Annotated in this window: 56 protein-coding genes (1 of these 56 only partly in view); 31 read left to right on the top strand and 25 right to left on the bottom strand. The window is 52.9% G+C overall.

The genetic code is table 11. The annotated features are described in order from the left end of the window. Together AC07RN_RS14710 and tolC are read right to left on the bottom strand one after the other, a co-directional pair. Positions 1–43, bottom strand: partial view of a DUF1190 family protein gene (locus AC07RN_RS14710; RefSeq protein ID WP_235134078.1) — the start only. It extends 623 nt beyond the left edge of the window; 43 of the gene's 666 nt are visible here — the first part of the coding sequence; it begins with the start codon at positions 41–43; its stop codon lies beyond the left edge, outside the window. Between the two features lie 176 nt (positions 44–219). Continuing rightward, positions 220–1,704, bottom strand: a complete 1,485-nt coding sequence (gene tolC / locus AC07RN_RS14705) for an outer membrane channel protein TolC (RefSeq protein WP_449554000.1) — start codon at positions 1,702–1,704, stop codon at positions 220–222. A 202-nt stretch (positions 1,705–1,906) separates the two neighbouring features. Between tolC and nudF the strand changes: the two genes are divergently transcribed. The 5 genes from nudF to parE are packed head-to-tail and all read left to right on the top strand — an operon-like array spanning position 1,907 to position 6,314. After that, the gene (nudF, locus tag AC07RN_RS14700; RefSeq protein ID WP_478336698.1) at positions 1,907–2,539 is read left to right on the top strand and encodes an ADP-ribose diphosphatase; all 633 of its coding nucleotides are present in this window, start codon (positions 1,907–1,909) and stop codon (positions 2,537–2,539) included. Then, a complete protein-coding gene (locus AC07RN_RS14695; protein WP_015960433.1) occupies positions 2,536–2,958 on the top strand; it encodes a DUF1249 family protein in 423 nt (140 codons plus the stop codon). The genes nudF and AC07RN_RS14695 overlap by 4 nt, the downstream gene beginning before the upstream one ends. A 27-nt stretch (positions 2,959–2,985) precedes the next feature. Beyond that, positions 2,986–3,813 (top strand): 3',5'-cyclic-AMP phosphodiesterase, encoded by an 828-nt coding sequence (gene cpdA / locus AC07RN_RS14690; protein ID WP_015960432.1) that lies wholly within the window; start codon positions 2,986–2,988, stop codon positions 3,811–3,813. Next, entirely contained in the window at positions 3,813–4,394 is a 582-nt protein-coding gene (yqiA, locus tag AC07RN_RS14685; protein WP_015960431.1) for an esterase YqiA, read from the top strand. The genes cpdA and yqiA overlap by 1 nt, the downstream gene beginning before the upstream one ends. A 27-nt stretch (positions 4,395–4,421) precedes the next feature. Beyond that, entirely contained in the window at positions 4,422–6,314 is a 1,893-nt protein-coding gene (parE, locus tag AC07RN_RS14680; RefSeq protein WP_015960430.1) for a DNA topoisomerase IV subunit B, read from the top strand. A gap of 37 nt (positions 6,315–6,351) precedes the next feature. Here the strand turns inward: parE and AC07RN_RS14675 are convergent, their stop codons facing one another. After that, complete coding sequence (locus AC07RN_RS14675; protein ID WP_478336697.1) at positions 6,352–8,493, bottom strand: TonB-dependent siderophore receptor; 2,142 nt, start codon at positions 8,491–8,493, stop codon at positions 6,352–6,354. 377 nt (positions 8,494–8,870) lie between these two features. Here AC07RN_RS14675 and AC07RN_RS14670 point away from each other — a divergent pair, with 377 nt between their 5' ends. The 5 genes from AC07RN_RS14670 to AC07RN_RS14650 are packed head-to-tail and all read left to right on the top strand — an operon-like array spanning position 8,871 to position 13,552. Then, the gene (locus AC07RN_RS14670; protein WP_478336696.1) at positions 8,871–9,680 is read left to right on the top strand and encodes an ABC transporter ATP-binding protein; all 810 of its coding nucleotides are present in this window, start codon (positions 8,871–8,873) and stop codon (positions 9,678–9,680) included. After that, the gene (locus AC07RN_RS14665) at positions 9,677–10,660 is read left to right on the top strand and encodes a FecCD family ABC transporter permease (RefSeq protein WP_478336728.1); all 984 of its coding nucleotides are present in this window, start codon (positions 9,677–9,679) and stop codon (positions 10,658–10,660) included. The genes AC07RN_RS14670 and AC07RN_RS14665 overlap by 4 nt, the downstream gene beginning before the upstream one ends. After that, on the top strand, positions 10,657–11,709 hold the full coding sequence (locus tag AC07RN_RS14660; protein WP_478336695.1) for a FecCD family ABC transporter permease: 1,053 nt from the start codon (positions 10,657–10,659) through the stop codon (positions 11,707–11,709). The genes AC07RN_RS14665 and AC07RN_RS14660 overlap by 4 nt, the downstream gene beginning before the upstream one ends. 11 nt (positions 11,710–11,720) lie before the next feature. Then, on the top strand, positions 11,721–12,668 hold the full coding sequence (locus AC07RN_RS14655; protein WP_015960425.1) for an iron-siderophore ABC transporter substrate-binding protein: 948 nt from the start codon (positions 11,721–11,723) through the stop codon (positions 12,666–12,668). Next, positions 12,665–13,552, top strand: coding sequence for a MurR/RpiR family transcriptional regulator (locus AC07RN_RS14650; protein WP_478336694.1), 888 nt, complete (start codon positions 12,665–12,667; stop codon positions 13,550–13,552). Before AC07RN_RS14655 ends, AC07RN_RS14650 begins: the two co-directional genes overlap by 4 nt. On the opposite strand, the gene AC07RN_RS14645 is transcribed toward AC07RN_RS14650, so the two are convergent. After that, complete coding sequence (locus AC07RN_RS14645; protein ID WP_015960423.1) at positions 13,553–14,392, bottom strand: helix-turn-helix transcriptional regulator; 840 nt, start codon at positions 14,390–14,392, stop codon at positions 13,553–13,555. A 166-nt stretch (positions 14,393–14,558) separates the two neighbouring features. Between AC07RN_RS14645 and AC07RN_RS14640 the strand changes: the two genes are divergently transcribed. The 3 genes from AC07RN_RS14640 to AC07RN_RS14630 are packed head-to-tail and all read left to right on the top strand — an operon-like array spanning position 14,559 to position 18,893. After that, a complete protein-coding gene (locus AC07RN_RS14640) occupies positions 14,559–16,376 on the top strand; it encodes a DUF2264 domain-containing protein (protein ID WP_478336727.1) in 1,818 nt (605 codons plus the stop codon). A gap of 33 nt (positions 16,377–16,409) precedes the next feature. Next, positions 16,410–17,678, top strand: coding sequence for an oligosaccharide MFS transporter (locus AC07RN_RS14635; RefSeq protein WP_478336693.1), 1,269 nt, complete (start codon positions 16,410–16,412; stop codon positions 17,676–17,678). Positions 17,679–17,705: 27 nt separating this feature from the next. After that, a complete protein-coding gene (locus AC07RN_RS14630; protein WP_478336692.1) occupies positions 17,706–18,893 on the top strand; it encodes a glycoside hydrolase family 88 protein in 1,188 nt (395 codons plus the stop codon). Positions 18,894–18,976: 83 nt separating this feature from the next. Here AC07RN_RS14630 and AC07RN_RS14625 read toward each other — a convergent pair whose 3' ends face one another. The 4 genes from AC07RN_RS14625 to qseB form a co-directional block, all read right to left on the bottom strand. Continuing rightward, on the bottom strand, positions 18,977–19,291 hold the full coding sequence (locus AC07RN_RS14625) for a putative quinol monooxygenase (protein ID WP_478336691.1): 315 nt from the start codon (positions 19,289–19,291) through the stop codon (positions 18,977–18,979). 29 nt (positions 19,292–19,320) lie between these two features. After that, positions 19,321–19,902 carry an NAD(P)H-dependent oxidoreductase gene (locus tag AC07RN_RS14620; protein WP_059177500.1) on the bottom strand — a complete coding sequence of 194 codons (582 nt, stop codon included), beginning with the start codon at positions 19,900–19,902 and terminating at the stop codon, positions 19,321–19,323. 105 nt (positions 19,903–20,007) lie between these two features. Next, positions 20,008–21,354 (bottom strand): quorum sensing histidine kinase QseC, encoded by a 1,347-nt coding sequence (qseC, locus tag AC07RN_RS14615; protein ID WP_478336690.1) that lies wholly within the window; start codon positions 21,352–21,354, stop codon positions 20,008–20,010. Then, positions 21,351–22,010, bottom strand: coding sequence for a quorum sensing response regulator transcription factor QseB (qseB, locus tag AC07RN_RS14610; RefSeq protein WP_015960416.1), 660 nt, complete (start codon positions 22,008–22,010; stop codon positions 21,351–21,353). Before qseB ends, qseC begins: the two co-directional genes overlap by 4 nt. A gap of 149 nt (positions 22,011–22,159) precedes the next feature. Between qseB and AC07RN_RS14605 the strand changes: the two genes are divergently transcribed. The 5 genes from AC07RN_RS14605 (at position 22,160) to AC07RN_RS14585 (ending at position 29,576) form a co-directional block, all read left to right on the top strand. Continuing rightward, positions 22,160–22,567 carry a YgiW/YdeI family stress tolerance OB fold protein gene (locus AC07RN_RS14605; protein ID WP_059177503.1) on the top strand — a complete coding sequence of 136 codons (408 nt, stop codon included), beginning with the start codon at positions 22,160–22,162 and terminating at the stop codon, positions 22,565–22,567. A 119-nt stretch (positions 22,568–22,686) separates the two neighbouring features. After that, positions 22,687–24,945: a DNA topoisomerase IV subunit A gene (parC, locus tag AC07RN_RS14600; protein WP_015960414.1), complete on the top strand. Its 2,259-nt coding sequence runs from the start codon at positions 22,687–22,689 to the stop codon at positions 24,943–24,945. Positions 24,946–25,069: 124 nt separating this feature from the next. Next, positions 25,070–25,807: a 1-acylglycerol-3-phosphate O-acyltransferase gene (locus AC07RN_RS14595; RefSeq protein ID WP_015960413.1), complete on the top strand. Its 738-nt coding sequence runs from the start codon at positions 25,070–25,072 to the stop codon at positions 25,805–25,807. Positions 25,808–25,864: 57 nt separating this feature from the next. Continuing rightward, a complete protein-coding gene (ftsP, locus tag AC07RN_RS14590) occupies positions 25,865–27,277 on the top strand; it encodes a cell division protein FtsP (protein ID WP_015960412.1) in 1,413 nt (470 codons plus the stop codon). A gap of 124 nt (positions 27,278–27,401) precedes the next feature. Beyond that, positions 27,402–29,576 (top strand): YgiQ family radical SAM protein, encoded by a 2,175-nt coding sequence (locus AC07RN_RS14585; protein WP_015960411.1) that lies wholly within the window; start codon positions 27,402–27,404, stop codon positions 29,574–29,576. Positions 29,577–29,843: 267 nt separating this feature from the next. Here AC07RN_RS14585 and dkgA read toward each other — a convergent pair whose 3' ends face one another. Together dkgA and yqhD are read right to left on the bottom strand one after the other, a co-directional pair. Then, complete coding sequence (gene dkgA / locus AC07RN_RS14580; RefSeq protein WP_015960410.1) at positions 29,844–30,671, bottom strand: 2,5-didehydrogluconate reductase DkgA; 828 nt, start codon at positions 30,669–30,671, stop codon at positions 29,844–29,846. 103 nt (positions 30,672–30,774) lie between these two features. After that, a complete protein-coding gene (gene yqhD, locus AC07RN_RS14575; protein WP_015960409.1) occupies positions 30,775–31,938 on the bottom strand; it encodes an alcohol dehydrogenase in 1,164 nt (387 codons plus the stop codon). A gap of 195 nt (positions 31,939–32,133) precedes the next feature. Here yqhD and AC07RN_RS14570 point away from each other — a divergent pair, with 195 nt between their 5' ends. After that, positions 32,134–33,033, top strand: a complete 900-nt coding sequence (locus AC07RN_RS14570; protein WP_478336689.1) for an AraC family transcriptional regulator — start codon at positions 32,134–32,136, stop codon at positions 33,031–33,033. 31 nt (positions 33,034–33,064) lie between these two features. On the opposite strand, the gene yghB is transcribed toward AC07RN_RS14570, so the two are convergent. Next, positions 33,065–33,724, bottom strand: coding sequence for a DedA family general envelope maintenance protein YghB (yghB, locus tag AC07RN_RS14565; protein WP_015960407.1), 660 nt, complete (start codon positions 33,722–33,724; stop codon positions 33,065–33,067). A 142-nt stretch (positions 33,725–33,866) separates the two neighbouring features. Continuing rightward, positions 33,867–35,054 (bottom strand): cystathionine beta-lyase, encoded by a 1,188-nt coding sequence (gene metC / locus AC07RN_RS14560; RefSeq protein WP_015960406.1) that lies wholly within the window; start codon positions 35,052–35,054, stop codon positions 33,867–33,869. 250 nt (positions 35,055–35,304) lie between these two features. Here metC and exbB point away from each other — a divergent pair, with 250 nt between their 5' ends. Further along, on the top strand, positions 35,305–36,036 hold the full coding sequence (exbB, locus tag AC07RN_RS14555; RefSeq protein WP_449553988.1) for a tol-pal system-associated acyl-CoA thioesterase: 732 nt from the start codon (positions 35,305–35,307) through the stop codon (positions 36,034–36,036). 6 nt (positions 36,037–36,042) lie between these two features. After that, positions 36,043–36,468 carry a TonB system transport protein ExbD gene (exbD, locus tag AC07RN_RS14550; RefSeq protein WP_015960404.1) on the top strand — a complete coding sequence of 142 codons (426 nt, stop codon included), beginning with the start codon at positions 36,043–36,045 and terminating at the stop codon, positions 36,466–36,468. Between the two features lie 84 nt (positions 36,469–36,552). Here exbD and AC07RN_RS14545 read toward each other — a convergent pair whose 3' ends face one another. The 3 genes from AC07RN_RS14545 to AC07RN_RS14535 all read right to left on the bottom strand — a co-directional run bounded on the left by AC07RN_RS14545 (position 36,553) and on the right by AC07RN_RS14535 (position 38,442). Further along, the gene (locus AC07RN_RS14545; protein ID WP_235134062.1) at positions 36,553–37,449 is read right to left on the bottom strand and encodes an SDR family oxidoreductase; all 897 of its coding nucleotides are present in this window, start codon (positions 37,447–37,449) and stop codon (positions 36,553–36,555) included. Between the two features lie 143 nt (positions 37,450–37,592). Next, positions 37,593–38,045, bottom strand: a complete 453-nt coding sequence (locus tag AC07RN_RS14540) for a hypothetical protein (RefSeq protein WP_015960402.1) — start codon at positions 38,043–38,045, stop codon at positions 37,593–37,595. Further along, positions 38,038–38,442 carry a hypothetical protein gene (locus AC07RN_RS14535; RefSeq protein WP_015960401.1) on the bottom strand — a complete coding sequence of 135 codons (405 nt, stop codon included), beginning with the start codon at positions 38,440–38,442 and terminating at the stop codon, positions 38,038–38,040. The genes AC07RN_RS14540 and AC07RN_RS14535 overlap by 8 nt, the downstream gene beginning before the upstream one ends. Positions 38,443–38,543: 101 nt before the next feature. Between AC07RN_RS14535 and AC07RN_RS14530 the strand changes: the two genes are divergently transcribed. Both AC07RN_RS14530 and AC07RN_RS14525 read left to right on the top strand, forming a co-directional pair. Next, on the top strand, positions 38,544–39,047 hold the full coding sequence (locus tag AC07RN_RS14530; protein ID WP_015960400.1) for an ESA_00282 family adhesion-associated protein: 504 nt from the start codon (positions 38,544–38,546) through the stop codon (positions 39,045–39,047). 81 nt (positions 39,048–39,128) lie between these two features. Further along, on the top strand, positions 39,129–39,626 hold the full coding sequence (locus AC07RN_RS14525; protein ID WP_015960399.1) for a TIGR00645 family protein: 498 nt from the start codon (positions 39,129–39,131) through the stop codon (positions 39,624–39,626). 48 nt (positions 39,627–39,674) lie between these two features. On the opposite strand, the gene AC07RN_RS14520 is transcribed toward AC07RN_RS14525, so the two are convergent. Then, positions 39,675–40,715 (bottom strand): aldo/keto reductase, encoded by a 1,041-nt coding sequence (locus AC07RN_RS14520; protein WP_478336688.1) that lies wholly within the window; start codon positions 40,713–40,715, stop codon positions 39,675–39,677. 82 nt (positions 40,716–40,797) lie between these two features. On the opposite strand from AC07RN_RS14520, the gene yghX reads away from it, so the two are divergent. Then, positions 40,798–41,685: a YghX family hydrolase gene (yghX, locus tag AC07RN_RS14515; protein WP_449553985.1), complete on the top strand. Its 888-nt coding sequence runs from the start codon at positions 40,798–40,800 to the stop codon at positions 41,683–41,685. A gap of 44 nt (positions 41,686–41,729) precedes the next feature. Here yghX and AC07RN_RS14510 read toward each other — a convergent pair whose 3' ends face one another. Continuing rightward, positions 41,730–43,376, bottom strand: a complete 1,647-nt coding sequence (locus AC07RN_RS14510; protein WP_478336687.1) for an autotransporter domain-containing protein — start codon at positions 43,374–43,376, stop codon at positions 41,730–41,732. A gap of 26 nt (positions 43,377–43,402) precedes the next feature. Further along, positions 43,403–44,308, bottom strand: a complete 906-nt coding sequence (locus AC07RN_RS14505; RefSeq protein WP_478336686.1) for a hypothetical protein — start codon at positions 44,306–44,308, stop codon at positions 43,403–43,405. A 503-nt stretch (positions 44,309–44,811) separates the two neighbouring features. On the opposite strand from AC07RN_RS14505, the gene AC07RN_RS14500 reads away from it, so the two are divergent. Then, positions 44,812–46,449: a methyl-accepting chemotaxis protein gene (locus AC07RN_RS14500; protein ID WP_449553983.1), complete on the top strand. Its 1,638-nt coding sequence runs from the start codon at positions 44,812–44,814 to the stop codon at positions 46,447–46,449. Positions 46,450–46,551: 102 nt separating this feature from the next. Next, positions 46,552–46,839: a DUF2623 family protein gene (locus tag AC07RN_RS14495; RefSeq protein WP_478336685.1), complete on the top strand. Its 288-nt coding sequence runs from the start codon at positions 46,552–46,554 to the stop codon at positions 46,837–46,839. On the opposite strand, the gene fucR is transcribed toward AC07RN_RS14495, so the two are convergent. From fucR to AC07RN_RS14480, 3 genes are all read right to left on the bottom strand, one after another. Then, complete coding sequence (gene fucR / locus AC07RN_RS14490; protein WP_478336684.1) at positions 46,821–47,537, bottom strand: L-fucose operon activator; 717 nt, start codon at positions 47,535–47,537, stop codon at positions 46,821–46,823. The two genes, AC07RN_RS14495 and fucR, sit on opposite strands and share 19 nt — an antisense overlap. Continuing rightward, positions 47,534–48,517, bottom strand: a complete 984-nt coding sequence (locus AC07RN_RS14485) for a diguanylate cyclase domain-containing protein (RefSeq protein WP_478336683.1) — start codon at positions 48,515–48,517, stop codon at positions 47,534–47,536. Before AC07RN_RS14485 ends, fucR begins: the two co-directional genes overlap by 4 nt. A 315-nt stretch (positions 48,518–48,832) precedes the next feature. Further along, entirely contained in the window at positions 48,833–49,441 is a 609-nt protein-coding gene (locus AC07RN_RS14480) for a helix-turn-helix domain-containing protein (protein WP_478336682.1), read from the bottom strand. 587 nt (positions 49,442–50,028) lie between these two features. Between AC07RN_RS14480 and AC07RN_RS14475 the strand changes: the two genes are divergently transcribed. From AC07RN_RS14475 to AC07RN_RS14465, 3 genes are all read left to right on the top strand, one after another. Next, on the top strand, positions 50,029–50,289 hold the full coding sequence (locus AC07RN_RS14475) for a hypothetical protein (protein ID WP_478336681.1): 261 nt from the start codon (positions 50,029–50,031) through the stop codon (positions 50,287–50,289). Positions 50,290–50,569: 280 nt separating this feature from the next. Further along, positions 50,570–51,163 (top strand): helix-turn-helix transcriptional regulator, encoded by a 594-nt coding sequence (locus AC07RN_RS14470; protein WP_478336680.1) that lies wholly within the window; start codon positions 50,570–50,572, stop codon positions 51,161–51,163. A gap of 8 nt (positions 51,164–51,171) precedes the next feature. Beyond that, a complete protein-coding gene (locus AC07RN_RS14465; protein WP_478336679.1) occupies positions 51,172–51,786 on the top strand; it encodes a helix-turn-helix domain-containing protein in 615 nt (204 codons plus the stop codon). Between the two features lie 51 nt (positions 51,787–51,837). On the opposite strand, the gene AC07RN_RS14460 is transcribed toward AC07RN_RS14465, so the two are convergent. The 3 genes from AC07RN_RS14460 to mscS are packed head-to-tail and all read right to left on the bottom strand — an operon-like array spanning position 51,838 to position 54,121. Further along, entirely contained in the window at positions 51,838–52,170 is a 333-nt protein-coding gene (locus AC07RN_RS14460; protein WP_015960387.1) for a hypothetical protein, read from the bottom strand. After that, on the bottom strand, positions 52,167–53,249 hold the full coding sequence (gene ydiK / locus AC07RN_RS14455) for an AI-2E family transporter YdiK (RefSeq protein WP_478336678.1): 1,083 nt from the start codon (positions 53,247–53,249) through the stop codon (positions 52,167–52,169). Before ydiK ends, AC07RN_RS14460 begins: the two co-directional genes overlap by 4 nt. Further along, entirely contained in the window at positions 53,246–54,121 is an 876-nt protein-coding gene (gene mscS / locus AC07RN_RS14450) for a small-conductance mechanosensitive channel MscS (protein ID WP_478336677.1), read from the bottom strand. Before mscS ends, ydiK begins: the two co-directional genes overlap by 4 nt. A gap of 167 nt (positions 54,122–54,288) precedes the next feature. Here mscS and AC07RN_RS14445 point away from each other — a divergent pair, with 167 nt between their 5' ends. Beyond that, entirely contained in the window at positions 54,289–55,341 is a 1,053-nt protein-coding gene (locus tag AC07RN_RS14445; RefSeq protein ID WP_478336726.1) for an ABC transporter substrate-binding protein, read from the top strand. Then, positions 55,341–56,024, top strand: coding sequence for a molybdate ABC transporter substrate-binding protein (locus AC07RN_RS14440; protein ID WP_478336676.1), 684 nt, complete (start codon positions 55,341–55,343; stop codon positions 56,022–56,024). Before AC07RN_RS14445 ends, AC07RN_RS14440 begins: the two co-directional genes overlap by 1 nt. Positions 56,025–56,051: 27 nt before the next feature. On the opposite strand, the gene yghU is transcribed toward AC07RN_RS14440, so the two are convergent. Then, positions 56,052–56,921 carry a glutathione-dependent disulfide-bond oxidoreductase gene (yghU, locus tag AC07RN_RS14435; protein ID WP_478336675.1) on the bottom strand — a complete coding sequence of 290 codons (870 nt, stop codon included), beginning with the start codon at positions 56,919–56,921 and terminating at the stop codon, positions 56,052–56,054. Positions 56,922–57,175: the final 254 nt, after the last annotated feature.

Raw genomic sequence — 57,175 nt, 5'->3', positions numbered from 1 at the left:
TTTTGCGGAACGAGGCGTGATTGATCGTTTTTGTCCGTTTCATTTTTGTCTTCCAGGACCCAGTGGTATTACAAAGGAAATAAGGCTTAGGATAGAGGATGAGTGGTTGAAAATGAAGCGCAGAGGGAGCGTCAGGGGGATCTTTACGTTGGCTTACGTTTATATGTCGACTGGAGCAGAGCTAACCCGGCCTATGGAGCCATAGACCGGGCTTTAACATCAGTTACGGAATGGGTTACCGGCTGCGTTATTGGTTGTCGTGCGAGCCGCTGCGGGCTGCGCAGCAGGGGCTGAACCGTTGGCGTTATAGCCATCAGCGCTGGCGTCCTGCTGTGGGTTTTCCGGCGCCACATTTTCAGGCGTTGTTGAAACAGGTTTACCCAGTGTGCTGTTCAGCATCTGCAGATCCTGCTCATTCAGCGTACCCAGAGCTGATTTAATATTCAGCTGGTTAATCAGGTAGTTGTAGCGCGCGCTGGAGAGCTGTTGTTTTGCGTTAAACAGCGTGGTGGTCGCATCCAGCACGTCAACGATGGTACGCGTACCGACCGAATAACCGGCTTCCATCGCGTCCAATGAACTCTGCGCCGACACAACGGCCTGTTTGTAGGCGTTGATGCTGCTGATAGAGGCATTCACGTTGTTGAATGACGAACGCACGGTCTGCACTACGTTGCGGTGCGCGCTTTCAAGCTGTTCGCTTGCGCCAACAAAGTTGTACTGAGCTTGTTTAACCTGAGAGTTAACCATACCGCCTTGATACAACGGCATGGAGAAGCTCAGGCCGACTTTGTTCTGACCCACATTGCTGTCGTCAAACTGCGAAGCATTCGCGCCGCCGGTTTTAGAACCGCTATAAGAGGTGTCCGTTACGGCACTGGATGCAGTGAGGCTCAGGGTTGGCAGATGCCCATCCTGCGCCTGACGGATTTGCTCGCGAGCCAGATCCTGGCTCAGACGTGCCTGTAACAGCGCCAGGTTGCGGTTTTCTGCTTCTTTCAGCAGCGCATTCACGGCTTGCGGTTTATCCGTTTTGAAGTTGTCGACGTTCAACGAAGCCAGTTCAGGATAGTAATTACCAGTGACCTGACGCAGAGATTCCAGCGCGTTATCAAGGTTGTTACGCGCGGTCACTTCGTTCGCCAGCACGGTATCGTATTGGGAACGGGCGTTCTGCACGTCGGTGATCGCCACCAGGCCTACGTTAAAACGTTGCGTGGTTTGATCCAACTGACGATAAATCGCTTGTTTTTGCGCTTCGGTGTAGGAGAGCGAATCGATCGCGCTCAACACGTTGAAGTAGGCCGTCGCGGTATTCAGGATCAGCGTTTGCTGATCGGTCTGATAGGTGACGTCCTGAATGCCCGCGCTTTTCTCTTGAAGACTCAGCGAACGCCACTTGGACATATCAAACAAGGTTTGCGTTAATTGCAGAGATGCGCCGGTGGTATTGGAGTTAACACCGTTGCTATCACGGAAGCCATTGCCGTAGGTATAATCGGCACCTAAGCCCAACTGCGGCAGCAACGGGCTGCGTGCTTCGTTAATTTTTTCGAACGCAGCATCACGATCGGCAGCCGACTTACGCAGCTCAGGGTTGCCCAGACGTGCTTGCTGATAAACCTGTAACAGGTTTTCTGCCTGGCTCATCGCGCTGAAGCCCGTCAGGCTCAGGCCGATAAGGATGGGGAGCAATTTCTTCATTTGCATTCCTTGTTGTGAAGCAGTATTAGCGCTGATCTTGTTAAATATATTTGCCGATTCTAACAGAATCATCCACACCAAAAGGTTGGCGTTACGTGCCATCCGGCTGTAATTTGCATCAATCTATCATATAGCCTTTGAAACGGCAGCCAAACAGCCTTGAAATTCATAATTTCATCATGATTGTGACCAGGAAACCGCCATGCAAAAACCAGATGAATTGCCAGTAACTTTCACCAAAAACGATGTAGAAATTATTGCACGGGAAACGTTATATAGCGGATTTTTTTCACTGGAACTTTACCGTTTTAGGCATCGCCTGTTTAACGGGGAAATGAGCGGGGAAGTAAGACGTGAAATTTTTGAGCGCGGGCATGCCGCAGTCTTGCTACCCTTTGACCCAGTGCGCGATGAAGTGGTATTGATTGAACAGATACGGATTGCGGCGCTGGATACCAGCGAAACCCCGTGGCTGCTGGAAATGGTCGCAGGCATGATCGAAGACGGCGAAACGCCGGAAGATGTCGCCCGACGTGAGGCAGAGGAAGAAGCCGGGCTGAAAGTGGGCCGGACGAAACCCGTGCTGAGCTATCTGGCCAGCCCTGGCGGAACTACCGAGCGCTCTTCTATTCTGGTGGGGGAAGTGGACGCCACGATCGCGGAAGGTATTCACGGTCTGGCAGATGAAAACGAAGATATTCGTGTTCATGTGGTGAGTCGGGAACAGGCTTACCAGTGGGTAAAAGAGGGGAGAATCGACAACGCGGCGTCTGTCATCGCTTTGCAATGGCTCCAGCTGCATTATCAAGACTTACGAAACGAGTGGAAAAAATGAAGCGTTATACACCTGACTTCCCAGAAATGATGCGTTTGTGCGAAACCAATTTCGCGCAGTTACGCCGCCTGCTGCCGCGTGATGACGCGCCCGGCGAGATGGTAAGCTATCAGGTGAGCAACGCGCAGTATCGATTAACGATTGTTGAATCGACTCGTTACACGACCCTGGTAGAAATCAAACAAACGGCGCCGACGATCAGCTACTGGAGCCTGCCGTCGATGACGGTCCGGCTTTATCATGATGCGATGGTGGCCGAAGTGTGTTCAAGTCAGCAGATCTTCCGCTTTAAAGCGCGGTATGATTATCCTAATAAAAAGTTGCATCAACGCGACGAAAAGCATCAAATTAACCAGTTTTTAGCCGACTGGCTAAGATATTGTTTAGCACATGGAGCAATGGCGATTCCGGTTTGTTAGCGTCATAAACCTACCTAAGGACACCATTTGGAAAGCCTGTTAAACCTGACTGTTGCTGGTGGGGCGCCAGTCAGGATATTACAAATCACTGATACCCACCTGTTTGCCGAAAAGCATGAAACGCTGTTAGGTGTAAACACCTGGGAGAGTTATCAGGCGGTACTGGATGCCATTCACGCCGAGAATCGCCACTGCGATTTGATAGCGGCAACGGGCGATTTGGCACAAGATCAAAGCGCTGCGGCCTATCAGCATTTTGCGACAGGGATCGCGAGCTTTAGCGTGCCCTGCGTCTGGTTACCCGGCAATCATGATTTTCAGCCAGCGATGTACAGCACGCTGCACGATGCGGGCATTTCTCCCGCCAAGCGCGTGTTTGTCGGTGAGCACTGGCAAATTTTACTGTTGGATACGCAGGTGTTCGGTGTACCGCACGGTGAGTTGAGTGATTTTCAGCTGGAGTGGCTGGAGAAAAAACTGGCTGCCGATCCTGAGCGTCATACCTTGCTGTTATTGCATCATCATCCTTTGCCTGCGGGATGCAGCTGGCTCGATCAACACAGCCTGCGCAATTCAGCGGCGCTGGACCGCGTGTTGTCCAAATATCCACACGTCAACAATCTGTTGTGTGGTCATATTCATCAGGAACAGGATCTCGACTGGAATGGTCGCCGTTTACTGGCGACGCCGTCGACGTGCGTCCAGTTCAAACCACACTGCGCCAACTTTACGTTAGACACGATTGCGCCTGGCTGGCGCTGGCTGGAACTGCATGCCGATGGCTCGCTGACGACGGAAGTCTGCCGTCTGCAGAGTGCAACGTTCCGCCCGGATACCGCCTCTGAAGGATACTGATGTCTACGCTCCTTTATTTACACGGGTTCAATAGCTCTCCGCGTTCCGCGAAGGCCACGCAATTTAGTCAGTGGCTCAAAGCGCATCATCCGCACATCGACATTATCGTGCCTCAGCTTCCGCCGTATCCGGCTGATGCGGCAGAAATGCTGGAGTCAGTCGTGATGGAACATGGCGGTGAATCGTTCGGCGTCGTGGGCTCCTCGCTGGGCGGTTATTACGCTACCTGGCTCTCGCAATGCTTTATGCTTCCTGCGGTAGTGGTTAACCCGGCAGTACGGCCCTTTGAGCTGCTGAGGGACTTTCTCGGGCAAAACGAGAACCCCTACACCGGACAACAATATGTGCTAGAGTCACGCCATATTTACGACCTCAAAGTTATGCAGATAGACCCGCTGGACGCGCCCGATCTTATCTGGCTGCTGCAACAGACGGGTGATGAAGTGCTGGATTACCGCCAGGCGGTGGCGTATTACGCCTCTTGCCGCCAGACTGTAGAGGAGGGCGGAAACCATGCTTTCACGGGCTTTGAGAATCATTTCACCCAGATTGTCGATTTTCTTGGACTGCACAGCCACTGACAATCACTGCGAATTGCTAGTTAAATCATGACGCAAACCTATAACGCTGATGCCATTGAGGTACTCACCGGGCTTGAGCCGGTTCGCCGCCGCCCGGGGATGTATACCGATACGACGCGCCCAAACCACCTGGGCCAGGAAGTGATTGATAACAGTGTGGACGAAGCGCTGGCGGGTCATGCCAAACGCATCGACGTCATTCTGCACGCCGATCAGTCGCTCGAAGTGATTGACGACGGACGCGGCATGCCGGTCGACATCCACCCGGAAGAAGGGGTTCCAGCCGTTGAGCTGATCCTCTGCCGTCTGCATGCGGGCGGTAAATTCTCCAATAAAAACTACCAGTTCTCCGGCGGCCTTCACGGCGTGGGGATCTCCGTGGTTAACGCCTTGTCTAAGCGCGTGGAAGTCACCGTCCGCCGTGACGGCCAGGTGCATAACATTGCGTTCGAAAACGGCGATAAAGTGCAGGAATTACAGGTCATCGGGACGTGCGGTAAACGCAATACCGGTACCAGCGTGCATTTCTGGCCGGACGAAAGCTTCTTCGACAGCCCGCGTTTTTCTGTCACGCGCATGACGCACATCCTGAAAGCGAAAGCGGTACTGTGCCCCGGCGTTGAAATCACCTTTAAAGATGAAGTCAACAACAGCGAGCAGCGCTGGTGCTATCAGGATGGTCTGAATGACTATCTGGGCGAGGCGGTCAATGGGTTGCCAACGCTGCCGGAAAAACCCTTCCTCGGTAATTTCTCGGGTGACACCGAAGCGGTCGACTGGGCGCTGCTGTGGCTGCCAGAAGGCGGCGAACTGCTGACCGAAAGCTACGTTAACCTCATCCCCACGATGCAGGGCGGGACGCACGTCAACGGCCTGCGTCAGGGCCTGCTGGATGCGATGCGCGAATTCTGCGAATACCGCAATATTCTGCCGCGCGGCGTGAAGCTGTCAGCGGAAGATATCTGGGATCGCTGCGCGTACGTACTGTCTGTGAAAATGCAGGATCCGCAGTTTGCCGGGCAGACCAAAGAGCGCTTGTCATCGCGTCAGTGCGCCGCGTTTGTTTCCGGTGTGGTGAAAGATGCATTCAGCCTGTGGCTGAATCAGAACATACAGACAGCTGAAATGCTGGCTGAAATGGCCATCTCCAGTGCGCAACGCCGTATGCGCGCTGCGAAAAAAGTGGTGCGTAAAAAGCTCACCAGTGGGCCGGCGCTGCCGGGTAAACTGGCGGATTGCACCGCGCAGGATCTGAATCGCACCGAGCTTTTCCTCGTCGAAGGGGACTCGGCAGGCGGTTCCGCCAAGCAGGCGCGCGATCGTGAATTCCAGGCGATCATGCCCCTGAAAGGTAAGATCCTGAATACCTGGGAAGTTTCTTCCGATGAGGTGCTCGCCTCTCAGGAAGTACACGATATTTCGGTGGCGATCGGTATCGATCCAGACAGTGACGATCTGAGCCAGCTGCGGTATGGCAAGATCTGTATTCTCGCGGATGCGGACTCCGACGGTCTGCATATCGCCACGCTGCTGTGCGCGCTGTTCGTGAAACACTTCCGCACGCTGGTAAAAAACGGCCACGTTCACGTTGCGCTGCCGCCGCTCTACCGTATCGATCTCGGCAAAGAGGTTTATTACGCGCTGACGGAAGAAGAAAAAGCGGGCGTGCTGGAGCAGCTTAAGCGCAAGAAGGGCAAACCAAACGTCCAGCGCTTTAAAGGGCTGGGTGAGATGAACCCCTTGCAACTGCGCGAAACCACGCTCGACCCCAATACCCGTCGTCTGGTTCAGCTGATTATCAGCGATGAAGACGAGCAGCAAACCAATGCCATGATGGATATGCTGTTGGCCAAGAAGCGTTCGGAAGACCGACGCAACTGGCTACAGGAAAAAGGCGATATGGCCGACATCGAAGCCTGATGTAAAAAAGCCCTGCGATGCAGGGCTTTTTTTATCCTTAGAAATCCATCTTCACCGTAAACTGCACTTCGCGTGGATCGCCAATCTGGTTACCCAGATTATTGGTGCCAATCGACGACGTGTAGTAGGTCTTATCGAACAGATTCTTCACGTTCACCTGCAGCGTCACCGGATACTGCAACTTCATTTTATACGCGGCGAACGCATCTGCGACGACGTAACCCGGCAGGTAATAATCCGCGCCATTGGTGGCGGAGCGACGGCTCACGCCATGCCCGCCGCCGCCCAGCGTCAGCGTATTTCCGCCGATCACATTCTGAATGTCGTACGTCAGGAACAGGGAGCCCGTATGTCGCGGCACGTTTGGCAGCGGTTTACCTGAATAATCAGGATCTTCCAGCACTTTCGCATCCGTATAACCGTAGCTGGCGATAATATTGGTGTTCTCGGTCAGCGACCCCGCCACGTCGACTTCTACGCCCTGCGAGCGCACGCGGCCTGCGGTTTTGGCGACCGTTTCATCCCCCACGCTTTCGGTATACAGCACGTTGCGTTTATGGATATCAAACAGCGCAATATTGGCAGTAATGCCATCGAAAAGGTCAAACTTGGCACCCACTTCGTAGGCATTAGACGTTTCAGGCGGCAGGTTACCAATATAGCTGGCGATGGATGACTGCGGCATAAACGTCTGGGAATAGTTTGCGAACAACGACACCGATGGCGTCAGCTTGTAAACCAGGCCTGCTTTCGGCGTCCACTGGTCGTCACGGCTGTCGGTATTGACGTTAAACGGACGGCCTTTACCGGCATATTGCGTATAGGACTGATAGCGCAGCCCGGTCACCGCGATCCATTTATCCGTCAGATAAAGCGCATCCTGCACATAAGCGGAATAGCTCTCCTGCTTAATGGTCTGGTCGCTGTCGGACGCGGAAACGGACGTGCATTTGCTGAGATCGCCATACGTTGGGTTGTAGATATTAAAGCCCTTAACGTTCTTGCAGCGGATCATGTCCGTGCGCAGCAGATCGTAATTTTCGTACGATACGCCGGTCAGGATCTCGTTATAAAACCCTGCAATGTCGACGTTGCCCTGCAGATCCGCGCGAGTGCTATGCATGCGCTGGGTCGAGCCTTGTGTCGCATCGACGCGTCGGGTCAGATTTCCGGTGGACGCATCATAGGCCATCACGCGAGCCTGGTTATCCGTGTATTTATCCTGGCTAAAGCTGTAATCAAATTTCGCCGTCCACTCGCTGTTAAGGCGATATTCGGCGTTCAACTGCGCCAGATCGGACTCACCATCGGTAATGTTAAACGGTTCGTCGAAACGTGTTTTGCGATCGACATTAACGGGCTGCTTGGTATTGAGATCGAAAATAGTCCCGCGATCGAATGGCGTTTTATAGTCGCGATGGGAGTAAAGCACCGAGACCGTCGCGTCATCACCAAACCAGGTCAGCGACGGCGCAATATAGGTGCTGCGCTCTTTGCCAAAATTACGCCAGTAATCTTCATTCTGGTATTCACCCGTCAGGCGATACGCCAGACGCGTTCCGTCAATCGGGCCCGTCACATCAAACTGCCCGGTGCCACCGCCAAAGCTGGTGGACGTCGCGGAGATCGATCCGCCAAACGTTTTTTCTGGGCGTTTGGTGACGACATTGATCAACCCGCCTGGATCCAGAATGCCGTACAGCGTCGATGCCGGGCCTTTCAGCACTTCGACTCGCTCGGTCGAGGCGTTAAAACTGCGGGGAAGCACGGTGCGCAAACCGTTGGTCATCACCGAACCGTCACGGTTAGCGCCAAAGCCGCGACGAACAAACGCATCCTGCGTGCCGCCAAGCGTGTTGGTTTGCACCACGTTGCTAACGTTGTACAGCGCTTCGTCGAGCGTGGTGGCGTGCTGATCTTGCAGCACCTTATCGCTCACGGTATTCACCACCTGCGGGATATCCAGCATCGGCATGGTAGTGAGCGTGGCGGTGGAGGTGTTCAGCGGTTGATAACCGTTGGTCGCTTCCGTTTTAGCGTTGGGATCGGCAATGACGGTTAACGTCTCGCCATCTTTCGTTGTTTTATTTTCTGCCGCCTGCGCCAGAGGCACAATAAATAGCAGTGAAAAGAGCGCGCGCCCTTTTACCCCAGAGAAGGAAGGTGTGAACTTAACCATTTAATTTTTATCCCGAAATACCCTGCGAATGCTCGCGGGTGAAGCTGTGTTTCATTGCCCGTAAAGCGCTACCCGTTTGCCTGAGTGGTATCGGGTATGTAATTGAGAATCATTCAATCATGGCGAGATGTAGTAGTAAATGGAAAAAAGCGAAAAACGGCTACAGGAAAGTTATACCGGATATTTATCGCAGTGAATGAGATTAAGTGACTGTAAATTAATTATTTAATTCATATTGTATTGAACGGTTAATCGCGTATTACCCCTGGTTTTTTTAAGGTGTTTATCCTCTTGACTACTACATGGCGCAACGGCAAACTCACAAAAGAGAATGAGTTTTATTTTTATTTGTCTGTTATTTGATTAAGTTGGCACACGTGGCTCAAAACGCGACAGAGCAGGGATTGGTTCTCGATAATCTCTCTGCTGGTTATCAGAAAAAAATCATCGTTGATGACATTTCCCTCACCATTCCCCCTGAAAAAATGACCGTTCTGGTTGGGGCAAACGGATGCGGTAAATCGACCCTGCTCAGCACCATTGCGCGTTTGCTGCAACCCATGGGCGGCACGGTATTGCTCGAGGGAAAGCGCATCCATGAACAACCCACTAAAAGCGTCTCGCGCAGGCTGGGCATTTTGCCGCAGTCACCGCTCTTGCCCGAAGGGTTAACGGTATTTGAGATGGTATCGCGCGGGCGTTTTCCATGGCAAAACTTTATGCGCCAGTGGACCGACGCCGACGAGCAGGCAGTCGAAGAGGCGCTGCGTTTAACCGGCACTCAGGAATATGCGCATTTGCCTGTCGAAAGCCTCTCTGGCGGCCAGCGGCAGCGCTGCTGGATTGCCATGGCGCTGGCGCAACAAACGCCGTACATCCTTCTCGATGAGCCAACCACGTATCTCGATTTACGCTATCAGGTCGAGATTCTGGAACTGCTTTACGATTTAACTCGCCATCACGGGCGCACCGTCGTTGTGGTATTGCACGACCTCAACTTTGCGGTGAACTACGGCGATACACTGGTCTTTTTACGCGAAGGGAAAGTGAAAAGCGTGCTGAATGAAGACGATGTGTGTACGCCGGAGCTGATCAAAGCGGTATTCGATGTCGACGTGCAAATGTCGATCAATCCCGTGACGGGCAAACCGTTCTTTATGCCGTTTCGTCGCGCAGGAAAAGCCTGATGCGCACTAGCCTGGCATCTGTTGTTTTCATCGCGTTGCTGCTGGCGGGAGCCATTTTGCATCTTGGGATTGGCGCGCGGTTTATCCCTGCGCAGATCGTAGCGCAGGCGTTTCTCGCGTTCGATCCGCGCAACTTCGATCACAACGTGATTATCAATCTGCGCCTGTTGCGCCTGCTCGCGGCTCTGATGACCGGTGCGGCGCTGGGCGTGGCGGGCGTACTGCTGCAAGCGGTGATCCGCAATCCTCTTGGCGAGCCGCATATTTTGGGGCTGAACGCGGGGGCGGCGCTGGCAGTGGTGCTGACCAGCGCGCTTGGGCTGACGTTCCCCGTTGGACGTCCGCTGATTGCGGCGGCGGGGGCGGCGGCATTATTTCTGCTGGTCTTGACCCTTTCTTCAGCCGGGCGAAGCGGGCTAACGCCCATGAAAGTGACGCTATGCGGCGTCGCGATTTCGGCGTTTGCATCATCCATTACCGCGGCGGTCTTAATTTTGGATGAGCAAACGTTGCTTTCGATGCGCACCTGGCTTGCGGGTGATGTGGCGGGCGTGAGCTGGGCGACAATCCAGACTGCCGCCTGGGTCGCAGCGTCTGGATTGACGCTGGCGATTGCGCTTTCTCCTTCAGTGAACATGCTCGCGCTCGGCGATCGCATGGCGCAGGGCCTGGGCGTCTCGCTGCTGCGCACGCGTCTCCTCTGCCTGCTGGCGATTGCGTTGCTCTGCGGTGCGGCGGTGTCGATTGCCGGGCCGATAGGGTTTATTGGCCTGGTTGTCCCTCAAATTATCCGCCGTCTGGTGTCGACTGATTTGCGCGTCATGGTGCCCCTGTCCGCTTGCTGCGGCGCGCTGGTGGTATTGCTGGTGGATATCGCCGCCCGTGCGCTGTTTGCGCCCCACGAGCTGGCGACTGGCGTAGTCACAGCCCTGGTCGGCGCGCCGGTGTTTATCCTCATGGCGACGAGAATGTTCAAATGAAACCAGCGGTTCTTCGCGCAGGCCTCAGGCCTCTACGTCTGGGCGGATTTTCTAACGTCGTTCGTCCTAAAGCGCTCCTTTTGCTGGGGGCGCTAGTCCTGCTTTGTCTGGGGATGACGCTGTTTGGCCTCACTCACGGCTCGCTGCCTATTCCCGCGTCGGCGATAGGACGTGCGCTGTTTTACCCCGATGCACTCAGTGCTGATGCGCGTTATATCGTCCAGGATATTCGTCTGCCGCGCCTGCTGATGGCGCTACTGTGTGGAGCTATGCTGGGTGTCGCGGGGGCGGCGATGCAGTCGGTAACCCGTAACGGCCTCGCCGATCCCGGGCTGATTGGCGTGAAAGAGGGTTGTAGCGTCGCGGTTTTACTGCTGATTTTCCAGTTCCCGGCGCTCGGCGTTATCTGGCGACCAGCGATAGGCATGGCAGGCGGGCTGCTGACAGCGCTTTTGGTCGTGCTGCTCGCCCGCGATATCTCTCGCCCGCGCTTTATTTTGATCGGCATTGGCGTGTCGTGGGCATTTGCCGCCGGAATGGGTGTTTTCATGACCACCGCCGACGTACGCGACGTGCAGACCGCGCTGCTGTGGCTGGCCGGAAGCCTGCATGCGGCCAACTGGACGCTGGTCAGCGTTGCCGCAGGTTGGGCACTTCCGGCGTTTGCGCTCCTGCTATTCACGGCGCGCGCGACCGACGTTTCGCTTCTGGGTCATCAGGTCGCCACCGGGCTTGGCGTGCGCCCCGCCAGACTGGCATTACTGCAGGTGATTGCACCGGTGTTATTGACGGCCGCCTGCGTCTCTTGCGTGGGAAGTATTGGCTTTGTGGGGTTAATCGCCCCGCACATGACACGATTTTTACTGCGCGGCGGCCAGACGTCGCTGCTTGCGGGCAGTGCGGTGTCAGGCGCGCTGCTGGTTTTGCTGGCGGATAACCTTGGGCGGCTGGCTTTTCTGCCGCTGCAATTGCCCGCCGGTATCATTGTCTCGCTGATTGGCGGGCCGTTTTTCCTGGTGCTGCTCTGGCAGCGTCGGGACAGGTTTTAACCGGGGGCGTTATGCGTTTATTCTTTTCCCTGCTGCTACTGGCGGGGTTTTCCGTCAGCGCAGCTGAAAATGTGCAGACATTTACGGATGATTTGGGTCGTGCGGTGCAGGTACCCGTCCACCCGAAACGGATCGTGTCGTTACACGATCTCGACATCACGATCCCGCTGATCGAACTCGGTGTTCCGCCCATCGCCAGCCACGGACGCACGCGCCCTGACGGCAGCCATTTTCTTCGCTCCAGCGGCATGTTAACGGGCGTCGATTTTGATAATTCCGACATCAAATTTATCGGCACGGCGGATATCGACATAGAAGCTATTGCTGCCGCAAAACCGGATCTGATTATCACCGAGCCCACGCGCAACACACCGATTGAGCAACTGGCGCGGATCGCCCCCACGGTGAGCATCGATCATCTCGACGGTGGCGCACCGGAAATCTACCGCAAGCTGGCGCAACTGACCGGCACGCAGGCGCGGCTGAGCATTCTGGAGCGTCGCTATCAGGAACAACTCAACGCGCTGAAAGCGACGATAGGCACCCAGAAGATCTCCGTTTCGGTCATTCAGGCCAACCAGGGCAAAATCACCGCTATGCACAGCTATCACTCGCTGGGCCGCGTGCTGCGTGATGCCGGATTCAGCTTTCCGCCGCTTATCGACAGCATTCCGGACGGTGGCCGTATTGACGTGAGCGCCGAGCGTTTGCCGGAGCTGGACGCCGATTTTGTCTTTGCGACGTGGCGCGGCGACACCGGTGGCAAACCGCAGGACGAACTGGCGGCCATGGAAACCGTGATGCCTGGCTGGTGTCAGTTCCTCACTGCCTGTCGTACCGGGCATTACGTCCTGATTTCCCGTGAAGAGGCGATCTCTAACTCCTTCGCTTCGCTGGGTCTAATGGCGGCGCAAGTGCAATCGCAAATCGCGGGCCGCCCGCTCCCGGAGGCGAAGTGATCCGCAAAGATAAATCGCGTGTCGATCTCTATGGCGATCGCTTTCGCGCCCGCGCACACCAGCTGACGCCTCGCCTGCATCAGGTCGCCACGTACATCAATGAGAACCGTGAAGCGGTGATGGAACAAACGGCGATGGAGATTGCGGCGGTTCTAAAAACCTCCGATGCCACCGTGGTGCGGGCGATTCAGGCGCTCGGTTTTGCCGGACTGCGGGATCTGAAAAGTACGCTTGAGCACTGGTTTGGACCGGCGATCAGCGCCAGTGAAAAGATCTCGACCACGGTCAATATCCTGACCAGCGACGTCAATTCCAGCATCGATTTTGTGCTGGAGGGCCATCAACATACCTGCGAGGTGTTATCAGAGCCAAACAATCGCTTCGCCATGGCGCAAGCGGTGGCGCTGCTGAGTGAGGCACGCCAGGTGGCCATTTTTGGCATTGGCGCATCGGGTGTTCTGGCGGAATACTCCGCGCGCATGTTTAGTCGAATGGGGCTGCCGGCTACGGCGCTCAATCGCACGGGAATTGGGCTGGCTGAACAGCTTATTGAGCTACAGCGCGGCGACGTACTGGTGATGATGGCGCAGAAATCCGCGCACCGGGAAGGGCAAACCACGCTGCGCGAGGCGAAACGGCTGGGCATTCCCGCGATCCTGCTCACGAACGCTCTGGATTCGCGCTTCAGCAAAGAGGCAAACGTCGTGATTCACGTCCCACGCGGCGGCGAGAAAGGTAAAATTCCTCTGCACGGCACGGTGCTGCTGTGTCTGGAGATGATCATCCTGTCGGTCGCCTCGACCACGCCGCAGCGCAGCATTAAATCGATAAAGCGCATCAATGAATTACACCGCGGATTGAAGCCGGGTAAAAAGAGCAACTGATCATGCGCCAGGATGATTCTTCCGGTACTGCAAGGGCGTCTCACCGATGCCCTTTTTGAAGGCGCTAATAAAATACGTCACGTCCGAAAATCCCACCCGCGTGGCGATATCCCGCACGCTCTCATTGCTGTGAAGCAGGCATTCGCAGGCTTTTCGCAGCCGCAGCGTATTCAGGTAATCATGGATTTTCTCGCCCGTTTCAGCATGAAATTTTCGTGAGACGTAGCTGCGGGACTTTCCCAACTCGCCAGCCAGCGCATCGAGGCTGAATTTTTGCTGGTAGTGTTCATCAAGCCAGAACATGACCTGACTGGCAATGCCGTGGCTGCTGCCGGGCGCGCCGTCCTTATCATCCGGCAGCATTGCAAACAGACTGATGATCAGGCTGGCGACACTTTCGCTGGTTAACGGTGGATGGTAGCCGCTAAACAGATGATGAATATGGGGATGACAATCTGCCATATCCGCCACCCACGCTTCACCGCCGCGTCGGGACAGTTTTTGCAGCCGCTGCTGCGTCTGCGGAAAATCGCGCAGCACTTTCAGAACCGCATGGTGATCGAGATGAATAATCGTGCGGCGATAAATCGCTTCGGCCTGCTCATCGACCATGACTTTGTGCAGGGTAAACGGCGGGAAGAAAAACAGCCGTCCAGGGCGCATAGTGTAATGACGATTATCGACAATCGCCACGCCAAACCCTTCTTCCACATAGAGAATTTCCAGGCATTGGTGCCAGTGGTGATACCGCACCGTATTGGCAAATAGCCGACTGAACGACACGATGGTGTCGTTTAAGGTAATCAGCTCCAGATGGTCGGATTTTGGCATCTCACGCATAGTGCAATAAAACTCAACTTTTGCCCTTCTGTTCGTCTTTATAAACCACCTTTTTAAATTTTCTCAACTGTGGGTTTATTGATCTCTCGCCGCTGTGACGTGGCTAACATTTCTACGGTGTATGGATTCACTATTCTTTGCCGCAGATGATGACGAGGGAAAGCGTATGTGGGCGGCAAACAAAGAAACATCAAATCCGTTGTCTTCCCGTCAGGACGTGGTGGCGGAATTCAATACGATGCTGGGTGCAGTGGATAAGCAATTTCCGGCGGGGAGTTCGCGGTTTTCGCTGGGCGATACCTGCGCACACTACGCCACCGACGTGGCGCATATGGAGGGGCTGTCGCGCGTACTATGGGGGCTGTTTCCGCTGATGGCGGCGGGCGATACTACACCGTTTAGCGACAAATACATCGCGGCCATCAAACAGGGGACCGATCCGCAAAGCGCAGGCTATTGGGGCGAAACAGAACCTTACGATCAGCGTCTGGTCGAGATGGCATCGTACGGCCTTGGGTTGTCGCTGTTGCAGGAAAAACTCACCGACCTGTTCACCGAGCGCGAGGTGATGAACCTGCACGCGTGGCTCAATCAGATAACCGACGCGCAAATGCCGGACAGTAACTGGAACTATTTTGCCATTATGGTTCAGCTGGGGTTTAAACGCGCCGGGTTGCCGTTTGATCAGGTGGCGATCGACCGCCGCTTCGCCATGATGGACGCTTATTACCTCGGCAATGGTTGGTATTCCGATGGTCCGGGGCGACCAAAAGACTACTACATCTCGATGGCGTTTCACTTTTATGGCCTGATCTACGCCACCTTGAGCGGCGACGAGGAGAGGGCAACGGTGCTGCGTGAGCGTTCGCGTCAGTTCGCCGAAGATTTCATTTACATGTCTGCCGCCGACGGCGCGTCGGTGCCGTTTGGCCGCAGCCTGACCTATCGCTTTGCGATGGTAGCGTTCTGGAGCGCCGTCGCTTTTTCCGGCCTAAATGTGTTCACGCCGGGCATCGTGAAAGGCATTATCCTGCGCCATCTTCGCTGGTGGCAGCAGCAGCCGATCCTCGATCGCGACGGCATTTTGACGCTCGGCTTTGCCTATCCCAATCTGGCGATGTGCGAAGATTACAACTCGCCAGGCTCTCCGTATTGGGCGCTGAAAACGTATCTGATTCTGGCGTTGCCGGAGGAGCATCCGTTCTGGCAAGCGCAAGAACAACCGCTGCCAGCGCTGGCCGAGAAACGCGTTATTTCACACGCGCAGCAAATCCTGATGCACGCCGATGATTCGCAGCACGTCACGATGCTCACCGCCGGGCAGCTTGAGCTAAACAACTATGTGAATACCGACGCGAAATACACCAAATTCGCCTACTCCAGCCGCTTCGGCTTCACGATTGAGCGCGGGCGTTACGGCCTTAAACACGCGGCCTGCGACTCTATGCTGCTGTTATCCGATGGCGACAATTACTACCGCGGGCGTCGGGAATGCGCGGAAGTACGCGTCGACGAAAATGGGATTTTCTCGCGTTGGTCGCCATGGCAAGACGTTCATATCGACACTTGGCTGGTGCCGTTTGGCGCGTGGCATATCCGTCTGCATCGGGTGAATAGCGGCAGGACTTTACAGGCAGTAGAAGGGGGCTTTGCGGTGATGAAGACGCAGCCGCAGCTGACCGCGCGCGGATGTTTTCTCTCGGCGGATAACGGCAGCAGCGTGATTGCCGATCTGTCGCCTGCCATCACGCGTCAACCTGACACCGTTATCACGCCGCCAAACAGCAGCATTATGTTTGCTGAATGCGCCGCGATTCCGGTACTCAGCACAACCCTCCCGCAAGGGGAAAGCTGGCTGTGCTGCGCGGTTATGGCGTGCAGCGATTCGCACAAAATAGCGGAGATCCCGCAGCTTCAAATTAATACCGATCAGGTCGTTATTCGTGACCCTGATAATAAACGTCAGCTCTCTTTCTTTTTATAACACTCTGGCACCCTATATTTCGGCGAGGATAGTATGGAAAATACATCAACGAATAACAGAACCGAATATTACAAAATCAGTACCTTTATCTTTCTCTATTTCTTTACGTGGTCGGCAAGTATTGGTTTGCTGGCGATCTGGCTCGGACAAAAGGCCAATCTCAGCGGATCGGTTATCGGGACGGTATTTGCGGTTAACGGTATTTTCTCCGTTATTTTAAAACCGATCTACGGCTATATTCTCGATAAGATCGGGATGAGCAAATACCTGCTCTATTTTGTGGTGGCGATGTCGGCCCTCATGGCACCGTTCTTTATTTATGTCTATCAGCCGCTGTTAATGTCCAACACGATGCTGGGTATTATTATCGGCGCGCTCTATTTAAGCTTTGCCTGGTATGCGGGCGTGGCGGCGTGTGAATCCTATTCCGATCGCTTCAGTCGTCTGAACGGCATGGAGTTTGGTCAGATTCGCATGTGGGGTTCCCTTGGCTGGGCGGTGGCGTCGTCGTTCTCAGGCCTGCTGTTTAACCTCTCGCCTGCGTATAATTTTATTCTGGGTAGCGTGGCGTCAGTCATCATGCTCATTGTTCTGCTGAACCTGAAAGTGAACACTAACTCCGTTCATGCCGCTGACGTACTGACCAAAGAGAAAATCGCCCCTTCGGATGTTTACGCGCTGCTGCGCAGTCGCAAGTTTTGGGCCTTCTGCCTGTATGTCGCCGGCGTGGCGTGGATGATGTTTATCGCCGAGCAGCAGTTCTCGCGCTACTTCGTCACCTTCTTTGACGATATACATCAGGGCAACGCGGTATTCGGCTACCTCGGCACGGTTCAATCGGGTATGGAATTTGTCATGTATATGGTGATTCCGCTGTTCGTGAACTTTATCGGTGCCAAGCGCGGATTACTGATCGTCGGGTTGATCGTCGGGGCGCGTCTGATTATTTCCGGCCTGTGCGATTCCCACTTATTAATTTCCATTCTCAAGCCTTTATACGGTCTGGAAATCTGTTTGCTGCTGGTGTCGGTATTTAAATATATCGCCGAGCATTTCGATAAACGTGTAAACGCCACCATGTACTTATTGGGCTATCAGGCGATGCTGTATGTCGGAAATGTGGTTATCTCGTCACCGGCGGGATATATGTATGACCGCATCGGATTTGAACAGACCTATATCATTATGGGCGCAACGGCGCTGACCTTTACGCTGATCTCTGCCTTTACGTTATCCGCCTGCCAAAGCAAATGGCGTGGCACATCTGCAATCTCTGTAGCAGAACAGAATCCATCTCGATAATTTTGCCGTCAAAGAAGGAACCGAAATATGTTAAGTCATATCGTAGAGGAACGTCTGGCCGATATTCCCGCCCCCGTTAATGCCCATGCATTCAGGGATGAATTAAGCACGGCACGCCAGCATGTCCTCGAACTGATTAGCCGTCATTTAACGGAGTTCGGTGAACAATTCCCGGCAGAGACCTGCAAAGACGGATTTTATCCGCTGACCGACAACGTCGAATGGACAACCAGCTTCTGGACCGGGCAGCTGTGGCTGGCATGGGAGATGAGCGGTGACGAAAAATTCCGTGCGATGGCCGAGAAGCACACCCGCTCTTTTGGTCTGCGCATCGCCGGTCGTCACGATACGAATACCCACGATCTGGGCTTCCTTTATACGCTCTCGTGCGTGGCGGACTGGCGTCTGACCGGCAACCGCGAGGCGCGTGGCTTTTCGCTGCTGGCGGCAGAAGCGCTGCTTGAGCGTTTCCACGATAAAGCCAGGATCATCCAGGCGTGGGGCGATCTGTCCGATCCCGAGCAGGCCGGGCGGATGATCATCGACTGCAACATGAATCTGCCCCTGTTGTACTGGGCGACCGAGCAGACGGGCGATCCGCGCTTTGCCGATGCCGCCAAAGCTCATGTTATGCAGGCAGCGATGTATCTGATTCGTGAAGATGCCTCTACGTTCCATACCTATTATATGGATGTCAAAACCGGTGCACCGCGTTACGGCAATACGCAGCAGGGCTACGCCGACGACTCCTGCTGGTCGCGCGGCCAGGCGTGGGGGATTTACGGTTTTCTGCTGAGCTACATTTATACCGGCGACGACACGATGATTGCCCTGTCGAAACGGCTGGCGAACTATTTCCTCAATCGACTTCCGCAAGACGGTGTTTGCCACTGGGATTTGGCGCTGGTCGGCACCGATGCGCTGCGTGATTCGTCTTCGGCGGCGATTGCGGTATGCGGCCTGCTGGAACTGGTCAAACACCTGCCTGCGACCGATCCGGATCGTGAACGGTATCTGGAATGGGCGAAGGGCATTATGTCCTCGCTGACAAAACACTATCTGATGGGAAAAGACGAGAAGGGCAACGGTCTACTTAAGCACTCGGTTTACCATCTGGCGAGCGATAAAGGCGTGGATGAGTGCGCAAGCTGGGGGGATTATTTCTACGTCGAGGCGCTGGTGCGGTTTACACAAAGCTGGAAATTGTACTGGTAATTCCTCCGCTACCCAAAGAGGCGAGGGAGTAAACTCGGCTACGGGCAGTTCCCTCTCTCCTTAGGAGAGAGGGGTAGGGGAACTTAAACCCCTTGCTCCAGAATACGGATATGCGTTTCCAGAACGTTACCTTTCACCACGTCGCCCCACGCTTTCATGTGTGGCGTTTGCAGATGCGCTTCAAGATGGGCCACGGTTTCCCACTGCTCAACCATAATGATGGAGTCAGGTGCGGTGGTCTGGAAGCTCACGCCTGCAGCGGTGTCCACCATCGGCGCATAGCCGTGGCAGCCTTCTTCTTTCAATACGGCCGGGATAATCTTCACGAACTCATCCAGCACGGCCTGGCGGTGATGTTGGCCTGGACGCGTACGGATTTCAGCAATAACAGTTAACATGATCATTTCTCCTGATGACAGGCTACCAGTTAAGCAAAAATCTCGGCGAGATGCTTGCGATATTCGGCGATATAGCGCGGCACGTCTGGCATTTTAATCACGTCATTCACGATAAACGTTGGCAGCGGCTCCAGCGCCAGGAACTGATTGGCCTTATGGAAAGGCAAATAGGCGCCATCAACGCCCACGCCATGGAAGAACTGATCTTCGTCGGTGAAGGCATCCAGCGGGGCATTCCAGGTCAGAGACAGCATGTATTTTTTGCCGTGCAGCAGACCGCCGGAACCGTATTTTTTAGCGCCATCAGAACGAGAGCGACCATCGCTGGCATACAGCGAACCGTGGCCTTCGGTAAACACATCATCCATGTACTTTTTCACAGTCCACGGCGCGCCCATCCACCAGCCCGGCATCTGCCAGACGATGACGTCGGCCCACAGGAAATTCTGCACTTCGGCTTGAATGTCGTAATCGCCGTCGGTACGCACGACTTTAACATCGTGTCCGGCGTCGCGCAGGAAACCGTCCGCGACCTCGGTCAGGGTGTCGTTCAGTTGGCCGTTAGAGTGGGCGAATTTTTTCGCACCATTGATAATCAGGATATTGCTCATTCGTTTTCCTCAGTCTTGTGAGATTGGTCACGATTTTACCCGCAACAACGATGCGGTGAAATGAGCAAAATGTGTAAAGTCTTTTGCTTCTGGCGCAATAATGAGTCACCAACTCACCGTCACCTCAAAGCCGCCTTCCCGTGCATTGGCGAGCGAAACGCGCATGCCGTGCAGCGCGGCGATACGTTTGACAATTGACAGCCCCAGGCCGCTACCGGTTTCATCCTGGCCTGGCGGACGGTAAAAACGCTCGCCAATCCGCGCCAGCGCGTCGGGGGAAATGCCCGGGCCGTTGTCGCGTACGGTAAAACTCTGGGCGCTAAGCGTGACGTCCACCGCGCTGCCGCGTGGACTATAGCGCACGGCATTGTCCAGCAGATTGCGGACCAGCAGGCTCAGCAGCAATGGCTGACCGGAACGGGTCACCTGAGTGTGAATATTCAGGCGGATCTCAATCCCTGCGCGCTGGGCGTGATGGTAAATATCCATCACCGCGGATTGCAGCAGATCGGCCAGCGGAATCGCTTCGATGTCATCGAGATTGTCCAGCGAATCCAGGCGTGAAAGCGTGAGCAGTTGATCCACCAGACGCGATGCGCGATCGATGCCGGTGCGCAGTTGCGCGAGCGCTTTTTCCTGCGCGGCGGGATCGTCGAGCGAAAGCTGCGCCACTTCGGTTTGCACCTTCAGCGCCGTCAGTGGACTACGAAGTTCGTGCGCGGCATCGGATGTAAAACGCCGCTCGCGCGTCATCATCTCCTGCGTGCGGTCAAACAGGTGATTCAGCGCGTCGAGCAAAGGGCGCACTTCCGTTGGCACGCCGTCGGTGGCGAGTTTTTCCGTGGCATCTGGCGCGCGCTGGCGTAACGACTGCGCCAGGCGCTTCAGGGGACGTAGCTCGCGGCTTAATAAGACAATAAGCAGTAACAGCATTAGCGGCAGCGCGACCAGCCATGGCGTGAGCTGCGAAGTGACGACATCCAGCGCCATCTCCTGGCGATATTCCCACTCCTGGCCGACCACGATACGGTAATTGCCGTTGGGTGCCGTCAGCCACAGAAACCGCCACGCGTCTTTATCATCCTTGAGCTGGCCGTTATCAAAGCCATCACGGCGATAGTCATACGGAATATCCTGGCCATTTTCGCCATCGTGCAGCAGCATTTTGCCGTCAGTGGAATAAATGGCGAAGGCCAGCGCGTCGTCGTCAAGATGCCCGTGTTTGGCTTTTTTGGGCGCTTCGCGCATGCGGGCAGGGGCGTTGAGTTCGTCGATATCCATCGTCAGCAAACGTTTTGCGAACAGCATCTGCTGGGTATCGAACAGCTTATCGAGCTTGTGCGTGGTCTGCTGCCACGCCACCACGCTGGCGGCGAGCCAGGCGGCCAGCGACAGCACTAAAAAAAGCAGCGTCAGGCGTAATTTCAGACTTAAACGTTGCGTCAGTTTCATACGTCACCCAGGGTGTAACCGATCCCGTGGACGGTGCGGATAAAATGGCTGCCCAGTTTGCGACGCAGGTGATGGACGTGAACTTCGACGGCGTTGCTGGAGACATCATCATCCCAGGTGTACAGCTTCTCTTCGATGTTTTTACGCGGCAACACGCGGCCCGCGTTGCGCATCAGCAGTTCCAGCAGGGCGAACTCTTTCGGCTTGAGGGGGAGCGTTTCGCCGTCCAGTTTGGCGACCAGACTCACCGGATCCAGCGTCACGTTGCCGTGGCGCAATTCACTTCGGGTCTGACCGTGGCTGCGTCGCACCAGCGCCTCGAGTCGTGCGGCGACTTCCACTAAGGCAAAGGGTTTGCACAGATAGTCATCGGCCCCCAGGCGCAACCCCTCCACACGCTGATAAAGCGCGTCGCGCGCGGTGAGAATCAATACCGGCTCGCTGCGCCCTTTTTCGCGCCATTCGCGCAGAATATCGAGGCCATCCATGCCCGGCAGCGTGAGATCCAGCACGACCGCATCGTAAGGGGCGGAATAGAGCGCGGTTTTACCGGTGCCGCCGTCGGTGAACCAGTCAACGCTAAAGCCCATTTTTGTCAGCCCGGCTTTGAGGCCGTCACCAATGAGCTTGTCATCTTCTACCAGTAAAATGCGCATTATTTCCTCCATGAGGTTGCCGTTAAAGAGCAGTTAACCTCCTGCAAGCCTCTGCTGTACAGCAAAAATAAAAAAATTTCCCCCTTAAGAAGTTGTTAAGGTTTACGCTGTTTAATGGAGTTCTAAACAACATAAAGGGAGAGATAACGATGAAAAAATTAGCAGCGATGACCGCTATCATGATGATGACCACTGCCCCTGTGTTTGCCGCGCAAGGTGGATTCAATGGCCCGTCGGCGACGCCGGCCCAGACCCAGACGCAAACTCAGCAGGGCGGGTTCGTGGATAACGACGCCAATCTCACCACGGCGGCAAAGGTGAAAGATCAGAAGGACGACAGCTGGGTCAAACTGCGCGGGAACATCACCGAGCGCCTGTCTGACGACCGCTACCTATTCCGCGATACCACCGGCACGGTGAATGTCGAAATTGACCATAAACGCTGGAACGGTCAGACCATCAGTCCGCAGGATAAAGTCGAAATTCAGGGTAAAGTTGATAAAGAGTGGAATGAGTTTGAAATCGACGTCAAACAGGTCATCAAGCTGAACAAATAATGTCAAAAAGGGCCGTTTCTGCGGCCCTTTTTCTTTGTGACTCAACTCGTCAGATAGGGTAGTATCTGCGGCAATATTGCCTGAAACCCACAGGTTTCTGAGTTGAGGAATGACATTTAATGAGCGATATGGCAGAGCGCCTCGCGCTACATGAATTCACTGAAAACGCCTATCTGAACTATTCCATGTACGTCATCATGGACAGGGCACTGCCGTTTATCGGCGATGGCCTGAAGCCGGTTCAGCGTCGCATCGTTTTCGCGATGTCAGAGCTGGGCCTGAGCGCCAGCGCGAAATTCAAAAAATCCGCCCGTACCGTGGGTGACGTTCTCGGTAAATACCATCCGCACGGCGACAGCGCCTGTTATGAAGCGATGGTATTAATGGCGCAGCCATTCTCCTATCGTTATCCGCTGGTCGACGGCCAGGGAAACTGGGGGGCACCGGACGATCCGAAATCCTTCGCCGCGATGCGTTATACCGAATCGCGCTTATCAAAATACGCAGAAGTGCTGCTCGGTGAACTGGGCCAGGGCACGGTCGACTGGGTGCCAAACTTTGACGGCACGATGCAGGAGCCGAAAATGCTGCCTGCGCGTCTGCCGAACATTTTGCTGAACGGCACCACCGGTATTGCCGTGGGGATGGCGACGGATATTCCGCCGCACAACCTGCGCGAAGTGGCGAAAGCGGCGATGACGCTGATCGAAAAACCGAACACCACTCTCGACGAAGTGCTGGATATCGTGCAGGGCCCGGATTATCCGACCGAAGCCGAAATCATCACCTCGCGGGCGGAAATCCGCAAAATCTACCAGAACGGACGTGGCTCCGTGCGCATGCGTGCGGTGTGGACCAAAGAAGACGGGGCCGTGGTGATCACCGCGCTGCCGCATCAGGTGTCGGGCGCCAAAGTGCTGGAGCAAATTGCTGCGCAGATGCGCAACAAAAAGCTGCCGATGGTGGACGATCTGCGTGATGAATCCGACCACGAAAACCCAACGCGTCTGGTGATTGTCCCGCGCTCCAACCGCGTGGATATGGAGCAGGTGATGAACCACCTGTTCGTCACCACCGATCTGGAAAAAAGCTACCGCATCAACCTGAACATGATTGGTCTGAATGGTCGTCCGTCGGTGAAAAACCTGCTGGAGATCCTGACCGAATGGCTGGCGTTCCGTCGCGATACCGTGCGCCGCCGCCTGAACTATCGTCTGGAGAAAGTCCTTAAGCGCCTGCATATTCTTGAAGGTTTGCTGGTGGCGTTCCTGAATATTGACGAAGTGATCGAAATCATTCGTTCTGAGGATGAGCCGAAGCCCGCGCTGATGTCGCGTTTTGGCATCAGCGAAACCCAGGCCGAAGCGATCCTTGAGCTGAAACTGCGCCATCTCGCCAAGCTGGAAGAGATGAAAATCCGCGGTGAGCAGAACGAACTGGAAAAAGAGCGCGATCAGCTGCAGGCGATTCTGGCGTCCGAGCGCAAGATGAGCAATCTGCTGAAGAAAGAACTGCAGGCCGATTCCGATGCGTTTGGCGATGACCGTCGTTCTCCGCTGCACGAGCGCGAAGAAGCGAAGGCGATGAACGAGCACGATATGCTGCCGTCAGAGCCGGTGACCATTGTTCTCTCGCAAAGCGGTTGGGTACGTAGCGCCAAAGGCCACGATATTGACGCGCCAGGCCTGAGCTACAAAGCGGGCGACAGTTTTAAATCTGCCGTGAAAGGCAAGAGCAATCAGCCGGTGGTGTTTATCGATTCAACCGGGCGCAGCTATGCGATCGATCCGATTACGCTGCCTTCTGCGCGCGGGCAGGGCGAGCCGATTACCGGCAAGCTGACGCTGCCGCCGGGCGCAACGGTTGACCATATGCTGATGGAAGGCGAAGAGCAAAAACTGCTGATGGCGTCTGATGCCGGCTACGGTTTTATCTGTACCTTCAACGATCTCGTGGCGCGTAACCGTGCCGGTAAAGCGCTGATCAGCCTGCCGGATAACGCCCATGTGATGCCACCGCTGGTGATTGAGAACGACAACGACATGCTGCTGGCGATCACCGCCGCAGGCCGCATGCTGATGTTCCCGGTCAGCGATCTGCCGCAGTTGTCGAAAGGCAAGGGCAACAAGATCATCAGCATCCCGTCAGCAGAAGCGGCAAAAGGCGAAGATGGCCTGGCGCATCTCTTCATTCTGCCGCCGCAGAGCACGCTGACGGTGCATGTCGGCAAGCGCAAAATCAAACTGCGTCCGGAAGAGCTGCAAAAAGTGGTCGGCGAACGTGGACGTCGTGGTTCGCTGATGCGTGGTTTGCAACGGATTGACCGCGTGGAAATTGACTCCCCGAACCGTGAAAAATCGGGCGACAGCGAAGAGTAAACGAGCTTCACCCCCTTCTGCTCAGAAGGGGGTTCTCGCTAAAATTTCCGATATAAAAAAACAAAATCCTTACCCGGCGACAGTTGAAGTATAATTGTCAGCCGTTAGGGCTTCTGAGGTCGCTATGCTATTAATTGTTCGCTTAATTCTTGCTGTTATCTACTGCATTCTGGTCTGCGTGTTCGGGTGCATTTACTGCCTCTTCAGTCCACGTAATCCAAAGCACGTTTCGACGTTTGGCCGCCTGTTCAGTCATCTTGCGCCGCTGTTTGGCCTGAAGGTCGAAAATCGCCTGCCAGAGGGCGCAGAACACTTCGGTAACGCCATCTATATCGGAAATCATCAAAATAACTACGATATGGTGACGGCTGCCGGCATCGTGCTGCCACCGACAGTGACTGTCGGTAAGAAAAGCCTGCTGTGGGTCCCGTTTTTCGGCCTGCTGTATTGGCTCACCGGTAACTTGCTGATTGACCGTAACAACCGTGCTAAAGCGCACAGCACCATCGCAGAAGTGGTGAGTCATTTTAAGAAACGTAAAATCTCTATCTGGATGTTCCCTGAAGGGACGCGCAGCCGTGGTCGCGGACTGTTGCCATTCAAAACCGGTGCGTTTCATGCTGCCATTGCGGCCGGTGTCCCGATTATTCCTGTGTGCGTTTCCAATACCTCTAATAAAATTAATCTTAACCGCTGGAATAACGGACTCGCGATTGTCGAAATGCTGCCGCCGGTTGATACCAGCAAATATGGCAAAGATCAGGTTCGCGAGCTGGCCGCCCATTGTCGTGAACTGATGGCGCAAAAAATCGCTGAGCTTGACAAAGAAGTCGCTGAGAGAGAAGCCGCCGGTAAGGTTTAAGCCGGATTAAAGGGAAAACGAATTCCCGTGCAGTTAGCCGTTTTACATGGAGCAAATATGTCATTCAGTCGGCGTCAGTTTATTCAGGCTTCCGGAATCGCCCTTTGTGCCGGCGCGGTTCCGCTGACAGCCAACGCCGCCGGGCAGCAACAGCCGCTGCCCATTCCGCCGTTGCTCGAATCCCGTCGCGGTCAGCCCCTTTTTCTGACAATGCAGCGTTCGCACTGGTCTTTCACTCAGGGGACGCGCGCGGCGGTATGGGGTGTGAATGGCCGTTATCTTGGCCCGACCATTCGCGTCTGGAACGGCGATGACGTGAAGCTGATTTACAGCAACCGTCTGACCGAAAATGTCGCCATGACAATCAGCGGATTGCAGGTACCAGGCCCGTTGATTGGCGGTGCAGCACGCATGATGACGCCGAGCGCCGACTGGGCACCGGTTCTGCCAATTCGTCAGAGCGCCTCCACGCTGTGGTACCACGCAAATACCCCTAACCGCACCGCGCAACATGTGTATAACGGCCTGGCCGGGATGTGGTTAGTGGAAGATGACGTGAGTAAGTCTCTGCCGATTCCAAACCATTACGGGGTGGACGATTTCCCGATCATTATTCAGGACAAGCGCCTGGATAACTTTGGTACGCCGGAGTACAGCGAACCCGGTAGCGGTGGGTTTGTCGGTGACATCCTGATGGTCAACGGCGCGCAAAGCCCGTACGTCGAGGTGTCTCGCGGTTGGGTTCGTCTGCGCTTGCTCAATGCGTCCAATTCACGTCGTTATTTACTGCAAATGAGCGATGGCCGCGCGCTGCATGTGATTTCTGGCGATCAGGGCTTTTTACCTGCGCCGGTGTCCGTTAAGCAGCTGGCGCTGGCACCGGGTGAACGTCGCGAAATTCTCGTCGACATGACTAACGGTGATGAAGTGTCCATCACCTGCGGCGAGGCGGCGAGCATTGTGGATCGCATCCGTGGCTTCTTCGAGCCGTCGAGTATTTTGGTCTCAACGCTGGTGCTGACGCTGCGTCCAACGGGTCTGTTGCCGCTGGTGACGGACAGTTTGCCGATGCGTTTACTGCCGCAAGAGATTATGAGCGGTACGCCGGTTCGCAGTCGTGACATCAGTCTGGGCGACGATCCGGGTATTAACGGTGCGCTGTGGGACATCAATCGCATTGATATCACCGCTCAGCAAGGAACGTGGGAGCGCTGGACGGTGCGGGCGGAAATGCCCCAGGCATTCCATATTGAAGGCGTGAGCTTCCTGATCCGCAACGTCAACGGGGCGATGCCGTTCCCGGAAGACCGGGGCTGGAAAGATACCGTCTGGGTCGACGGACAGGTCGAACTGCTGGTCTATTACGGACAGCCTTCCTGGTCTCACTTCCCGTTCCTGTTCCACAGCCAGACGCTGGAAATGGCCGATCGCGGCTCCGTGGGGCAGCTGCTGGTGAATCCTGCGCCATAAGTCAAATTCAAAACCCTCGCCCCCTTTTGGGTGAGGGTTAAAACCGATAACAATACCCCTTCAATTTGCGTCACAAACCAGCGTATAATCCCCGCCCTTTGTTTATTTTTTCTTCGGAAGCATTATGAGCGCAATATCCTTGATCCAGCCGGATCGAGACCTCTTCTCCTGGCCCCAATACTGGGCGGCCTGTTTTGGACCGGCGCCATTCCTGCCGATGTCCCGCGAAGAGATGGACCAACTGGGCTGGGACAGCTGCGATATTATTCTGGTGACTGGCGACGCGTACGTCGATCACCCGAGCTTTGGCATGGCCATTTGTGGACGCATGCTGGAAGCGCAGGGCTTCCGTGTAGGGATCATCGCCCAGCCGGACTGGAACAGCAAAGAGGCTTTCATGAGCCTCGGCAAACCGAACCTGTTCTTCGGCGTCACCGCCGGCAACATGGATTCGATGATCAACCGCTATACCGCCGATCGTAAGTTGCGCCACGACGATGCGTACACCGCCGATAACGTCGCGGGCAAACGCCCGGATCGCGCCACTTTGGTTTACACCCAGCGTTGTAAAGAAGCATGGAAAGACGTGCCGGTCATCCTGGGCGGAATCGAAGCAAGCTTGCGCCGTACCGCGCATTACGATTACTGGTCTGATACCGTGCGCCGTTCGGTGCTGGTGGATTCAAAAGCTGACATGCTGATCTTCGGCAACGGTGAACGCCCGCTGGTAGAAGTGGCGCATCGTCTGTCGCAGGGTGAGCCGGTTGGCAATATCCGCGACGTGCGCAACACCGCGATTATGGTGAAAGAAGCGCTGCCGGGCTGGAGTGGCGTGGATTCCCGCATCATCGATATGCCGGGTAAAATCGACCCGATCCCACATCCTTACGGTGATGATCTGCCGTGCGCGGATAACAAACCGGTTGAGCCGAAAAAGACCGAGGCCAAAGCCGTTGTCGTTCAGCCTCCGCGCCCTAAACCATGGGAAAAAACCTATGTGTTGCTGCCGTCTTTCGAAAAAGTGAAAGGCGACAAAGTACTGTACGCTCACGCGTCGCGTATTCTGCACCACGAAACGAACCCTGGCTGCGCGCGCGCCCTGATGCAAAAGCACGGCGAGCGTTATATCTGGGTCAACCCGCCAGCGATTCCGCTCTCCACCGAAGAGATGGACAGCGTATTTGCTCTGCCATACAAACGCGTGCCGCATCCCGCGTATGGCGATAGCCGCATTCCGGCGTATGAGATGATCCGTTTCTCGATCAACATCATGCGCGGTTGTTTTGGTGGGTGTTCTTTCTGTTCAATCACCGAGCATGAAGGGCGCATTATTCAGAGCCGCTCTGAAGAGTCGATTGTCAACGAGATCGAAGCCATTCGCGACACGGTTCCGGGTTTTACCGGCGTGATTTCCGATTTAGGTGGCCCAACGGCGAACATGTATATGCTGCGCTGCAAGTCGCCGCGTGCAGAACAGACCTGCCGTCGTCTGTCATGTGTTTATCCAAGCATTTGCGAGCATATGGACACCAACCATGAGCCGACGATCAATCTGTATCGCCGCGCCCGTGACCTGAAGGGCATCAAGAAGATCCTGATCGCCTCCGGTGTGCGTTATGACATCGCGGTAGAAGATCCACGCTATATTAAGGAGCTGGCGACGCATCACGTCGGCGGCTATCTGAAGATTGCGCCGGAGCACACCGAAGAAGGCCCATTATCGAAGATGATGAAGCCGGGAATGGGCAGTTATGACCGCTTTAAAGAGCTGTTCGACACCTATTCCAAACAGGCGGGCAAAGAGCAATATCTGATCCCTTACTTCATCTCTGCACACCCCGGTACGCGTGACGAAGATATGGTGAATCTGGCGCTGTGGCTGAAACAGCGCCGCTTCCGTCTGGATCAGGTGCAGAACTTCTACCCGTCGCCGCTCGCGAACTCCACGACCATGTATTACACCGGCAAGAACCCGCTGAGTAAGATTGGTTATAAGAGTGAAGATGTGGTGGTGCCTAAAGGTGATAAACAGCGCCGTCTGCATAAAGCGCTGCTGCGTTATCACGATCCGGCAAACTGGCCGTTAATCCGTCAGGCGCTGGAAGATATGGGTAAAAAGCATTTGATTGGTTCACGCCGCGATTGTCTGGTGCCTGCGCCAACGGTGGATGAAATGCGCGAAGCGCGTCGTCAGAATCGTCATACGCGCCCGGCGCTCACTAAGCATACGCCAATTGTGCATCAGCGCTCGAATGGTGCGGCGGGTGCGAAGAAAAGCGTGAAGCGTAAGATCGGTTAACGCTGATGCCCTCACCCCAGCCCTCTCCCACAGGGAGAGGGGGAAGAGCGCACTTGCTCGCAGGTAGAAGGAGAAGAGCGCGCTTGCTCGCAAGTCGAAGATGAAGAGTGCGTTTGCTCGCAGGGAGAGGGTGAAAAACGCGGATGTCACCCAGGTGAGAACGTGTTTCTGCTCGCAGAGAGGGGGGCGGAAAGAGTTGCCTCTCCTACAGGGAAAGGGCAGAAAAGAGTTCCCTCTCCCTGTGGGAGAGGGGTAGGGTGAGGGGAATTAGCCGCCGAACTGATCCGGATCCGGCCCTAAACGTTTACCCTGATCCAGTTTTGCGATCTCGCCCAGCTCATCTTTATCCAGACGGAAATCCCATACGTCGAAGTTCTCGGCAATGCGCGACGGTGTGACCGATTTCGGAATCACCACCAGGCCGCTATCCAGATGCCAGCGAATGACAATCTGCGCCACGGTTTTGCCGTACTTCTCGGCCAGTTCACGAATGATTTTTTGATCGAAAACGCCTTCGCCACCCTGTGCCAGCGGGCTCCAGGATTCGGTTTGGATCTTATGCGTGGCGTTCCAGGCATGTAGCTGGCGCTGCTGCATCAGCGGGTGCAGCTCGATCTGGTTGATTACCGGGGCGACGCCCGTTTCATCGATCAGCCGTTGCAGATGATGCACCTGGAAATTACATACCCCAATACTCTTCACCAGGCCTGCCTGCTGCAGCTCGATCATGCCTTTCCAGGCGTCAACGTAATGATCGATCGCGGGAACCGGCCAGTGCATCAGATACAGATCGACGAAATCCAACTGGAGCTTATCCAGACTTTCCTGCAGAGCGTCATGCGGGCGTTTTTGGTCGTCATTCCACAGTTTGGTGGTGATGAATAACTCATCGCGCGGGACGCCTGCGCTGGCAAGCGCGGTTCCTACGCCGTCTTCATTTTTGTATGCGGCGGCGGTATCGATGGACCGATAGCCGACTTCCAGTGCTTTGTGAATGGCGGACACGACCTCGTCGTTACCGGCTTTCCATACGCCTAGCCCTAACTGGGGCATTACGTTGCCGTCCTGAAGCTTGATTACGGTTTGGTTTGCCATTTTTCCTCCTCCATTTGCTCATTACCGGGGGAGCCCCCGGTAATGTGGTGTGCATTAAGTCTGGACGAAAAGTCGAAAAACGAAAGGCAAGATGCGAAAACGCTTAGCGTGCCGCTTCGTAAATGCGACGGCTCACGTCCAGGGTAATGTCTTGATGTTCACCCAGTTGGGTCATGCCGTGTTCTTCCAGTTTGGCCAGCAGAGCCGGGATAGAGCTGCCGTCCAGGCCGTAACCAGAGAGGCGAGTTGGCACGCCCATCTGCTCGAAGAAGTTGCGCGTCGCTTCGATTGCGGCATCGATGCGCTCGTCTTCTGAACCGGAAGTGATGTTCCACACACGCTCGGCGTATTGCAGCAGTTTGGCGCGTTTGGTGTCACGTTTTTCATTCCACAGCGCAGGCAGAACGACCGCCAACGTCTGGGCGTGATCCAGACCGTGCATCGCAGTTAGCTCATGGCCAAGCATATGCGTTGCCCAGTCCTGCGGGACGCCTGCGCCAATCAGACCGTTCAACGCCTGCGTCGCTGCCCACATCACGTTGGCACGCACATCGTAGTTTTCTGGCTCTTGCAGCGCTTTTGGACCGTCTTCAATCAGCGTCAGAAGAATACCTTCGGCGAAACGATCCTGAATTTTGCCGTTCACCGGATAAGTGACGTACTGCTCAACCGTGTGGACGAAGGCATCCACCACGCCGTTAGCAACCTGACGCGGCGGCAACGTGTAGGTGTAAACCGGGTCCAGAATAGCGAAGACAGGCTGAACGTGGTCGTTCATAAAGGCTTGTTTATCACCCGTGGTTTTACGAGAGATCACCGCACCTTTGTTGGATTCAGAACCTGTTGCTGGCAGCGTCAGCACAGAACCCATCGGGATTGCGCTTTTCACGTCGCGACCGCCGGTTTGCAGGATATGCCACGGATCGACGCCGTCGGCATAATGAGCCGCTGCGGCGATAAATTTGGTGCCGTCGAGAACTGATCCGCCGCCCACAGCCAGCAGGAAGGTGATGTTCTCTTCACGGGCGATCTTGACGGCGTTCATCAGCGTTTCGTAAGACGGGTTTGGCTCGATGCCGCCAAACTCACGCACATCTACGCCTTCGAGGGCGCTGTAAACCTGATCCAGCACGCCGGTCTTTTTGACGCTACCGCCACCGTACGTGATCAGCACGCGAGCGCCAGCCGGAATTTGATCGCGCAGATCGGCGATAGCATTTTTGCCAAACAGAATGCGGGTTGGGGTATGCAGATTAAAGTTGTTCATTGCTCGTTCCCTTATGTGGGTGAAAAATCGTGGCGGCGCATAGGGCTACCTGATGGTGATCATTGTGGCCATCGGACGCTATCCTCTCAATGCACATTTCTGCCGTTGTCTTGCCCATTTCTACAGATGGCTGGAGAAAATGCGAAAAAGTACGCACACTGTCATCATTGGAAACGGTAGGGAGAGCGCGCACAGATGAACCGCGAAGAGATTTGCCAGCAACTGACTAAAAAAATTAACAATCTGAAAGATAAAGAAAATAATCTCAACGATGTGCTGCCAGATATTCGTTTGTTATACGGGACGCAGCCCGGAACGCGTACGCCGGTGATGTATCAGCCCGGCATCGTTTTTCTCTTTTCGGGCCATAAAATTGGTTATATCAATGAACGTGTGTTCCGCTACGACACCAATGAATATTTGCTCCTGACAGTACCTTTACCCTTCGAATGTGAAACCTTCGCGACAGAAGCGGTTCCACTGGCGGGTATTCGGGTTAATGTCGATATTCTCCAGCTCCAGGAGTTGCTGATGGACATCGGTGAAGACGAGCTTTTCCAGCCTGCGATGGCCGCGAGTGGCATCAACTCGGCTACGCTCTCCGATGAGATTTTGTGCGCCATTGAACGCTTGCTGGATGTGATGGAAACGCCGCTGGATGCGCGGATTCTCGGCAAGCAAATTGTGCGCGAGATTCTTTATCATGTGCTGATGGGGCCGGGTGGCGGGGCGCTGCTGGCGCTGGTGAGCCGCCAGACGCATTTCAGCCTGATTAGCCGCGTACTGAAGCGTATCGAAAGCCAGTACACCGAAAACCTGAGCGTGGACGAGCTGGCTTCAGAAGCGAATATGAGTATTTCGGCGTTCCACCATAATTTTAAATCGGTCACCAGCACTTCGCCACTGCAGTATCTGAAAAGCTATCGCCTGCACAAAGCCCGCATGCTGATGATTCATGACGGCATGAAGGCCAGCGCCGCAGCAATGCGCGTGGGCTATGAGAGTGCGTCGCAGTTTAGTCGTGAGTTCAAGCGTTATTTCGGCGTGACGCCAGGGGAAGATGCGGCGCGTATCAGGATGATGCAGGGGATTTAAAACTCGCCCTCTCGCTGGAGAGGGCTGATTATCAGGCGTTGCAGTATTTCTTTTTAATGACCACCGCAATGGTGCCTACCAGTCCTGCCACTAACAGGAACATCGGCAGAATCATCAGGAACGTCATCACCTGATCTTCGTGTCGTTTCACAAACGGGATCATGCTAATGGCGTAACCCATTGACGTCACCACGCCGACCCACAACAGTGCACTCAGCCAGTTAAAGAACTGGAAACGACGGTTAGACAGGCCGGAGATGCCCGCCATGGTGGGTAGCAATGTGCGAATAAAGGCCAGAAAACGCCCCGCCAACAGCGCCAGTAAACCATGACGATCGAACATACAGGTCGCCCGTTCATGGTATTTAACAGGCAGTTGCGACAGCCAGCTTTTTACCACGCGGGTGTTACCGAGCCACCGTCCCTGTAAATAGCTTAACCAGCAACCCAGGCTCGCAGCAGAAGTCAGAATCACAACGGTAGGGGCGAAGTCCATGACGCCTTTACCGATTAACGCACCTGCCAGTAACAGCAGGCTATCCCCTGGAAGAAACGACGCGGGAAGCAAACCATTTTCCAAAAACAGCGTTGCGAACATGACAAAATAAACAATGCCCACAACGTGTGGATCCGCCAGCGCAGCAAAATCGTGATGCCAGAGCGCAGCGATAATATCTTGAATGACAGCCATGGACTTTCCTGTGGAACAACTTATATGCGGCTATTGTACTCCTCATTTTATCCGCTGGCGTTGATCGCTCACGCAACAAATGCAGACTTTTCTGCTTATAGCATCGATAAAACGGTTCGGGAGTACAGTTTAAGCCTGCACATTACACGATACGCTCAAAACCTGCCGATAAATCCGCAATCAGATCGTCAACATTCTCTAAACCGATATGCAGTCGGATCAGCGTGCCGGTAAAATCCACTTCGCCGCCGGGACGCAGGTCAGCAATCTGTTCTGGTTGGTTAGGCAGAATCAGCGATTCAAACCCGCCCCAGGAGTACGCCATGCTGAACAGCGTAAAGTTATCCAGATAGGTTGCCAGCTCGTCATTGCTCAGACGTTTATTCAGAACAAATGAGAACAAGCCGCTACTGCCCGTAAAGTCACGTTGCCAGAACTCATGGCCTTTACTGCCTGGCAGCGCCGGATGATTAACGCGAGCCACCTGGGGATGTTGCGCCAGCCACTCGGCCACTTTGAGACTACTTTCATGATGCTGACGCAGGCGTACACCGAGCGTGCGTATTCCGCGGCTGGTCATATAGGCGGTATCGGCATCCACCATTTGTCCCATCAGATAGGCATTTTCGCGTAGTTGATCCCAACAGCGGGCGTTGGACACTGCCGTGCCGATCATGCCGTCAGAGTGGCCGATAAGGTATTTTGTGGCGGCCTGAATGGAGATATCGATGTCGAAATCCAGCGCTTTGAACAATACACCTGCGGCCCAGGTGTTATCGATCATGATAATGGCATCTGGTGCGACGCGACGCACGGCGCGAACAATCGCCGGAACGTCGTGCACTTCCATGGTGATGGAACCGGGTGATTCCAGGAACACAATCCGCGTATTGGGCTGAATAAGTTCCGCAATGCCTTCGCCAATCAACGGATCAAACCAGCCGGTCGTGACGCCAAGTTTAGTGAGGATTTTGGTACAGAAATCCTGACTGGGTTCGTAGGCGGTGTTGGTCATCAGAATATGATCGCCCTGTTCAACAAACGCCAGAATGGTATTCGCGACAGCCGCCGCGCCGCACGGGAACAGGGCACAACCGGCACCGCCTTCCAGTTCGCACATCGCATCCTGCAGCGAAAAATGGGTCAACGTGCCGCGACGACCATAAAACAGTTCGCCTTTCGCACGGTTGCGGGTGGCATGTTTTTTGGCCTCGACGGTTTCAAAAACCAGCGAGGAGGCGCGCTGGATAACGCTATTTACCGAACCCTGAGTGTACTTTTTACTGCGTCCGGCCTGGACAAGCGTGGTATCAAGATGTTTCTCTGCCATGTTCGCTAAACCTGTTTTATCCGTCTGGACGTCCAGACTACCATGAATGTGAAACTCTGCACCCGGATGCTTAGCGAATAAGCACAATATTTTCTAAAAAATAAGCATAAGAAATTTTTACTGTGTCAGCGCAAGGAAAATGAGCGGAAATTACGGCAGTATGTAAATACTAATGAGAACCACTATCAATTCGATGTGGTTTTGATATTATTATGCTCAGATAATGTGATTTGCGTCCTGGAGATACAGAGTGGGTAATAATTTGATGCAGACGGATCTGTCCGTCTGGGGCATGTACCAACATGCTGACATCGTGGTTAAGATTGTGATGATCGGCCTGATTCTGGCGTCCGTGATCACCTGGGCTATTTTCTTCAGCAAAAGCGTTGAGCTGATTTCCCAAAAGCGTCGCCTGAAGCGCGAACAACAGCTGTTGGCTGAAGCACGCTCTCTGGATCAAGCAAATGACATGACATCGGCGTTCCATGCGAAAAGCCTGACCTCGATGTTAGTGAATGAAGCGCAGAACGAGCTGGAACTTTCCGCAGGCAGTGAAGATAACGAAGGCATCAAAGAGCGTACCGGTTTCCGCCTGGAACGTCGCGTTGCTGCCGTCGGTCGTCACATGGGGCGCGGTAACGGTTATCTGGCCACTATCGGTGCGATTTCCCCGTTCGTCGGTCTGTTTGGTACGGTTTGGGGCATCATGAACAGCTTCATCGGTATCGCCCAGACGCAAACGACCAATCTGGCCGTTGTGGCGCCAGGTATCGCAGAAGCATTGTTGGCAACGGCTATCGGTCTGATTGCAGCAATTCCTGCGGTGGTTATCTATAACGTCTTTGCCCGTATGATTGGCAGCTTCAAAGCGACGTTGGGCGATGTTGCCGCACAGGTTCTGCTGCTGCAAAGCCGCGATCTCGACCTCAGCGCCAGCAACGTTAAGCCGGTTCACTCTGCTTCGAAACTGCGTTTAGGTTAATCAATTATGGCAATGCGTCTTAATGAAAATCTGGACGATAATGGCGAAATGCATGAAATCAACGTGACGCCGTTTATCGACGTTATGTTGGTTCTGCTGATTATCTTCATGGTTGCCGCGCCTCTGGCGACGGTGGATGTGAAGGTCAATCTGCCAGCGTCCTCCAGCCAGCCGCAGCCGCGTCCGGAAAAACCGATTTATATCTCCGTCAAAGCCGATAAATCGATGTTCCTGGGCAACGATCCGGTGACGGATGACTCCGTTATTCCCGCGCTCGACGCAATGACGCAAGGTAAGAAAGACACCACGGTCTTCTTCCGGGCTGACAAAACCGTCGACTACGAAACCATGATGAAAGTAATGGACACGCTGCATCAGGCGGGTTATCTCAAAATTGGTTTAGTCGGCGAAGAGACGGTCAAACCGAAATAAAAAAAGCTGGCGCAAGCCAGCTTTTTTGTTGTCAGCTTTAAACCACCTCCTCGGGAGGTGGTGATTGTCTTTCCAGTACAGTGGTTATCCCAGGTGTTCCCCGCCACATACGCCATGCACTTCTGCCGTGACGTAGCTTGACTCCTGACTCGCCAGATAAACATAGACCGCTGCCAGTTCCGCCGGCTGCCCCGCGCGCTTCATTGGCGTCTGCTGACCAAACTGTGGGATTTTTTCCTGCGGCTGACCGCCAGAAATTTGCAGTGCCGTCCAGATTGGACCCGGTGCGACCACGTTTACCCGAATGCCTTTCTCCGCAACTTGTTTTGCAAGTCCACGGCTGTAGTTGAGGATCGCGGCTTTCGTCGAAGCGTAATCCAGCAGATGTGGACTGGGCTGATAGGCCTGAATCGAAGAGGTCGTCACAATGCTGGACCCGGCTGGCAGGAGTGGAATCGCCTCCTGAGTTATCCAGAAAAGCGCCAGCACGTTCACCGCGTAAGTCTCTTTAAACTGTTCCGTGGTGAGGTCGGCAATGTTTTCGACCGCAGTCTGTTTACCCGCGACCAGCGCCAGCGTATCCAGCCCGCCCAGCGCGTCGTGTGCGGCATGCACTAGCGATCGGGCAAACGACTCATCGCTTAAATCGCCAGGGATCAGCACCGCTTTACGACCGGCTTCTTCGATGAGCTGTTTGACCTGCTGAGCGTCTTCTTCTTCGGCGGGCAGATAGTTAATCGCCACGTCAGCACCTTCACGTGCGTAAGCAATCGCCGCTGCGCGTCCGATGCCAGAGTCACCCCCCGTGACCAGCGCTTTGCGCCCACTAAGCCTACCGCTTCCCTTATACGTCTTTTCGCCGCAGTCAGGGACGGGCGTCATCTTCGATTGCACGCCGGGAGCAGGTTGTTTCTGTTTAGGGAAGTCACCGGTGTGATACTGGGTTGTTGGATCCTGGAATGTTGTCTGGTGATTTGCCATAAGGAATCTCCTTGCTCGCGTTGTAAAACAATAAGCATAGGTGATTCATCCAGGCTTTAGGGATTATTCAGGATAATCCTTAATCCCAGGACGGAACACGATCAGACGGGCTAATAAAGGCGACGCAAGGGGAGAGGTTAATGCTAAGGCGTGTTCGAGGAAGTATCTGTTTTAGAGGCCAGCGCGTCTTCATCCAGCGCAACCGTGGTGACATTGGATGTGCGATAGTCGCCATCCGCCAGTTTACGGGAGAGGCGCAGGGTAGCGGTTTCTCGGGCCAGTAAATATTGGTAATTCGTTTCCAGGCGGCCCATTATTTTATCTTTCAGCTCGGGCTTGAGTTCCATCACTGCATTAATCATCGCGCCGTAGATTTCTTCTTTAACCTGCAAAGAATATATTTCATGACGGTTTTGCCATTTCAAACGAACGACGGCTGCCGGGATCGATACCAGGTCTTGTGCAATGCGGGCCATCTCATCATTTTTATGTTTTTTCAAGGCCTCGAGATTTTGCTTTAAGATAAACTCATCACTTTTATGGTTATCTAAAGTCAAATAAACGTTATTATCTTCAACTTCTTTCACGTTAATCATCCTCTAGTTTATAAAAAATAGGGTTGTTTTTCTCTCTGGTAATAAGATTAAGCCAAATTTCGTTGCCTGCTTCATTTATTTGTTCGGACTTTTCAGCCATTATTTGACTTAATGTCTGGGCATCTATTTCGCCTTCGGCCTGCAGGTCGTTAAGGAGATGCGCAAAAGCTTCGATCTTTATCACGCGAAACAGTCGGTCTTTAATATGTCTGTCGTGCTCTTCCAGCAGCATATTACGTGATTTACCGGTACGGGTAACACCAATTAATATGTCGGCTTCGAAATCGGAAAGTTTTCTTTTTCCCTGAGTGAAATTAGCATGGCTTTCTGCTTCCCCCGATTTTGGAACCACAGAGGCGATGTGGAACCTGACCGGGACGAGATTCTCGGGCAGCATTTTTATTTCCTTTAATTTCAACCGGGTAGGATCAGATGGGGCGTGAGATTCGTTGACAATAACATGAGGCAAATTTAAAATCAAAAAAAATGGAGCCAACCATGAACAGCATTTCTTATTCTGTCATTACATTACTTTTGCTTACCGCTGGCGTTCTTTTATTGATGCGCGAGTTCAATAAAACGAAAGACACACGGCCACTCGGCGAGCAGCCTCAGCCCATTCCGATGACCAAGGAAGAGGGGGAAGATCATTTCTCGCTGCTGATGAATTCGATAACTCCGGTATGGTACTGGCGCGTCAATCATGAATATATCGATTTTCTTCATGCAACAATTAAGCGAATGAAGATGACCGAAATAAATGATACGCCGGGCCTTTTTGAAGCACAGCGCCGTTGCAGTGACCTGAATTCAGCGGTTTATAAATATTACGACAATATCAAAAAGCGCTGTCTTAACGGCGAAAAGGTCTCTTATTCAGACCTCGACGTGTTAAACCTGCGTCAGTGTTTTCGTGAGTTTAGTCTGGAAGCCTATCCAGATCTGGTGGTGATCGTCTGGCCGGAATATCAACGCCCGTTGGTTAATCCCTCAGAGGTGTAAGGTCTTTGTTGGTAAGTTGTTGCAAACAGTTCACCGCGCTGCGATATAATGCAGCCTGGTTTCGCTTGCTGACAGGACTTTATGGAACGCTTTTTTGAAAATGCAATGTACGCTTCGCGCTGGTTATTAGCACCCGTCTATTTTGGGTTATCACTGGCACTCGTCGCGCTGAGCATCAAATTTTTCCAGGAAATTTTTCACGTTCTCCCCAATATTTTCTCAGTGGCAGAGTCCGATCTGATTCTGGTGCTGCTGTCGTTAGTGGATATGACGCTGGTGGGCGGGCTGCTGGTCATGGTGATGTTCTCGGGCTACGAGAACTTTGTCTCTCAGCTGGATATCGCCGAGCACAAAGAGAAGCTCAGTTGGCTGGGCAAAATGGACGCCTCATCGCTAAAAAATAAAGTTGCGGCATCCATTGTGGCGATCTCTTCCATCCACCTGCTGCGCGTGTTTATGGATGCGAAAAACATCCCGGACAATAAACTGATGTGGTACGTCATTATTCATCTGACGTTCGTGCTGTCGGCGTTTGTCATGGGGTATCTGGATAAAATCAATCGCAGTGGCAAGTACTGATTCCCTTCACCCTCTCCGCCAGGAGAGGGCATCTGGTAGCACAAAACACTATTTATCCGACGATGCTTGCCATAAATTCAGCTGCCCATCTTCGACATGTTGATCAATGCTTTTCAGCTCGTCTTCGCTAAAGCGCAGATTGTTCAGCGCCTGCACGTTCTCCTCCAGCTGTTCCGGGCGGCTGGCACCAATCAATACGGACGTCACGCGCTCGTCTTTGAGCAGCCAGCTTAACGCCATTTGCGCCATCGTTTGACCTCGCGCCTGCGCCATTTCATTGAGCAAACGCAGGCTGTTGAGGTTGGCCTCGGTCAGCATCTTTTCTGTTAAACCGCGCACTTTTTTGCCTTCTCGCTGCATGCGAGAGCCATCAGGAATGCCGTTCAGGTATTTTCCGGCTAACAAACCCTGTGCCAGCGGCGTAAACGCAATACACCCGGTGCCGTTGGCTTGCAGCGTATCCAGCAGGCCGCTCTTATCCACCCAGCGATTAAGCACGTTGTACGAAGGCTGATGGATCAGCAGCGGGATTTTCCATTCACGCAATAAATCAGCCATCTCTTGCGTGCGCTCGGGTGAATAGGATGAGATCCCGACGTAAAGCGCTTTTCCGCTCTGAACGGCGTGCGCCAGCGCAGAGGCGGTCTCTTCCATCGGCGTATTTTCATCAACGCGATGCGAATAGAAGATATCGACATACTCCACACCCATGCGCGTGAGGCTCTGGTCGAGGCTCGCCAGCAGATATTTGCGCGAGCCGCCGGAGCCATACGGGCCAGGCCACATGTCGTAACCGGCTTTGGTAGAGATGATTAATTCATCGCGATACGCCGCGAAATTCTGGCGCAGCAGGCGGCCAAAATTCTCTTCGGCACTGCCCGGAGGCGGACCGTAGTTGTTGGCCAGATCAAAATGGGTGATGCCTAAATCAAACGCTTTGCGCAGCAGGGCGCGCTGGGTATCGAGAGGCTGCACGTGGCCGAAGCTGTGCCACAGGCCGAGTGATAGCGCGGGCAGACGTAAGCCGCTTTTACCGCAGTATCGATACTGCATATTTTCGTAGCGGCTTGGGTAGGGGGTCCAGGTCATGATATCTCCTTTCATAGCGATGAATTTTCGAAACAGCGTTTTCATTCTATCCTTATACAATCACAATTCCTGGAGATATGCGATGACGCGCCTGACCGCTAAAGATTTTCCGCAAGAGTTGATCGAATATTACGACTACTACGCGCACGGCAAAATTAACAAACGCGAGTTTCTGAATCTGGCTGCACGTTACGCTGTGGGCGGTGTGACGGCACTGGCGCTGTTTAATATGCTCAAACCGAATTACGCTCTCGCGGAACAGGTGAAATTTACCGACCCCGATATTCTCCCTGAATATATTCACTACCCTTCGCCGAACGGGCACGGGGAGGTGCGCGGCTATCTGGTGAAGCCAGCCAAAGCGACAGGAAAGGTGCCGGCGGTCGTCGTCGTGCATGAAAACCGGGGGCTGAATCCGTATATCGAAGATGTCGCCCGACGCGTGGCAAAAGCGGGATACATTGCGCTGGCGCCGGATGGGCTAAGTTCGGTCGGCGGCTATCCCGGCAACGATGAAGAAGGGAAAGTGCTGCAACAAAAAGTCGATCCGACCAAACTGATGAACGATTTCTTTGCCGCCGTTGAGTTTATGAAAACGCATCCGGAGGCGACCGGAAAAGTGGGGATCACCGGATTTTGCTATGGCGGTGGCGTGTCGAATGCCGCTGCGGTGGCGTATCCCGAACTGTCGTGCGCGGTGCCGTTTTATGGCCGTCAGCCCGCGGCCAGCGATGTGCCCAAAATCAAAGCCCCATTGCTGCTTCACTATGCCGAGTTAGATAAGAACATTAACGAAGGTTGGCCTGCTTATGAGGCTGCGCTGAAAGCGAATAATAACGTGTACGAGGCTTATATTTATCCCGGTGTGAATCACGGATTCCACAATGATTCCACGCCGCGTTACGACGAGTCCGCCGCAGATCTTGCGTGGAAACGGACCCTGGGTTGGTTCGAGAAGTATTTGAGTTAAGCGTCTGGCCGGGCAGACGTTCGCGCTGCCCGGCCATTTAACGATTAGAAGCTGTAGCTCATACCCGCCTGAACGCTGGCGTCGTTATCCACATCGCCCGTTCCCACATATACGCCCGTGTTGATCGTAAAATTATGGGCAATCGTAGCGTTAACACCCGCACCGAAAATGCCCATGGTGTTGTTGTGGCCTGAAGTATTGTGATAATCCGCCGCTTTGATATCGGTGTCGTCGCGGAATTCTTGCTGGAAGCGAGCATCAACCCACGGCATTACCTGCACGTTTTTATTCAGATCGCGAAGCGTAGTCGTCAAGCGCACGCCCGCGCCGCTGTTCCATGAAGAAACCTGGCTGTCGGCAAAGGTGACTGCGCTATCGGAGAAGCCGTTCGCTTTGGTCTGATCCCAGCCTAGCGTGGCGTAGGGCTGCAACAGCGTTTCGCCCGGCAGCACGACGTTTACCCCGGTACGCCCCTGAGCCCTATACAGGCTCCCGTCGGTCGAACCGTGAAGCGCCTCGGTCATGCCGCTGGTATCGCCGGTAACGTTATTGGCGGAAAGTGAATAGCGCATATCGCCATAGCTGATACTGCCGTCAGCAAACATCCCCCAGGATTTGCCATTCAGCGCCTGCTGCCAGCCGCCGTAAAGGCTGTAGTAATTACCGTAAACGCTGTCTTTGAAGCTGTCTGCGTCGTCGCCGGTATCCTGTACGCGGCTGCGGGTCCATGCCAGAGCGATACCGGCCGTTACGCTATCGCCATTACCCAGATGCGCCGTCCAGTCAACGCCGCCCTGGGCACCCTGGGTAATGCTTTTATAATCGACGTCGTTACTGTAGCTACCATTCTGATACAGGAAATCCCCCCAGACCTGTGCGCCGTCCTGTTGTTCACCGTACAGGTTCGCGAGATGGACCTGATTCATGTGGTTACTGATGTCATCTGCCACCTGTTGTCCGGCCTGTTCTGCAGCATCCAGACCTGCAACCAGCCCCTGGACGTCACTCGCCAGCGAACCTTTCGCGCTAGTAAATTCAATATTCCAGCTCTGGCTGTTATCCGCCGCACGCTGTGTTTGTGGCGCGCTGTCGGCGGCAGCAATATTCAGCTCATTGTTATAATTATATGCACCGCTGCGGTTCTCGACACTCTGCTGACCATTTGTAAACGTCGCCCCAGCGTATGCTTGCGGCGTGTTTGTGCTGGCGGTATTGAATGTCCCCAGAATGACATTTTTCTGATCGCGTGCAGAAGCGGTAATACTGCTCACCACCACCGCGTTATTCGCGCCTGTAATAGTGCCAAAATCCACAAAGCTATCGGTGCTCATCGTAACGGTCGCATTGCTGCCGGTGGACTGAGCAACAAGACGTGAGCCGTTTTGCAGATCCCAGGTGGTGGTATCATTAATTTTATCGATGCTGATGCTGTTATTACTGGTGGTATTGACCGTTTCGAACTGACTAATTTGTCCGGAAATCGAACTTCCGGCATCCATCGACAGCGTATCGCTTCCGTCACCGCCGTCGACATTTCCGTCAACGCGCGAATTATTGGTCAATACAAGCGTGTCATCACCTTTACCGGTGGTGATATCGCCGTTAACGGCAGCATTATTTTGCAGTGTGATGGTGGTATTCCCGCTATTCTGGCTGGCATTCACATTGCCATCAACCGTGCTGTTATCCACCAGAAGGTCATTCGCAGAATGACCTTCTAGCGTGACGTCACCCTTGACCACGCTGTTATTGGGGTTGCGCCGTTTTCATTGATAACACCAATATCACCCGTCACAGTGCTGTTATTGAGCACCAGCGAATCGTGGGTTGTGCCATACATGCCGATGGCGACATCACCAAAAGCATCGACATTCATATCGCTGAAGGGCTTGTATTGACTCAGTTTTGCCGCGAGAGCATCTATGTTTTGTGCGATTTCACTTTGAGCCGCATCGACAGAAGACCGCGTCAGCGTAATTGTGGTATCGGCTTTATCGCTCCCGGCGTAAATTCCGCCCTTATCCATCGAACTGTCACTTAAGGCTATATTTTGCGTGCCCGCGCCAGCACTAATTATGCTGCCATGGAGGACGCTGCCGTTGGTAATATTCACCGCGTGTGTTCCTTTATCCATTGGATCGAGATAGATAGCAGAGCCCATCATGTAATCTTTAGGATTATTGTAATTCCCGCTCGCGCTTTCACCATTGAGAGTCGAATGATCAACGTTCACCGTCGTATTGGTGGTTGAACCAGGTGAACCGGCTTCAATCATATCAACCGTTGCATTATTATTTACGGTTATGTTTACATTGCCACCATTGCTGCCCTGAATGTACCGTCCCGACATATCCGTTCCGGAAACGGTTAATGACTGCGTGTCACCTTCTCCTCGGGCACCGTCCATATAAATATTATCCGACGTTGCATTTGCCATTACGGCATCAGTGACGCCTTTGTCCTGATAATAGCTCCCGTTATTATATTGCGACAGACCACAAGTTTGTGCTGTGCCGTTATTAGAGCAAGGTGTGTTCGTAGAATTCGCAGCAAAGGCTGAAAGAGAAGTTAACGACATTAATACACATTGTGAAAGCAATGAGCGTTTAAGTAATTTACGCATTTTATTATCTCGAAGGTTTAAATGGGATTGGCTCCTTTTTAAAGTAAAAATATCTATTTGAGAATATTCTTAGTCTTTTGTGGTGTAATTAAATTTTAAAATATATCAGGTGGGAAAATAACCTTTAAAATATCTAAATCTGATTGGTGTTATAAAATATATTCAAACAATAAATGTTAATGATTAATTAGCACGCAAATTATGCGGGTAATGAGCTGAAAGTGCATAGATTGATTGGTTGAGGCTATGGAGAGAGTAACCCTTTAGAGTGATGTGGTTAATTTAATGAAAGCTTGTTTTACATTCCCTTATCTTCTGACATGTTAAAAAACTATTCTAAATGAGAATTAAACTCTTCAGGAAAAATTCGCATAACATCAGTCAGTCTGTGAATTATTTTTAAAATTACGTGTGTGAATAGGTATAAGTTCGCCATTTTCTGCCGATAACGAAAGTAAGACTCGCCTTTGGGCGAGTTTTCCCTAACGGCAAGGATAACTCTTATGCATATGCTTCGTAATTTTACCATCCGTTTCGTCGTGCTGGCGATTCTGGGTGTTTTTTGTTTAATGTGGGCCGGGGTTGGATTTTATAGCTCATGGTCACTTTCCAGGGTCTCAGAAGGTAATGAAACCGATCGTCAAATTGTCAAAAAAATGACAATCCTTGGACAGGGCAACGATCAATATTTCCGCTTCGTCACACGCCTGAGTCGTGCGATGGAAGCCAAAGCAGCAGGAGGCACGCCCGATTTAACGTCTGCACAAACGGCGCTAGACAACATGAGCAAACGTCTTGAGGAGATGAAAGCGGTCTCGCACGGCGCGATGAATGAAGCGGTCTTCGCAGAAGTCATCAGTACCTGGCAGGCATTGCTGGAACAAGGCATTGCACCGCAGATGGTAAAGGCGCAGCAAGGCGATGACGCGGGTTACCGTCAGCAGGCAAATGAGGTTACTCCGCCGCTCAGCCGCGCGTTTGGCGCAGCCGCGGAGAAATTCAATCATGAGGCTGGCAACACGCTCGAAGAGACGCGTGTTGTCGTCGATGGCCTGACCAGTATGACTCGGACCGTGATTATCAGTGCCATGGTGCTTGGTTTGTTGATTCTGATCTTCACCGATCGCTATTTGGTCACCATGTTGGTCAAGCCTTTAGGACGTATTCGCGAACATTTCCGCCAGATTGCACAGGGCGATCTCAGCCAGTCGGTAGAGCCATTTGGGCGCAACTGTGTGGGCCAGCTCGTCCCGCTGCTGACGGCTATGCAGGACAGTTTGCGTGAAGCGGTCAGCTCAATTCGTTCCGGTAGCGATAATATCTGGCGCGGTGCAACGGAAATCTCCAGCGGAAATAACAACCTGTCTTCACGTACCGAAGAGCAGGCCGCTGCACTGGAAGAGACGGCGGCGAGTATGGAGCAGCTCACAGCGACCGTGAAACTTAACGCGGATAATGCGCGACAGGCAAGTGAACTGGCCGATGTGGCGTCGAGCACAGCCAGTCGCGGTGGTTCGCTGGTTCAGGAAGTGGTCACTACCATGTCCGGGATTTCTGCCAGCTCGAAGAAAATCGCGGAGATCACCACTGTCATTAATGGCATTGCGTTCCAGACGAACATTCTGGCACTCAATGCGGCAGTTGAAGCCGCGCGTGCCGGTGAGCAGGGACGTGGGTTCGCCGTGGTGGCAGGTGAAGTCCGAAATCTCGCCAGCCGAAGTGCTGATGCGGCGAAGGAGATTGAAGGGCTGATTGCTGATTCGGTTTCACGCGTCGAGCGCGGGGCGAAAATTGTGGATGATACAGGAACCACAATGGAAGCGATTCTGCGGGCGGTGACAGAAGTGACGACCATCATGAAGCAAATCGCCTCCGCTTCAGAAGAACAGAGTAAAGGTATTTCGCAGGTGGGGATCGCGATTACACAGATGGACGGCGTGACGCAGCAAAACGCCTCGCTCGTCGAACAGGTCTCAAGTGCCGCTTCGGCACTGGAAGCCCAGACCGAAGAACTCCAGCGTTCGGTGCAAAAATTCCGTCTCTCTTCTCAGGAATCCGCCAGCGCCGTGGGCGTCTCATCGCCTAAAGCCATCGTTAGGGCAAAAACTACAGGCAAAACGGACGAGTGGGTTTCTTTCTAATTCCTCTAAACAAAAGGCCGCTCAGGCGGCCTTAAAATAGCATTAGGTATCGCTCAAAACTTCGCTATATAATTTACTATATATCGAGTGGGGGGGAGAGCGATGAACAATCACTTTGGCAAAGGGCTGCTGGCCGGAATGCGAGCCGAACAGGCAGACACTGCCCAAAACGTGGCACACTTTTGTTCTGACTATAAACGTGGATTTGTGCTGGGTTTTTCGCAGCGCATGTTTGAGCAAACGGGTGACCGTCAGCTTAGCGCCTGGGAAGCGGGTATTTTGACGCGTCGTTACGGGCTGGATCGCGATATGGTGATGGACTTTTTTAAAGAGAACCCGTCCAGCACGACGCTGCGCTACATTATGGCGGGTTATCGGCTTGAGGGATGAGCGTCACTGACGATTTGCGTGACCTGCGAAAGGTCACCAATTTTTACTTCGCTTGCGCGCTGAAATTTACTCTTATCAATGAGTAGCAGCGACTGGCTGGCACGTTTAAGAAGCTGCGCCTTAAATCCAGCGCTCTGCTCCGTTGGATCCCACATGTTTCCCGCTTCATCTACGCCTTCGCAGGAAAAGATAAACAGATCGACTTCAATGCTTTTCAGCGACGTCACCAGCGCAGGATTGACGTAGCAGCGGTATTTCCGCTCCAGTATTCCACCAGAACAGATCAGCGTGATTTTTTCGCGTTTCGCCATTTCATGGCATATCGGCAGGCTGTTGGTAAACACCGTCAGTTCGATATCGGGAAGCTGACGCGCGAGGTGAAAACAGGTCGAACTGGCATCGAGCGCGATGGTCATCCCTTCGCTGAGATAACCTAACGCGTGCCGGGCGATATCGGCCTTATCAGCATAATGGCTTTTTAGCCGCGCGCCAAAAGGTTCCCCCCCGTCACGATTGTCGGCCTGGATGGCGCGCGCACGCCCGTGGTGGCGCACTAATTTACCCTGCTGTTGAAGCGCCTTCAGGTCACGACGGATCGTTTCTTTACTGACGGCCAGTTGCGCGGCCAGTGTGTCGGTGGCGAGTCCGTCGCATCCGCTCAACAACTGAATAATTTGCTGCTGTCGGCTGCTTTTCACGCGTCCGTCCCGGTGCGGGAAATAGAAATCAACGTGGAACCGATCGCCACGCCGTTTTTGCCGGTGTGTTTAATTTGATACATCGATTGATCAGCGCGACGCAGTGCGTTAATAAAGTCATCTTCCGGCTGCACTTCGTCAATGCCAATTGACGCGCCAACCCGCGCCTGACCGTTGTCCAGCTCGAATGGCGTGAGTGCTGCTTGCAGGCACTTATGCGCAGTGCTATTGACCCACAAGCTAGACAACGTAAAAGGGAGTAGCAGGACAAACTCATCGCCGCCAAGACGGCCTACAATGGAGCCTTCGGGGCAGGTTTCACCTAATCGTTTACTCAATTGAATCAATAACTCATCTCCGCTACGGTGACCAAAGGTATCGTTAACGGATTTGAAATCATCAAGATCGATAAAAGCAACGCAAAGCGGCCCCTGATCTTTGAGCTGAGCAAAATGTTTGACGAGCGCATGGCGGTTTGCCAGCCCAGTGAGCGGATCATGGTTCGCCAGCAGCGCGAGTTGTTCCTCGTACTGCTTTTCTTTGGTCATATCAATGTGAGTGCCTGTGACCCTGAGGGGATTCCCGTGCTCATCCCATTCACTGACGCGCCCACGATCCAGCACCCAACTGATGGTGCCATTTTTATGCTGCATACGGTGCAGCGCTTCATAGAAGGGGGTTTTGCCGTTTAGATGGTCATAAAAGGCATCCAATACCATTTGCCTGTCATCGGGATGAAGATGTTCGCGCCAGACATCGAACTGCGCATTCAGCTCTTTCGGCTGATAGCCGAGCATCGATCCCCAGCGCCGATTGTAGATAATCAGTTTTCCACTCGGGACGTCGAGTTGCCACAGACACAGGCCGGTTCCGTCCAGCGCAGCACTCAGCTTACTGCGGGCGTCACGCGCCAGCCTGGCAAGCCGGGCATTGTGCTTTTTCAGATTTTGAATCTGTTGTTTCAGCGCCTGTTCTGACATAAGACATTTCTTAGGGAAATAAGAATGATTCTTGCCAGTTTAGCGTGTGCTTGTAAATATGATGTTGAAAAAAGAAAGAGATTTGCGTCAGGGATACGTTTATTACACTTTTGCGTGGTTGGCAGATTCTGAATGACGAAGCGTTGGAGCGCCAACGCTGTCTTTTCCCTGAACGAGCCGTCCCTTATGTGCTGCGATAGCCTCATGGCATTAACGTTGGTTTCGGCCTTGTCAAGTCAGCACGATTTTACGAGGTGCTTTTAATCTCCGCCTAAATTAAATCCAGATGATTTTGTTTTTTATATTGCTAATGAATCAATATTTTGCTGGCAGGTTATTAATTGTTATCAGCACTCCGCGCTGTAATTCAATATGCTTACCATGCTTAAGATCGCTGAGCATCTTCATAATGCCGCTGCGTGAAAGCAGCGTTTTTTCCTGAATATAATCACATGTGTTAGTGGCTAAGCGCAGTTCTTCACTTTCATTCATTAACGCGATGAGGTTGTTACGGACCAGGTCGTAAGTGGATACGCCGCAGGATGTGAAGTTGTTCTGTAAAAAACGCTTGGAACTGAACATGAAATAATAAGCAAGACTTTCCCAGAGATCCTGAGCCCGTATTTGGTCTTCAAATTTTGAGCGTGGGACGATCTCGTAGGCAATGGAACTCCTCGCCTGGAAATAAAGTTCACTGTTTTTTTGAAATAAAAGGTTAAGTCCCATGACATGCGGTGCCTTGATGTGGGACAGAAGTAAATGATCGTATCCGCGATAAATTGCAGCCGTTCCCTTATGTAAAATAAAGCACATCGGCTCGGCATATTGCTGGAGAGAGATGATTTGCCTTTCTCGACTATTTTGAATGCGGGTGCCATCAGACACGGAGTTTATAAGTTTAGCTATATGTTCTGCGGGTTTCACGGCAAGCACCATTGGTTAGTGGGTTAAACAAGTTGAGATTTCGGAATAAATGTTAGCGTACACAAATGGGCATTTCTAGTTATGAATCCAGATTTGGATTCCATCACCAGGTTGAATTATAGGAGTGCTTTTGGAACTTTTTGAAAAGTCTGCAAGTCATTGTTGTAACGCATGCACAGATGCTTTTATTTAGATCTAAAAATGGAGCACATGTGCATGTTTCGGTGCTCTAGGAAATGTGCACCTAATACAAATAAAGCTAGTGTGTTAATTTTATTAAAGAATGTTATTAAATATATTTTATTTTCAAAGGGTTAAGTAAATGCGAGAAACGAAATGGATCCATGCTAATGTATAAAATATAAATAATATCAACTGTTTGCATTATCCGCTTTTACAGAATTCCCTTGTCCTTATAGAAGAACAAAGTCTTCGAGCGAGTGGGCGTATATACACAATTCAGGTTACATCACTCTGGGGGGAATGTGATGTCTTGTATGGATTCTAAAAATGGATTGTTTGAGTTGAGAGTATTACTTACGAATTTAGTAAACTAATTTGCTATTTCATTCATAGAGGACGCTCGTATGCTCCACTTTTCAGAAGTGCTCAAAGAAACAATCGCTGTATCCGTACTGTCATTCGTTTGCGCTTTCGCAGCCCATGCCACAGAGCAGGCAGAACAGCGTCACGAGGCACGTGATGTCAGGCAGGACACTCGTTCTCAGGCACGTCATGACAAACGTGAATGTAAACAAAATGATGATAAAAGTGACCATGAATGCCGTGAAGATAAGCGTAGTACTAAACAGGATGGGCGGCAAAAAGCGCGAGACATTAAGTATTAATTTATTTGACCAACCGCTTTGAATACTTGTTTATTGGGGATTTTTTATTATTAGGCATCATGATGCTATTAACGAGCTTCGTTATTAGACCATAATGTAAATCATGAATGTCGATAACCCACGTTGTCAGTTACTAATTTTCATGTAAGAACGAGTCGTTAGATTTTTAGGGCTAGTTTATTATAAAGTCATTGGATTTAGCTCAATATCTTTTTTTGGAACGATTTTTTGTTGAATAAAAATTCCTAAGAATTTTTGTTTTATATAAGCAATGGAAGCGATGAGTTCTTTACCTGTTATCATTTTGTATGAACCCCGCATATTGTTGCGAAGAGGGTTAACCGCACGCCTTCAGGATGAGGGGCATCAGGTCGTGTCGTGCACGTCAACTGAGCAACTGACTGAAGAAATCTGTTTGCAAACCGGTCGCCCCAGAGTGCTACTGGTTGGTGTCGGGGGGCTGGGTAACACGCTTTTAAGAATATTGCGTACGCTTCATGCCACCCATAAGTTGTCGCTTAAAACGGTAGTCTATCTCCCTCAACATGACGACGTGCTAGCGCGTATGTTCATGGGAGCGGGGGCAAGCCATTGCCTAACAGAAGATGAGCTTGAAAGCCAATTACTCTCGCTTATTCCTGGCTCTGCGACGGAGTATCGCCGCGGTGTGCTTTTGACACCTTCAGAACTTAATGTGTTGATTGATTATGCTTCTGGTTTGCAAGCGAACGAAATTGCCATCCGCCGTAATTGCAGCTACAAAACGGTTAGCACCATAAAACTTCTGGTACGAAATCGTTTAAATATCGAAACAAAAAGTAGCTGGGTCAATTTGCTAACCCATATTGATCAGCTCACCTCGTTGTACAAATAAGGACTCTTATGTTTACCTGCCAAATTCGCTATGTTGCTCGCAATGATATTTATCTTTCTGGGATTCGAGCGGGTCTTGAAAGTATTGTGAGCGCTAACCCTGGTTGGCATTGCCAGCTTTCTCCCTTGTCGCCATTAGCACAGGAAGAAGAACACCTGATTATTATTGACGCGACAGGGTGTGAAAATATAACTACTCTTTCACCGGAAAGTATGAGCGTACTGAATAGCAAGCATACGCTGGTCATGGTAAGGGCGATTCAACGGTGGTTAATTAAAAAACTTATTCAGCAATATAGCTGTTCCATTTTGTGCGTGGATGAGATTAATTTCCAGATGAGAGATATCATTCAGCAGACAATGGAAAATAAACGCTATCTCAGTCCTTTGATCATTCGTCAGCATCACGCTGCTTCTTTGGCTAATCCTGTCGTTTTTACGCCTGCAGAATCCACGGTTCTGGAATATCTTCGAAAAGGCTGTTCCGGTTCTGAGATATCTAGACTGTTATTTCGCAGTGAGAAAACGATCAGTTCGCATAAGCGGAATATTATGGGGAAATTAGGCGTAAGAGATGATTTTGAGCTAAATAGCAAAATTAATACATCTGTTACGGTGAGTTAAATTGTGCGCTTTACGCCGGGCAAGCCAAAGCGGCTACCCGGCGTTGTGAGATTAATGCGTCGCTTGTCCGATCAAACTTCCTGTCCCGGCACCTACCGCAGCACCTTTCAGAACACTTTTCCCGGTGACTGCCGCCGCTCCAGCGCCAACCACAGCACCTACGGCGCCGCCTTTACGCGCTGCTTTACCCGTTTTGCCGCCTTTCAACATTGCGCCGGTACCGGCTCCAACGACGGCCCCGCCAACGGTGGATTTCACACTTTTACCTGTAGCTGCGCCGATGGCTGCACCGGCAACGGCTCCGGCGGCAGTTTTATCCATCGCCATGCCCGAGGTGGAGAAAATCAGAGCGCTTATAATCAGTGTCGTTTTAATCATATTCATGACAGTTCCTTTGCAGAGATAGGTTGATAATGTGCTTCGCTCACCCATGTGGAGAGCAATTTCCAGGATACTGCCAGTAACACTGGACCAATCATTAGGCCAATCATGCCCCATGTCAGCATGCCGCCTATAACACCGGTCATGATCAGCAGCAGCGAGGTATCTGCGCCGCGTTTAATCAATATCGGTTTGAGAATGTTATCCAGTGAACCGGCAATCACCGTCCAGACAAGTAACACTGCGCCATTCCAGTGTTCACCCTGGTAAAATAGCCAGATAAGTGCTGGTAGCATGATAATCACAGGGCCGAGCTGCATCAGGCAGAGCACAAATATAATACCTGTCAGCAGGGCGCTTGACGGGATATGGCAGACTGCCAGCCCCACTCCCGCAAAGACGGATTGAATCACTGCGGTCAGCACGACGCCCATCGCCACGGCCTGAATTGTTGTTCCGGCGAGCAGCACCGCGTTGTCGCCGCGAGCACCTGCAATGCGGAAAGCGAACTGACGCAGACCACGGGTGATCGTCGTTCCATAAAGGTAAAATGCCAGACAGGCGAGAAGCATCATCAGCCCATTCACAAACAATGCGCCAAATTGCGAAAGGCCTTGCGCCAGTATCACGATAACTTTTGTGATCCACGGTTTCAGCGTGTCAAAAATACTCTCAGCATTTTCATGAATCAGCGCCAGCCATTTGCGATGTAAATGCTCACCAACCAGCGGGATATGCGCCAGGAAGTCCAGCGAAGGCAGGTGAGATTTATCGAGATGCATCAGCCACTGCAGCAGGTCTTCAAACAGTGTTGAAAGCATCCCGGCACTGAAAATTATCGGCAGCAGAAATATCGCCGTCAGAAAAACCATCATGGCTGTTATCGCGAGCTTTCTACGGCCACCGAGTTTGCGTTGAACGGTGGTATAAAGCGGCCAGGTCGCAATAACGATCAGACCAGCCCACACGATGCTCAGCAGAAAAGGGTGCAGGATCCAGATGGCGGAACACAACAATGTGAGGATGATAAGGATGCCAAAAAGCGTTTGCGGTAAATCACGGGGATGTTTAATGGCATTCATTGTTGCATCAACTCCAGCGAAGGCGAACGTTGACGCTGATCGTTTACATGCACATCCATCTGCGTGTACGGCATCTGAATCTGATTGGCATCCAGCGCATTTTTGATGTTTTCCATCAGATCGTAATACACATCCCAGTAATGCTTATTGTCAGTCCATACGCGAACCACAAAATTCAATGAGGAAGGGGCAAATTCATTGAGACGTATGATGTGACCCTTGTCGTGGTGAATGCGTGGATCGAGCAGAATGACCGTTTTAATGACATTTTTAAGATGTTCAATTGAGGTGTTATAGGCCACACCCAGCGTAATATCGACGCGACGTTCCTTTTGACGGGAAAAGTTAGTGATCTCGCTGGCGATAATTTTACCGTTGGGCACCACGACCATTTTATTGTCGGATGTGCGCAGGGTGGTTGAGAAAATATGCACTTCTTCAATCGTGCCAGCCACGGCCCCCACGCTCGCGTATTCACCGGCGCGAATAGGGCGCAGCGTCACCAGTAAAACGCCCGCCGCGAAGTTCGCAAGTGAGCCTTGCAGCGCCAGGCCGATCGCCAGCCCGGCAGCACCAATCACCGCGATAATGGATGATGTCTCAACGCCGATGCGCCCGAGTGCGGCGATTGCCGCAAACGCCACCATGGCGTAGCGCAACAGTGCGCTGCAAAACTGGGTAATGGTTTTATCGACGTGGCGACTTAAGAGTAATTTTTTAAATCCGCTGCTGGTGACGCGGGCGATAAAAAGCCCTACGAATAAAAGAAAAATAGCGCCAAACAGATTGGCGATCCCCTGCACGATAACGGATTCGTTATTAATGACCCAGTGGATTAACTGCTTGATCCCGGGAAAAGCTTCGAACTTCATGACGGTGTTCCGGTTATAAAGAAAACCCGCATTTTAGTGAGTGCCCAGCGCGATCCCGCCGGGTATTTAATCCAAATTTAGAGCGAAATTCGCTACTCCCGAAGAGGGGCACGACGTTTTAGTTGATTCGTTATATAATAATTTGCATAACGAAAAATGAGGACATGATGAAAAAACAATTATGGCGGGGAGCAGTTTTTATTTTACTGATTTATCTATCGTTATCATCGGAGGCCGCGCGGCAGATAACGGATCAGATCGGACGTCAGGTGACAATTCCTGATGAAGTGGATCGTGTAGTGGTTCTCCAGCATCAGACCCTGAATTTGCTGGTGCAAATGAACGCTACCGACAAAATCGTCGGGATTCTGGCGAACTGGAAGCAACAGCTTGGAGAGGGTTACGTGCGCCTTGCGCCGGAGCTAAACCAAAAAGCGACGCTTGGCGATCTCACTCACGTTGATCCTGAAAAACTCATCGCGCTGCATCCGCAGGTGGTGTTTGTGACCAACTACGCACCGCAGGAGATGATCGACAAGATCAGCAGTTTAGGCATTCCCGTGGTGGCCATTTCGCTGCGCCATGATGCTGCGGGCGAGAAAGCCAAAATGAATCCAACGCTGACTGATGAAGAAAAGGCCTACGATCAGGGGCTGCGCGAAGGCATTACGCTGATCGGTGAGATCGTCAATAAACCTCAGGAAGCAAAAGCGTTGATCGACGCGACGGTTAAAGGCCGCAAAAGGGTCAGCGATCGCCTGAAAGATATTCCTGAACAAAAACGTATTCGCGCCTACATGGCGAATCCAGAACTGACGACGTACGGTTCTGGAAAATACACGGGCCTGATGATGGCACATGCCGGCGCAATAAATGTGGCAGCAGCGACGCTTCAAGGATTCAAAACGGTGGAGATGGAGCAAGTCATTGCATGGAACCCGCAGGTCATTTTTGTGCAGGACCGCTATCCCTCGGTAGTCGACGAGATCAAAAACTCTGCCCAGTGGCAGGTCATTGATGCGGTGAAAAACCAGCGTGTCTATCTGATGCCTGATTATGCCAAAGCCTGGGGATACCCAATGCCGGAAGCAATGGGTATCGGTGAATTGTGGATGGCGAAAAAACTCTATCCCGAAAAATTCAAAGATGTGGATATGCACAAAGTAGCGAACGACTGGTACCAGCGTTTCTATCGCACAACGTATAAGGGCATCGACTGATGCGCGTGCTGGCAGCGGGCAGTTTGCGGATAGTGTGGGCGCAACTTATCGCGCACTTTTCGGAACCTGTTGAAACGCATTTTGGCCCAGCCGGAATCTTACAAGAGCGTATTCTCGCGGGGGAAGAATGCGACCTGTTTGCTTCTGCAAATCTGGCGCACCCGCAGGCTTTGCTGACGGCCGGACGCGCGCAGGCTGTCGTACCGTTTGCCAGCAATAAACTGTGCCTGACCGTGCGCAGCGATGTGATGCACAACGGCGACGACTGGCGTTCATTGCTAAACCGTACAGACTTGCGTCTCGCGACCTCAACGGTGGGGTGCGATCCTTCTGGTGACTATACGCAGGAACTGTTTAACCGGATGGGCACGGAAGGAAATACCGCGCGACAACGTGCGTTGGCGCTGGTCGGCGGGCGCAACTCTGCTCCCATTCCACCAGGAAAAATGGCGGCTCAGTGGGTGATTGAATCTCGGCAGGCGGAGATGTTTATTGGGTACGCCAGCTACGCGAAAAAAATGCGGCACATGGAGGGGTTAACCGTTTTCGCTATTCCTGAACCCTTTAACCCCCATGCACAGTATGCACTTGCGATCCTGACGCCCAAAGCACAGCGGCTGGCAGAATTTTTACAATCACAGAAAGCAAAAGTGATACTGCTTGAGGCGGGGTTTGGCGTTTAACCGGGCGGAAAACCGCCCGGACAATCATTACGCCTGACGTTTGTCTTCGGTTTGGGTATCGAAGTCGCTCGCCGCATGGCGTTCATGCAACTGCTCGGATGGCTCGCCAAAGGTACGATTGACGATACGGCCGCGTTTCACCGCCGGGCGCTCTGCGACCGCTTTTGCCCAACGCTGCACGTGGGTGTATTTTTCGGCGTCGAGGAATTCGGCGGCGTTATAAACGTTGCCGAGCACCACGCTGCCAAACCACGGCCAGATGGCAATATCGGCGATGGTGTACTCATCACCTGCGATGTAACGGCTCCGCGCAAGCTGTTTATCAAGCACGTCGAGCAGGCGTTTTGCCTCCATCGTGAAGCGGTCGATCGCGTACTGAATCTTCACCGGCGCATAATTATAGAAGTGACCAAAACCTCCGCCGAGGAACGGCGCGGAGCCTTGCAGCCAGAATAACCAGTTCAGCGTTTCGGTACGTCCCGCCGGATCTTTTGGCAGAAGGTGACCAAATTTTTCTGCCAGATACAGCAGAATATGGCCCGATTCAAATACGCGCGTCGGCGGGTTCGTGGAATGGTCACGAAGTGCCGGAATTTTCGAGTTCGGGTTAACGTCCACAAAGCCGCTCGAGAACTGGTCGCCTTCGCCAATGCGAATCAACCACGCGTCGTACTCCGCCTCGCTGACACCCAGGGCCAGCAGCTCTTCGAGCATGATTGTGACTTTCTGACCGTTCGGCGTACCCAGTGAATACAGCTGCAAAGGATGCTGCCCTACGGGCAGATCTTTCTCGTGCGTGGCGCCAGAAATGGGACGATTGATATTCGCGAACGCGCCGCCGTTACCGTTCTGTTCCCATTCCCACACTTTCGGTGGCTGGTAATTGTTGTCTGACATGTTGATCTGCCTTTTGCGTGATGTGTTGAGGCAGTGTAGCAGGAGATTTGTGAACGCTTTAACGTTGCGAGCGCAATAGATTTTCCGCTTTTCTGATCAGCGTTTTATCCACCCGCCGTCCGGCATTTTGCGCCAATTTGAAATTTAAATGATGCCACTCAGAGGTGTATGATAAATCCACCTCTGTCTGGTTAATCACATTGTGCAGACGACGACAACCCTTCAAAAATTGCCGCCTGCCTGTTTAGGTTGGA

It is taken from the genome of Lelliottia sp. GFLA7 (assembly GCF_056490165.1).
This window is presented reverse-complemented; position numbering and strand designations above follow the sequence as displayed.

What these genes read in the sequence shown, in the direction of transcription:
- tolC (WP_449554000.1), bottom strand. Translation starts at nt 1,704, where the DNA reads ATGAAGAAATTGCTCCCCATCCTTATCGGCCTGAGCCTGACGGGCTTC.
- nudF (WP_478336698.1), top strand. Translation starts at nt 1,907, where the DNA reads ATGCAAAAACCAGATGAATTGCCAGTAACTTTCACCAAAAACGATGTA.
- AC07RN_RS14695 (WP_015960433.1), top strand. Translation starts at nt 2,536, where the DNA reads ATGAAGCGTTATACACCTGACTTCCCAGAAATGATGCGTTTGTGCGAA.
- yqiA (WP_015960431.1), top strand. Translation starts at nt 3,813, where the DNA reads ATGTCTACGCTCCTTTATTTACACGGGTTCAATAGCTCTCCGCGTTCC.
- parE (WP_015960430.1), top strand. Translation starts at nt 4,422, where the DNA reads ATGACGCAAACCTATAACGCTGATGCCATTGAGGTACTCACCGGGCTT.
- AC07RN_RS14675 (WP_478336697.1), bottom strand. Translation starts at nt 8,493, where the DNA reads ATGGTTAAGTTCACACCTTCCTTCTCTGGGGTAAAAGGGCGCGCGCTC.
- AC07RN_RS14660 (WP_478336695.1), top strand. Translation starts at nt 10,657, where the DNA reads ATGAAACCAGCGGTTCTTCGCGCAGGCCTCAGGCCTCTACGTCTGGGC.
- AC07RN_RS14655 (WP_015960425.1), top strand. Translation starts at nt 11,721, where the DNA reads ATGCGTTTATTCTTTTCCCTGCTGCTACTGGCGGGGTTTTCCGTCAGC.
- AC07RN_RS14645 (WP_015960423.1), bottom strand. Translation starts at nt 14,392, where the DNA reads ATGCGTGAGATGCCAAAATCCGACCATCTGGAGCTGATTACCTTAAAC.
- AC07RN_RS14640 (WP_478336727.1), top strand. Translation starts at nt 14,559, where the DNA reads ATGTGGGCGGCAAACAAAGAAACATCAAATCCGTTGTCTTCCCGTCAG.
- AC07RN_RS14635 (WP_478336693.1), top strand. Translation starts at nt 16,410, where the DNA reads ATGGAAAATACATCAACGAATAACAGAACCGAATATTACAAAATCAGT.
- AC07RN_RS14630 (WP_478336692.1), top strand. Translation starts at nt 17,706, where the DNA reads ATGTTAAGTCATATCGTAGAGGAACGTCTGGCCGATATTCCCGCCCCC.
- AC07RN_RS14625 (WP_478336691.1), bottom strand. Translation starts at nt 19,291, where the DNA reads ATGTTAACTGTTATTGCTGAAATCCGTACGCGTCCAGGCCAACATCAC.
- AC07RN_RS14620 (WP_059177500.1), bottom strand. Translation starts at nt 19,902, where the DNA reads ATGAGCAATATCCTGATTATCAATGGTGCGAAAAAATTCGCCCACTCT.
- qseC (WP_478336690.1), bottom strand. Translation starts at nt 21,354, where the DNA reads ATGAAACTGACGCAACGTTTAAGTCTGAAATTACGCCTGACGCTGCTT.
- qseB (WP_015960416.1), bottom strand. Translation starts at nt 22,010, where the DNA reads ATGCGCATTTTACTGGTAGAAGATGACAAGCTCATTGGTGACGGCCTC.
- AC07RN_RS14605 (WP_059177503.1), top strand. Translation starts at nt 22,160, where the DNA reads ATGAAAAAATTAGCAGCGATGACCGCTATCATGATGATGACCACTGCC.
- parC (WP_015960414.1), top strand. Translation starts at nt 22,687, where the DNA reads ATGAGCGATATGGCAGAGCGCCTCGCGCTACATGAATTCACTGAAAAC.
- AC07RN_RS14595 (WP_015960413.1), top strand. Translation starts at nt 25,070, where the DNA reads ATGCTATTAATTGTTCGCTTAATTCTTGCTGTTATCTACTGCATTCTG.
- ftsP (WP_015960412.1), top strand. Translation starts at nt 25,865, where the DNA reads ATGTCATTCAGTCGGCGTCAGTTTATTCAGGCTTCCGGAATCGCCCTT.
- AC07RN_RS14585 (WP_015960411.1), top strand. Translation starts at nt 27,402, where the DNA reads ATGAGCGCAATATCCTTGATCCAGCCGGATCGAGACCTCTTCTCCTGG.
- dkgA (WP_015960410.1), bottom strand. Translation starts at nt 30,671, where the DNA reads ATGGCAAACCAAACCGTAATCAAGCTTCAGGACGGCAACGTAATGCCC.
- yqhD (WP_015960409.1), bottom strand. Translation starts at nt 31,938, where the DNA reads ATGAACAACTTTAATCTGCATACCCCAACCCGCATTCTGTTTGGCAAA.
- AC07RN_RS14570 (WP_478336689.1), top strand. Translation starts at nt 32,134, where the DNA reads ATGAACCGCGAAGAGATTTGCCAGCAACTGACTAAAAAAATTAACAAT.
- yghB (WP_015960407.1), bottom strand. Translation starts at nt 33,724, where the DNA reads ATGGCTGTCATTCAAGATATTATCGCTGCGCTCTGGCATCACGATTTT.
- metC (WP_015960406.1), bottom strand. Translation starts at nt 35,054, where the DNA reads ATGGCAGAGAAACATCTTGATACCACGCTTGTCCAGGCCGGACGCAGT.
- exbD (WP_015960404.1), top strand. Translation starts at nt 36,043, where the DNA reads ATGGCAATGCGTCTTAATGAAAATCTGGACGATAATGGCGAAATGCAT.
- AC07RN_RS14545 (WP_235134062.1), bottom strand. Translation starts at nt 37,449, where the DNA reads ATGGCAAATCACCAGACAACATTCCAGGATCCAACAACCCAGTATCAC.
- AC07RN_RS14540 (WP_015960402.1), bottom strand. Translation starts at nt 38,045, where the DNA reads ATGATTAACGTGAAAGAAGTTGAAGATAATAACGTTTATTTGACTTTA.
- AC07RN_RS14535 (WP_015960401.1), bottom strand. Translation starts at nt 38,442, where the DNA reads ATGCTGCCCGAGAATCTCGTCCCGGTCAGGTTCCACATCGCCTCTGTG.
- AC07RN_RS14530 (WP_015960400.1), top strand. Translation starts at nt 38,544, where the DNA reads ATGAACAGCATTTCTTATTCTGTCATTACATTACTTTTGCTTACCGCT.
- AC07RN_RS14525 (WP_015960399.1), top strand. Translation starts at nt 39,129, where the DNA reads ATGGAACGCTTTTTTGAAAATGCAATGTACGCTTCGCGCTGGTTATTA.
- AC07RN_RS14520 (WP_478336688.1), bottom strand. Translation starts at nt 40,715, where the DNA reads ATGACCTGGACCCCCTACCCAAGCCGCTACGAAAATATGCAGTATCGA.
- yghX (WP_449553985.1), top strand. Translation starts at nt 40,798, where the DNA reads ATGACGCGCCTGACCGCTAAAGATTTTCCGCAAGAGTTGATCGAATAT.
- AC07RN_RS14505 (WP_478336686.1), bottom strand. Translation starts at nt 44,308, where the DNA reads ATGCGTAAATTACTTAAACGCTCATTGCTTTCACAATGTGTATTAATG.
- AC07RN_RS14500 (WP_449553983.1), top strand. Translation starts at nt 44,812, where the DNA reads ATGCATATGCTTCGTAATTTTACCATCCGTTTCGTCGTGCTGGCGATT.
- AC07RN_RS14495 (WP_478336685.1), top strand. Translation starts at nt 46,552, where the DNA reads ATGAACAATCACTTTGGCAAAGGGCTGCTGGCCGGAATGCGAGCCGAA.
- AC07RN_RS14485 (WP_478336683.1), bottom strand. Translation starts at nt 48,517, where the DNA reads ATGTCAGAACAGGCGCTGAAACAACAGATTCAAAATCTGAAAAAGCAC.
- AC07RN_RS14475 (WP_478336681.1), top strand. Translation starts at nt 50,029, where the DNA reads ATGCTCCACTTTTCAGAAGTGCTCAAAGAAACAATCGCTGTATCCGTA.
- AC07RN_RS14470 (WP_478336680.1), top strand. Translation starts at nt 50,570, where the DNA reads ATGAGTTCTTTACCTGTTATCATTTTGTATGAACCCCGCATATTGTTG.
- AC07RN_RS14465 (WP_478336679.1), top strand. Translation starts at nt 51,172, where the DNA reads ATGTTTACCTGCCAAATTCGCTATGTTGCTCGCAATGATATTTATCTT.
- AC07RN_RS14460 (WP_015960387.1), bottom strand. Translation starts at nt 52,170, where the DNA reads ATGAATATGATTAAAACGACACTGATTATAAGCGCTCTGATTTTCTCC.
- ydiK (WP_478336678.1), bottom strand. Translation starts at nt 53,249, where the DNA reads ATGAATGCCATTAAACATCCCCGTGATTTACCGCAAACGCTTTTTGGC.
- mscS (WP_478336677.1), bottom strand. Translation starts at nt 54,121, where the DNA reads ATGAAGTTCGAAGCTTTTCCCGGGATCAAGCAGTTAATCCACTGGGTC.
- AC07RN_RS14445 (WP_478336726.1), top strand. Translation starts at nt 54,289, where the DNA reads ATGAAAAAACAATTATGGCGGGGAGCAGTTTTTATTTTACTGATTTAT.
- AC07RN_RS14440 (WP_478336676.1), top strand. Translation starts at nt 55,341, where the DNA reads ATGCGCGTGCTGGCAGCGGGCAGTTTGCGGATAGTGTGGGCGCAACTT.
- yghU (WP_478336675.1), bottom strand. Translation starts at nt 56,921, where the DNA reads ATGTCAGACAACAATTACCAGCCACCGAAAGTGTGGGAATGGGAACAG.